The following is a 55,750-nucleotide window of genomic DNA, read 5'->3' as shown; positions in this document are numbered from 1 at the left end:
ACGCCGGATCGCCTGCGCATGGTGGCCCAGGCGCTTCGCCAGGGCATGAGCCCCGAAGAGGTTCACGAGGGCTGCAAGATCGACCCGTGGTTCATCGCCCAGTTCAAGGCGATCGTCGATATGGAAGCCCGCATCCGCGAGCATGGCCTGCCGACAGACGCCACGAACCTGCGCACGCTGAAGGCAATGGGCTTCTCCGACGCCCGCCTCGCCACGCTGACGGGCAAGCGCCCGAAGGAAGTCGCCGAGCTGCGCAACAGCCTGAACGTCCGCCCGGTCTTCAAGCGCATCGATACCTGCGCTGCCGAGTTCGCCTCGCCGACCGCCTACATGTACTCGACCTACGAAAGGCCTTTTGTCGGTGAACTGCGCTCTGAAGCCGAAGTCTCGGCCGCCAAGAAGGTCGTCATCCTCGGCGGTGGTCCGAACCGTATCGGCCAGGGCATCGAGTTTGACTACTGCTGCTGCCATGCCGCCTTCGCGCTGCGTGACGCCGGCTACGAAGCTATCATGATCAACTGCAACCCGGAAACGGTCTCGACCGACTACGATACGTCGGATCGCCTCTATTTCGAGCCGCTCACGGCTGAAGACGTGATCGAGATCCTCCGCGCGGAGCAGGAAAAGGGCGAAGTCGTCGGCGTCATCGTCCAGTTCGGCGGCCAGACCCCGCTGAAGCTTGCGGAAGCGCTTGAGAAGAACGGCATCCCGATCCTCGGCACTGCGCCCGACATGATCGACCTTGCCGAAGACCGCGACCGCTTCCAGAAGCTCCTGATCAAGCTCGACCTGACCCAGCCGAACAACGGCATCGCCTACTCGGTCGAACAGGCTCGCCTGGTCGCCACCGAGATCGGCTTCCCGCTGGTCGTGCGCCCGTCCTACGTTCTCGGCGGCCGCGCCATGCAGATCCTGCATTCGGAAGGCCAGCTGCAGACCTACCTGCTCGACACCGTGCCGGAACTGGTGCCCGAAGACATCAAGCAGCGCTACCCGAACGACAAGACCGGCCAGATCAACACCCTGCTCGGTAAGAACCCGCTGCTGTTTGACAGCTATCTCTCGAACGCCATCGAAGTCGACGTCGACTGCCTCTCCGACGGCAACGACGCCTTCATCGCCGGCATCATGGAACACATCGAGGAAGCTGGCATCCATTCGGGCGATAGCGCCTGCTCACTGCCGCCGCGCACCCTTTCGAACGAGATGATCGACGAGCTCGAGCGTCAGGCAAAGTCGATGGCCAAGGCGCTGAACGTCGTTGGTCTGATGAACGTACAGTTCGCCATCAAGGACGGCACCGTCTACGTGCTGGAAGTGAACCCGCGCGCCTCACGTACCGTTCCCTTCGTCGCCAAGACCATCGGCGCCCCAATCGCCAAGATCGCCGCCCGCGCCATGGCCGGCGAGAAGCTCGACGCGCTGTTCTCGACCTACGGCCAGAAGCCGGATCCGCGCAACCTCAAGCATATCGCCGTCAAGGAAGCCGTCTTCCCGTTTGCCCGCTTCCCCGGCGTCGACACGCTGCTCGGCCCGGAAATGCGCTCGACCGGCGAAGTCATCGGCCTCGACACCGATTTCGCGCTGGCGTTTGCGAAGTCGCAGCTCGGCGCCGGCGTTGAACTGCCGCGTGACGGAACGGTCTTCGTATCGGTCCGCGACGAGGACAAGCCGCGCGTGCTGCCGGCCATCCGCGTTCTCGTCGGCGAAGGCTTCAAGGTTCTGGCAACCGGGGGCACGCAGCGCTTCCTGGCTGAGAACGGCATCGCGGCTACGAAGATCAACAAGGTCCTGGAAGGTCGCCCACACATCGAAGATGCGATCCGCAACCGCCAGGTCCAGCTCGTGATCAATACGACGGACGGCAACAAGGCGATCTCCGACTCCAAGTCGCTGCGCCGCGCAACGCTGATGCAGAAGGTCCCCTACTACACCACGATGGCCGGCGCCGAGGCGGCCGCCCAGGCGATCAAGGCGCTGCGGGCTGGCAACCTCGAAGTTCGTCCGCTGCAAAGCTACTTCTAATAAAGAATTGGACCGGCGCGCCATCCGCGCCGGTCCGCTCTCGAGGCGTCGGAGCCGTTAGATTCGCGCCCTTGCATCCTGCGCGTCCGCCTTGACGTTCCAGGCATTCTGAAAGGCCGGTCGCCGCCGATCCTGCAAAATCAGCTTTCCGCCTTCTTCACGCCGCGTCGGAATGGCGTGACGATCGATAGCGCCTTCCAGAGTCATCGCAAGGTCGCGGGCGAAAACCCGATTGCCGATATGCCATGAGTGGGTCCATGAACCAATCTGGGGCTGCGAAGCTGGATCGACCGTATTGAAATACTCACCGCAATTGACGTCGACCGCTTTAGCGTTGACCAACGCCGGCAGCCCAACGCGACCGACACGCGGCGCAACGCCGAGCCTCTTCGCGTTGGATACGGCAAGGACGGAATCGAAAGGATTGGAGTAGTTGGTGAGCCGCATGATCCGGCGGAACATCGGCTGATTCCAGTCGCTCGCAAGCGACAGGCTATCCGTGGACACATCGCCGCCAATGAACGCAACTGCCTGATGCGCTTTAGAACGGTCGGAATGTCATTGTTGTAGCCATGCACAAAAATAAGCACATCGCCCCGCGGACCGATCGAATTCGGATTCTCGTCGCCATCCGCGAGCCCCTGCACCTCGGCGACCCAATCCTTCGCACTGGATACTGCCTGGCGCGCATCGTAGCTGTCGAGCACATCAGGCACCTTCAGGAACTTGATCGGCCCGGGTTCCGCGATCAATGCATCACCCGTTCGCTTTCTGGCACTGATGATGTAGTTGTCGCCCATCTTCCCCTCCTGYGCCAACAAGCCCTACGCCCAAGACGATCGTACAGCTTACAGATTCAACCCAAAGACGCCAATGCAGCGCCGATGCGGGCAGTATCTCGGCCGGCGTTCTTCCTGACGGCGATAGAGCCAACAAAGACGCCTCAGCCCATTGGAGCCTGTACCAACGGTCGAATCACGCTTTGCGATCCCGAGGGAACGGCGAAATATGCATCATTTTTTGCGCCATCGAGAGAATTGCCAGTCAGTCCTTCAGAGGCGTTCTCAGCGAACCGTCCACCTCAAAGTCAATATTGCTCAGGTTTGCGGTCGTAACGGAGCGCCTCCGGGTAGCGATACGAATTTTATGGAAATCAGCGGTGGCGATCTGCTATAACCACAACAGTTAGGATTGTTACACGGTTCCGAAGTTCCCCTTCGGGACCTGTTTTCTTTTGTGTCTGCGGCTAAGCGGACACGGGGAGTGAAGGACAGAAAAATGGTTGATAAGGTACCGATGACGCAGGGTGGTTTCGTCAAGCTGCAGGAAGAACTGCGCTGGCGTCAGCAGGAGGAGCGCCCCCGCATCATCGAGGCAATCGCCGAAGCCCGTGCCCATGGTGACCTCTCGGAAAACGCCGAATACCATGCGGCCAAGGAAGCGCAGAGCCACAACGAAGGCCGCATCAGCGAGCTTGAAGACCTGACCGCACGCGCGGAGGTCATCGACCTGTCGAAGATGTCCGGTGACAAGATCAAGTTCGGCGCGAAGGTGAAGCTCGTCGACGAGGACACCGAAGAAGAAAAGACCTATCAGATCGTCGGCGATCAGGAAGCCGATGTTAAGGCCGGCCGGATCTCCATCTCGTCGCCGATCGCTCGCGCGCTGATCGGCAAGGAAGTCGGCGACTCGATCGAAGTCAACGCACCCGGCGGCTCCAAGGCCTACGAAGTCCTTTCCATTTCCTGGGGCTGATTGATCCGTGGAAGGTCGCGGCCAACCGGCTATCGTCAATGTTAGTGACGTCGAGATTATTGCGCCGAACTTCAAAAAACGGCTCTCCGGCGTCACCTCCACCATCATTCAGCTGATCCCGGTCCAGCGCGTACTCGGCGAGAAGATTGCGACCCTCGGCCCGGGCCTTCCAGCATCTCTGCCGCACATTCGCTTTCGCGACCTGCCGAAGCTTTGGCGCGCGCCGCGCTGTCGGCCCTTCCGCATATGGCACGCCCGCCGCAACATCGAGATGCTGCCGGCCATTCTCATGCGCGATGTCCTGCGCATGCCCCTGAAGATTGTCTTCACGTCGGCCTCTCAGCGCCGCCACACCGGCTGGACGAAATGGCTGATCTCCAGAATGGACGCCGTGATCGCGACCAGCGGCAAGACGGCAAACTATCTGGAAGTGCCGAACACCGTTGTTCTGCACGGAATAGACACGGCCCGCTTCTCTCCGGCGGAAGACAAGGCGACAGCCAAACAGCTGCTTGGTCTTGACGCCACGAAGAGGATCGCCGGCTGTTTCGGTCGCGTTCGTCACCAGAAGGGCACGGATCTTTTTGTCGACAGCATGATCCGCCTGCTGCCGACCCGACCGGACTGGATCGCCGTTATTGCCGGACGTGCAACATCCCAGCACGTCGAGTTCGAGAAGGAGCTGAAGGCGCGCGCTGCAGCCGCAGGCCTGGCCGATCGCATTCTATTCGTCGGCGAGCACACCAATATCAATGACTGGTATCGGACGCTCGACCTCTTCATTGCTCCACAGCGCTGGGAAGGCTTTGGTCTGACACCGCTCGAAGCGATGGCAACGGCGGTCCCCGTGGTCGCTACCGACGTCGGTGCGTTTCCTGAACTGCTGGTAACGGGCGCCAACGAAACCGGCCTCATCGTCCCGCGCGACGATCTCGGTACAATGGTTCAAGCGTCCAGTCTCTTCATGGATGACGAAAGCCGCCGACAGCAGGCATCGGCCCGCTCCCGAACTCATGCGATGAATACCTTCAGTATCGAAGGCGAAGCACGGAAGCTTGGCGCCATTTATCGGTCGCTTTAAGCGACGACATCAAGGCTTGCGCTTGAAAAGCTCGAGATAGGCGTTGGCAACTGCGTCTTCGGAGAACTGCTTCATCAGCGTCTCCCGCCCCCCCGCAGCAACCTTCGCGGCCAGTACCGGATCGTTGATCAGCCGTTCGATGGCGTGCGAGAAACCATCGGCATCGCCGATGTCAACCAGTAGCCCATTGTCACAGTCACGCATGAACCACGAGGGTCCCTCGGAGCGGCTGGAGACAACAGGCTTGCCCTGCGCCCAGGCCTCTAGAATGACATTGCCAAGCGGCTCGTGCTTTGACGGCATCACGAAAATATCGGCAGCGGCGACGAACGGCCGCGTATCCTTCTGCCAACCGAGAAAACGTACGCGGTCCATAACGCCAAGGTCCGCTGCGACCTTCTTGACGTTCTCCAATTCTTCGCCTTCGCCCGCAAGCCACAAATAGACATCAGGCAGCTTCGCCACCGCCGCCGTCAGCAAGGCAAATTCCTTGCGTGGTACGAAACGGCCCATCGACATCACGACGGGCGCATCAACCGGCGTGTTCAGCGACGCGCGATCGACGGGCGCCACTTGTTCAGTATTCGTGAAGTTCGAGATCACCTCGACGCCGCGTGTCCAGCCCAGCTTATTACGCACATGCTCGCCGATACCAGGCGTATTGCAAACGAGAATGTCGGAGTTTTTAAAGTAGCTGAGGTTTGTCGGGTAATCCCCAAGACGGGAGAGCTTGATACATCCCTTATAGTTCGGCATCAGTCGGCTGCCACGGGTCGCCCAAGAAAACAGCGCATCGGGCTTCTCCATACGCGCCATGTGTTTGACCCGCAAAGGCAATAGGATCCTGTCGGGTGAGAGATTTCGAAACTTGCTTTCGATGATGCGCGACGACTGCTCGATGTCCTTCCGCCATAGCCGGTTCGGACGGATGACCGCGGTTTGCTCGACGCCCCGGCGTGCCAGGGCGTTGACCAGATGAACAAAGAAACGCTCAGCACCGCCATCCTTGCCGAAATGATAATGCATCACTTTCATGATTGAACCTTTGGACCTTAGTGCCTTCCCGCATCATCAAAATTCGGATGCCGCTCGGCTGCCTTACGCTGATACAGCTTCGCCTGCGTCAGAAAGGCGTACACAGCACCTGTCATAGCTTCTATGAAGCCCGACGGCCCGCAACGCCATAGACCGTTATGAAAATAAAGGCGCCAGAAATAGAGCACCGGGCTGAAAATCAGTCTGAGGAAGGTCGTCCCCTCGCCTAAGGCGAAGTGCTGATCGGCCTTCAGGGTCGAATACTTGTTTTCCTTGAGGATCTGATCATCGATGATCAGTGGCCGGTAATGAAGAAGGCTGCCGGACTTTGCGTCCTCGACACGCCCCGTCGGCACTATGCCTTCATGAACAGCTTGCGTGAGATCATATGCGCCCCTGCCCTTGCGGATCAGCCGCAGGTTCCTGCGCTCGTGCACATGCACAGGGGTGTAGCCGTAACCGACCAGATAGGGGCGACGCGCCAGCCGCCACCCGACAATATCCTCGGAAGCGGCAATGAGCTCCGGCAAAAGCTTCCGCAGGGGTGCATCGAGCCGTTCATCGGAATCGATATTCAAGCGCCAAGGCTGCGTACACTGATCGAGTGCGAATTGCTTCTGCCCTGCGTAACCGCGCCAATTCTCGTGAAACACCCGGATCGGCCAGCCATTCTCGATATAGGACTCCAGCAGAGCAATCGTCCCGTCCGTCGAACCGGAGTCAACGACCACAATCTCCGCGCACTTATCCAGGCTCTCGATGCAATTGCCGAGATACGCTTCTTCGTTCAAGCAAATGATGAACGCGGAAATGGGCAATTTGGTCATTGGAATGATCTTCGTGTCTTTTTCCGCGGCAGAGCTAGCAAAGCGCCTTCACTACGGCATAAGCCGTTTCATTCATAGAGCAATGCTGCTTCTCTTGGCCGCTCAGACTTCGACCAGGCCCACCCGCTTGACCTGTCGGATCGTCAGCATCGTCCGCACGGTATCCACATGCTCATTCGCCGTCAGTACCTCGATAACGAAATCCTGGAAGCGCGTCAGGTTCTCTGCAACACAGTGCAGAAGGAAATCGCTATCCCCGGAAACCATCCAGGCCTGCCGCACGAGAGGCCACTGCGTAGTGGCGGCGGCAAAAGCCTTGAGGTTGGCTTCCGACTGATGCTTGAGGCCGACCATGCAGAAGGCGACAAGGTCGAAGCCGAGCTTCGGGCTGTTCAACATCGCGTGATAGCCTTCGATGACGCCAGTCTCTTCGAGCTTCCGCACGCGACGCAGGCACGGGGGCGCCGAAATCCCGACGCGGTCGGCGAGCTCGACATTGGTCATACGTCCGTCTGCCTGCAGCTCACGCAGTATCTTTATATCGATGGCATCGAGTTCGGCGCGAAGCACAATCCTGCCCTTCCTTTAATTCCTGGTCGCCAGCTTCTATATAAAGCGACGGAATTCGCAAGAAAGTTTCAACACGGCGATGGATTGTTGCACAGCGCGCCGAGAAAGCCTTGTTGGTAACGCAGGGCTGCCCTTGAATAAAAGCACTGGACGTTCATAAATGGCGAATGGATCGCGAAACGGCCTCATTCGCCTCTTAGCCGCCGCTCTCCCGACAGTCGAAAGGAAATACCCATGTCCGCCCGCCACACCAAGGTGCTCATTATCGGCTCCGGCCCTGCCGGCTACACGGCTGCCGTCTATGCAGCCCGTGCAATGCTGAAGCCAGTGCTGATCGCCGGCATGGAGCAAGGCGGACAGCTGATGATCACCACGGATGTGGAGAATTATCCGGGCTTTGCCGATCCCATCCAGGGACCTTGGCTGATGGATCAGATGCTGCAGCAGGCAAAGCATGTCGGCGCCGAAATCGTCAACGACATCGTCACCGAAGTCGAGATGAACCAGCGCCCGTTCGTGGCCCGCACCGACAGCGGCCAAGTCTGGACCGCCGATACCCTGATCATCGCGACCGGCGCCAAGGCAAAGTGGCTGGGCATCGAGAGCGAGCAGCATTTCCAGGGCTTCGGCGTCTCGGCCTGCGCGACCTGCGACGGTTTCTTCTACCGAAACAAGGACGTCATCGTCGTCGGCGGCGGCAACAGTGCCGTGGAGGAAGCGCTATACCTCTCCAACATCGCGAAGTCGGTGACGGTCGTTCACCGCCGCGACAGCTTCCGTTCGGAGAAAATCCTCGAGGAACGGCTGTTCTCGAAGGAGAACATCAAGGTCCTCTGGAACACCGAGGTCGCTGAAATCACCGGCACGCCGGCCAAGCCGCCGATGCCGCCGTCCGTTACGGGCGCTCGCCTGCGCGACACGCGCACGGGTGCGATCACCGAGGTTGCGGTCGACGGCGTCTTTGTTGCTATTGGACACGCCCCGGCAACCGAGCTCTTCAAGGGCAAGCTGAAGCTGAAGGATAATGGCTATCTCTGGACCGCACCGGATTCGACGGCGACCAGCCTCGAAGGCGTTTATGCCGCTGGTGACGTGACCGACGACACGTTCCGCCAGGCGATCACCGCCGCCGGCTTGGGATGCATGGCAGCTCTCGAAGCCGAACGATATCTGACGGGCCATATGCCCGTCGCCGTGGCCGCAGAGTAGGACCGGCTATGAGGGGTGGGGGAATGCCATTGGATTGGGACAAGCTGCGTATCTTTCACGCAGCTGCCGAAGCGGGTTCGTTCACGCATGCGGCGGATAAACTGCATCTGTCCCAGTCCGCGATCAGCCGTCAGGTCAGCGCACTCGAGCAGGATGTCGGCACAAAGCTCTTTCACCGCCATGCGCGCGGTCTGATTCTGACGGAACAGGGCGAACTGCTTTATCGCACCGCCCACGACGTGCTCCTGAAGCTCGAAACCGTGAAGATGCAGCTAACCGAGACGACGGAAACGCCGACCGGAAAGCTGCGCGTAACGACGACGGTCGGCCTTGGCCAGGGTTGGCTGACCGACAAGATCCAGGAGTTCATGCAGCTCTACCCGGATGTCCAGATCCAGTTGATCCTCGACAACGAGGAAGTGGATGTGAACATGCGCTACGCGGATTGCGCCATCCGCCTGCGCCAGCCGGTGCAATCCGACTTGATCCAGCGCAAGCTGTTCACCGTTCACATGCACGTCTATGCGGCCCCCTCCTACATCAACCGCCATGGCGAGCCGCAGACGGTCGAGGACCTCGACAACCATCGTATCATTACCTTTGGCGAGCCCGCGCCGAGCTACCTGCTCGATGTCAACTGGCTTGAGGTCGCTGGACGCTCGTCCGACAACAAGCGCATCCCGCATCTGCAGATCAACAGCCAGACCTCGATCAAGCGCGCATGCCTGCTCGGCATGGGCGTTGCCTGTATGCCCGACTACATCGTCGGACGAGATCCTGGCCTCATCCAGCTGCCGATTAACGCTGACGTTCCGTCGTTTGATACGTACTTCTGCTATCCTGACGAAATGAAAAATGCCGCCAAGCTGAAGGCTTTCCGCGACTTCATCGTCAGCAAGGCACGCAACTGGAACTTCTAGTTGCTCACCCTAGAAATACAAGCTGTGCAATATGCGCATGTCTGGCATGCATAAACTGGGGTTGCCGTTTGCTCATTAAAGCACCATATCGCACACAGCTGATGCACACGGTGGCTTTTCCTCCCAGTTCCACCGCATTAGCTGTTCCCCTCTGGAGGTTTTGACCTTCACACCTATAAGGGCCCCGATCTTTCGGCGGCCCTCTTTTTTTGCCCGATTTTTTCGCATTGCAGCAGAAAATTGTGCAGCGCATAGCAGGCATGCGCAAACATGCATTGCAATCTGCCTCTTGAAGCAGCATATCCCACTCAGCTGATGCATTTCGTGGCTTCTCTCCCAGTGCCACCGCGTTAGCTGTTCCCCTCTGGAGGTTTATTGACCTTCACACCTTTAAAGGGCCCCGATTTTTCGGCGGCCCTCTTTTTTTGCCCAGAATTTAGCCAGATCCGAAAGAGCAGCAAATCACGCCGTCGTGTCTTGCATATCGAGTGTTGCCGATCCATATATCGTCTACGGACGATTTATAATTCGAAGAACGACGATGGAAAAAGACGAGATCCTGAAGGCGATCGCCCATCCGACCCGGATGGAAATTCTGAACTGGCTGAAGAAACCTGAGGAGCATTTCTCCACACAGGAACATCCGTTTGAGATGGGCGTCTGCGCCAGCCAGTTTGAGCGCTGCGGCCTGTCTCAGTCGACCGTATCAGCGCATCTCGCGACCCTGAACAGAGCAGGGCTTGTGACGACGAGACGCGTTGGCCAGTGGATCTTCTACAAGCGCAATGAGGAGACCATCGCGGCTTTCCTCAAGCAACTTTCGAAGGATCTGTAGCGTATGCGGCTGCGGCCCTAATTGGGCTCGCATCGTAACCTCCTCCCCCATCTTCGGCCTCGGCCGAGTGATCCTCCCGCACCAAGAAAGGACTCTCATGAGCAAGCTTTTCGAACCGACAAAGGTTGGCGACATTGCCATCAAGAACCATATCGTGATGGCGCCGCTGACGCGCAACCGCTCGCCGGGTGCCGTTCCGAACGACCTGAACGTCGAATACTACCGCCAGCGTGCGACGGCCGGCCTCATCATCACCGAGGCAACGGCCATCACACATCAGGGTCAGGGTTACGCGGACGTTCCCGGGCTTTACAAGAAGGAAGCGCTCGACGGCTGGAAGCGAGTGACGGATGCCGTCCACGCAGCAGGAGGCAAGATCGTCGTGCAGATGTGGCATGTCGGCCGTATCTCGCATACGACGCTGCAGCCGAACGGCGGCAAGCCCGTCTCTTCGACGAACCGCATCGCCAAGGCCAAGACGTACCTCGTCAATGACGATGGCACTGGCGCCTTTGCCGATACCTCCGAGCCGCGCGCCCTTCAAACCTCGGAAATCCCGGGCATCATCGAGGATTACCGCAAAGCTGCGCGCGCCGCGATCGACGCTGGCTTTGACGGTGTGGAAATTCACGGTGCAAATGGCTACCTGCTCGACCAGTTCCTGCGCGACGGCGTCAACGACCGCACCGATCAGTATGGTGGCTCGATCGAAAACCGCGCCCGCTTCACTTTCGAAGTGGTAGACGCCGTGACCAAGGAAATCGGCGCAGGCCGTACAGCCATTCGCATTTCGCCTGTCACGCCTTCGGGCGAGAGCTACGACTCCAACCCGCAAGCGCTCTTCACCCATGTCATCGAAGGCCTGGCGAAATATGATCTTGCCTATATTCACGTCATCGAAGGCCAGACCGGCGGCGACCGCGACTTCAAGCAGGGCACCAACGCCGCCTTCGACTATAAGGCTCTGCGCCAGGCCTATGAAAAGGCTGGCGGCAAGGCGAAGTGGATGGTCAACAACGGCTACGACCGGGACCTGGCGATTGATGCCGTCGAGAGCGGCCGCGCCGATCTCGTCGCTTTCGGAAAGCCATTCATCGCCAATCCGGATCTCGTGGGACGTCTGGAAAAGAACCTGCCACTGAATACGCCCGTGCAGGCCACCTTCTACGGCGGCGGACCAAAGGGTTACATCGACTATCCCGTGATCGAAAAGGCCGCCTGAACCATCAAGTGCCAACGGAATCCCGCCATTCGGCGGGATTTTCTTCTTCTAGCGCCTAGCTAACATGGCGCCATGTTCGAGTCGTACATCAAGCGCTGGCGACTGACCGTCGACGGCGAACCGATCATCACTCATTCCAGCCACCTCCTGCCCGTTCTCCGGGACGGCAAACCCGCCATGTTGAAAATCTCCAATGACGAGGCCGAGCAGGCTGGCGGCGCTTTGATGCAATGGTGGGGTGGCATCGGGGCAGCGAAAGTCTACGCCCACGACAACGAGGCAGTTCTGCTCGAGCGTGCAATGGGCCATCGCTCGCTGTTGGGAATGGCAATGGACGGCGCGGACGATACGGCGACCCGCATCATGTGCCGCACCGTCGCAGAACTTCACGCCCCACGCGAACAGCCTTTGCCGGACCTCATTCCACTGGCCCGCTGGTTTCGTGACCTGGAGCCGGCAGCACGTGCCCATGACGGCATTCTGGCCGAGTGCAACCACATCGCTGGAATACTGCTTGGAAATATCAGCGATCCCGTGGTCCTGCACGGCGACATTCACCACAGCAACATCCTCGATTTCGGCGAGGACTGCTGGCTGGCAATCGACCCCAAAGGCCTCATCGGCGAGCGTGGCTTCGACTACGCCAACATCTTCGCCAACCCAGATCTTCCGACAGTCACTTCCCCGGGCCGTCTGCAGAGGCAACTCCGGATCGTCGCGACCGAAACTGGCCTAGAGCCGAAACGGCTGCTGCAATGGATAGTCGCCTATTCCGGCTTGTCGGCGGCCTGGTTTCTGGGCGGCGGATCGACGGAACTGGCCCAAAGCCCCCTCGCAGTCGCGCGCATTGCGCTTGCCGAACTACAGCAGGGATAGGCACGCCGTAGGAGCCTCGCCGAGGCAGGCAAAAACAACACTAATACACCGCCTGCGCGGACGCGCGAGCCTCGAGTTCGTTCGGCTCAGCCGCCAGACACCCGAGTGCGACCAGGGAGCTACGAACAGCGTCGTCGATCGGGGTATGAGGCTCGCTGCCGAGTTCGGCAACCAACCGTTCGTTCGACATCCGCAGCGGCTCGCGCCAAAGGTACCGCATTTCCTTCAACTCGCGCATGAAGGTGACGAACGGGGCGGCCAGAGGCACGATCCACCACGGGAAGGCCCGCGTCTTTATCCTACTGCCGACAACCCGCTTGATTGCAGCGGCCATCTGGCTGCCATCGGCATCCCAGAAGCCATCCATGTGATACACGGCGAAGGGCGGAAGGCGATCACCACGCTCGACCAGACGGATCATCGTCTCAGCAACATCGGGCAGGTACGCCCACTGGTGTCCGACACCCGGCCGGGCCGGGTTCTTGACGGCCTCGACCGACTTTCCCGGCGTGACCATGCCTTGCGAAAACCAGCTGTTGGCAGCCCCCGGCCCGAAGTAGTCGCCGGCCCGAACGATGATGACGCGCGCGCCACTGCGCGAGGCAATCTCCAGTCGCCGTTCCATTTCGGCGCGGATCGCTCCCTTCATCGTCACGGGCTGCTGTGGACTATCCTCCCGAAGAACCGGAAAGGCATCCGGTCCGAAATTATAGACCGTGCCCGGCAGAACGATGCGCGCACCAACCGAATGTGCAGCGGCGATGGTGTTGTCGAGCATCGGGAGAACGAGCTTTTCCCAATCGCGGTAGCCCGGCGGATTGACAGCATGAATGATAAGGCTGACGCCGCGCGCCCCGGTCACGAGATCCTCGGCGTTCATCGCGTCGCCTTGGACCCACTCGAAGTCGGGCGCTTTCGCGCGAGCCTTCGCTGCATCGCGGTTCAGCGCCCTCACATGCCAACCGCACGCGGCGAGCTTCCGAGCGACCTCCCCTCCGATCCCGCCTGTTGCACCCAGTACCAGAGCAACCTGTCCGTTCTGCCCAGTCATGATGATCTCCGTCAATTTGAACTGAGCCAATCATGCGGGCATTTTCGGATAAACGAAATTGACGAATCTCGTGTCGCAGATATACATAAATGCATGAAGAGAGAACCGGACTGGCATTTCTACCGGACGCTATTGGCTGTGCTGGAACACGGGTCGCTTTCTGCGGCGGCACGTGACCTCGGCCTGACGCAGCCGACCGTCGGACGGCACATCGATGCGCTCGAGAATTCAATCGGCTCGCAACTCTTCGTCCGCTCGCCGAACGGTCTCTTGCCAACCGATGCAGCCCTTGAACTGAAACCCTATGCCCAAACGCTCGCAGCGACATCCGCCGCCCTGCTGCGAACTGCCTCGGGACATCGAGAGCAGGTTGCCGGCACCGTCCGGATAAGCGCCAGCGAGGTCATCGGCGTCGAGGTACTGCCTCCCATCCTTGCACCGCTGATGGCTGCCCATCCCGATCTCAACATCGAGCTTTCGGCGTCCGACGCGATCGAGGACCTTCTCAATCGGGAGGCGGATATTGCCGTCCGGATGGCAGAGCCGACCCAGGATCAACTTATCGGCCGCCGCATCGGAGAGATACCGCTCGGCTTTCACGCCCACCGGCGCTACCTGGCGCAACACGGCGCACCACTGGGGATGGCCGACCTCGCACGACATCGCCTCGTCGGCTTCGACCGGCAGACAGCCTATATCAGGACCATGATGGCGCGCTTTCCATTGCCAGACAATCTCGTCTTTGCGTTCAAGAGCGACAACCCGCTCGCGCAAATCTCGGCCATTCGTGCGGGTCTGGGGATTGGAATCTGCCAGATGGGCATCGCCGCGCAGGACCCAGATCTGTTGCCGGTTCTGCCCGAACTTTTCCGGATACCCCTCGACACGTGGGTCGTCATGCACGAAGGGATCAAAACGGCACGCCGCTACCGCGTCACGTTCGACGCGCTGGTAGACGGCCTGTTGAATTACACCAAGGGAACTGCGCATAAACGCCGGGGTTGATCATCACATGGATGATGACCCCTGTGCTCATGCGCGCGGCGAGGCTTCGCTGGAATGGCTTTTCCAGGTGCCGTCGACAACCTCAGTCTCCGGCCGGTCTCCGCCTTCGGCATACTCCTCATGCCATTTACCTTTGTCATCCTGCCAGCTGATCTCGGCGGAATCACCGCCAACCTGCTGTTCAGCTGCAACGATACGGGCTGCCTCAAGCGCTTCGGAGTGTGTCGGGAATGCTTCGGAGTAGACACCGCCCAACCGGTAGGCCCAGCCTCCGTCGTGAGGAACGACCTCGTAGACCACCTTGACCATGCCTCTCACTCCTCTTCTTCTTGTTTCGCGCTCGAATACTGACCGGATGGCATCCAGTGCGCGGGCCGCGTTGGAGGAAACGAGAGGGCGCCGCGATATGCTTCCGGCTGACCGATGCGTTAGTATTCCATTAAATTCTCAAGACTGCAAACTTACTCCCTCCGCTCACTAGCTTGCCATGCAAAATCATCGTTTTAGACTTGTCGGATGAATCGAACTCGGAGCTTTCCGTGAAAATCGCGTCGCGGCTGAAAGACGAAACGTTCCTGGTGTTGGCGATAGGCGTCGCGGCTATCGCCTATGTGTCGGAACATGCATTTCTTGAAATGGGGCGTGAGATATCGCTGATCGCCGCTGCCGGGCTCGTCGCCACCATCGTCCTTGCCTCAATCCGTGTCGCCCACCATGCGGAGATTCTCGCGATCAAGGTCGGCGACCCTTACGGCACGATGATCCTGACGCTGTCGGCAGTTGCAGTGGAAGTGATCATCCTCGCGATCATGATGACCGGCGAAAGCTCTCCGACGCTCGTGCGCGACACGATCTATTCAGCCCTGATGCTCGACATCAACGGCATACTCGGCCTCGCCGCGCTGCTCGGCGGCTTGAAGCACGGCGAGCAGCCGTACAACGACAACTCGGGCAAGACCTACGGCGTGATGATCCTGACCGCCATGGGTATCTCGATGATCGTTCCGGAATTCGTGCCGGCGGAAAAGTGGCACTACTACTCCGCCTTCACCATCCTGGCGATGATCGCCCTCTACGCACTCTTCCTGCGCATGCAGGTCGGTCAGCACAGTTACTTCTTCAGCTACGCCTATCCTCGCAGCGAGCGGAAAGGCGATCCGGATGAGCACTCGATCGAAGACTCCACGACCGCGTCGATCACCACCATCCTGGTTGGGGTCGTCATCATCGGCCTGCTCGCGGAATTCATGTCGACCTTCATGACGGAAGGCCTGCGGATTTCTGGCGCTCCCGTTGTCCTGACCGCCATCGTTGTCGCAGCGATCTCGGCGTCGCCCGAGATCTTGACGGCCCTTCGCGCGGCGCTGCGAAACCGCATGCAAGCGACCGTGAACATCGCCATGGGCGCGTCGCTATCGACCGTCATCCTCACGGTTCCGGTCATGGAGGCCATTGCCCTTTACACCGGCCAACCGTTCATCATGGCGATGACGCCGGTGCAGACCGTGATGGTGGCGATTACGCTGATTGCGGCGGCCATCAACCTCAACGACGGTGAGACCAACGCCATCGAAGGCATGACGCACTTCATCCTTTTTGTAACGTTCCTGATGCTGTCGGCGCTGGATCTCTGACACCGCCAACTCCAATCCTGCAAACAAAAAGCAACGGTGATTGACGCCTAACACCGTTGCTTATACATTGCGAGGCCGGTGCATCATAACCGATGCACCGGCCTCGCAATGTATAAGCCCGCCGTCTCCGGCGCCGCCGTCTCCGGCGGGCTTTTGTTTCGAGATAGTTCTGACTATTTGCAGGCGCCGCAGAAGCGCTGGATGCGCTTGCAGGCTTCCTCGAGCAACGCTTCCGACGTCGCGTAGGAGATGCGGAAGTTCGGGCCGAGGCCGAATGCCGAGCCATGAACGACGGCAACGCCTTCGCTCTCCAACAGTTCAGAAACGAAGTCTTCGTCGGTCTCGATCACCTTGCCCGACGGCGCGGTCTTGCCGATCAGGCCGGCGCAGGACGGATAGACGTAGAAGGCGCCTTCCGGCGACGGGCACGTGATGCCCTTTGCCTGGTTCAGCATCGACACGACGAGGTCGCGGCGGCCTTCGAAGATCTTCTTGTTCGCGGGAATGAAATCCTGCGTACCGTTCAGCGCTTCGACGGCAGCCCACTGGGCGATCGAGGTCGCACCTGAGGTCTGCTGGCCCTGAATCATATCCATGGCCTTGATCAGCTGGATCGGGCCTGCTGCGTAGCCGATACGCCAGCCGGTCATCGCGTAAGCCTTCGAAACACCGTTCATGGTCAGCGTGCGGTCGTAGAGCTTCGGCTCGACTTCGACAGGCGTGACGAACTTGAAGTCGCCATAGGTCAGGTGCTCGTACATGTCGTCCGTCAGCACCCAGACATGCGGATGCTTCAGCAGCACGTCCGTCAGGGCCTTCAGTTCGTCATGCGTATAGGCAGCACCCGACGGGTTGGACGGCGAGTTGAAGATGAACCACTTCGTCTTCGGCGTGATCGCCTTGTCGAGGTCGGCGGCCTGGAGCTTGAAGTTGTTTTCCTGCGTCGCCGAAACGATGACGGGCGTACCGCCGCACAGCGAGACCATTTCCGGATAGGATACCCAGTACGGCGCCGGGATGACGACTTCATCACCCGGGTTCAGCGTCGCCATGAAGGCGTTGAAAAGGATCTGCTTGCCGCCGGTGCCGACGATCGTCTGCTCCCACGAATATTCCAGGCCGTTCTCGCGCTTGAACTTCGCGGCGATCGCCTTGCGGAGTTCAGGGATACCGGAGACCGGCGTGTACTTCGTCTCGCCGCGGTTGATCGCGTCGATGGCAGCCTTCTTGATATTATCAGGCGTATCGAAATCCGGCTCGCCGGCGCCGAGGCCGATCACATCGCGTCCTTTTGCTTTCAGCTCGCGCGCTTTCTGGGAAACGGCGATGGTGGCTGAAGGCTTCACACGGGAAAGAGCATCGGCAAGAAAGGCCATGATATCGGTCCTATACGGTTGATTTGGGCAGAAAAGCCGGGACCGGAATTCTGCGCTAAGCTCTATGTCCAATGTAGGCAGGCATTTCAAGCGCAAAGGCGTGATGGTGCCAATGATTCTTCGTGATCAATCGCCTGACCCAGCGTCCTGATTCGCGAGCTCGCGCGTTTGGCTGGCTGAATCATTTTGCGAAGTGCTTGAATCAGTTTCTGAAGAGAGTTGCGATTTACGCCCGGAAATCAAAATCCTCGGCACTTTTGGCCCTTGCCACGAATTGGTCGCAACAAATGCCGCGGCCTGCCGCAATTCGGTCGCGAGCACGCCGAGATCGAAGCCCCATTTTGTTGCATCCGGCATTGGTTATTGAGGGCATACCCATGTTTCTGGAAGACGAGTTTGTCATCAGGCGCCTTCGCGCCCGTCGCGTATCCATCTCACTACTGGTTGCAGTTGTGGCTTTCGCTGCGTCGATCCTTATGACCTTCGGGCTGGTAACGACGGTCTACGCCGAAGAAAGCCAGCAGGTGTCCGCACAGTCAGCCACATCGCAAATGGCAGCCGCGCCAACGGTAAAGGCAGTGGGGCTTGGCGCACAGAACTCCGTGTCGGTAAAGCTGCCGCAAAGGGCGACAGGCGCTGACGAACGGATCACCCGCGGCAGCCTTATGCTTCTAGCCGCACTGGTCGCGACATGCGGGCTGGCCATCTGGCGCCGGCGACTACACGGCGTCTTTGCCGGAGCCAGCCAATGACGCCCGTGAATTCGGGACCCAGAGTTCGAAACCACGAGGCGGACGAATTCGGCCCGCTTCCGACCTATATCGAGCTCGCCATGGCGACGGCGGCGGCAACCGCTTACGACGCGAATACAGCGCAGGAAAACCGTATGCGCCTGCCCCGTCTCTCCGTCATCGAGAAGGCAATTGTCGTTAGCATCGCCGCTCTTGCGCTTTACGGAACGGTGCTGATCGCCGGCGGGCTCTATATCAAGGCCAAGGCCGAACTGTCGCAAATTCTCTCGCAGCACTCCTTTGCCGCCGAACTTCGTAGCGAAGACACCAGGCCTTGACCGTGGGCGGATCTCGCCACCGAAGCAGAGGTCCCCACTCGTCTACCCGCGACCGATCGTCGCCTCGCCATCGGCAAACACAAAGCCGTTATCCCACGCGAATGAGGTTGAAGCCGGTGGACGACGCTCCACGTTGACCAGACGACAGGCATTGGGACAGACCATGACGACACTTGCACGGCTTCCATTCGGCTTCTTTCTCGCAACCGCGGCATTGGCCGCCTCCCCAAGCTTTTCTGCCGACATCGTCAAGACGAAGACGGTCGAGGTTCAAGTCGACACCATTGCAACAGGCCTCGAGCACCCCTGGGCCGTGGAGGTGCTCCCTGATGGTTCCTATCTCGTTACCGAACGACCGGGACGGCTGCGCATCATACGCGACGGCAAGCTCTCTGCCCCCATCGCCGGCGTCCCTGAAGTCAGCGCCCGGGGGCAAGGTGGTCTGATGGACGTTGCGATCGCGCCTGATTTTGCAACAAGCCGCCAGATATTCCTCACGGCCGCGACCAGGGCCAGGGGCGGCTCCGGCACCGAGGTATTCAGCGCCACGCTGTCAAATGACGGAACAAGGCTGAACGACGTCAAATCCATCTTCACGATGAAGCGCTTCACCGGCGGCAACATCCAGTACGGCTCCCGCATAGCGTTCGGCAAGGACGGCTCGCTGTTCATCAGTGTCGGTGACCGTGGTGACAGGGATCGTGCCCAGGATTGGAAGGACGATGCCGGCTCCATCATCCACATCAACGCCGATGGCAGCATTCCCACCGACAATCCCTTCAAGGACGGCGGCAAGGCGCTTCCGGAGGTCTGGTCGAAGGGCCATCGCAATCCGCAGGGCATCGCCTTCGATGCCGCAGACGGCAAGCTCTACACGGCGGAGCACGGCGCCCGCGGCGGTGACGAAATCAACTACATCGAGCCCGGCAAAAACTACGGCTGGCCGATCATAACCTACGGACGCGACTATTCGGGCGCCGAGATCGGCGAAGGCACAGCCAAGGAAGGGCTTGAGCAACCGCTTTATTATTGGGACCCGTCGATCGCGCCGGGAGCATTGGCCATTTATCGCGGCAAGATGTTTCCCGAATGGGACGGCAACTTTCTCGTTGCTGCGCTGAAGTTCCAGCTGCTGTCGCGAATGCAGCGCGATGAAGGCGGAGCTTTCGTCGCCGAGGAGCGGATTTTCGACGGCTCCTATGGCCGCATGCGTGATGTGATCGTCGCACCCGACGGCGCCCTGCTGCTCCTCACGGATGAAGACGATGGTGCCTTGCTAAGAGTGTCGCGGGCGCCGGTAAACAATGGTTGACACTAAGCCTAGAGGCCGGCGCGCAGTTCCTTTCGAAACATAAACTTCAGGGCGGACCATGTCTCATCGACAGCGCAGACTTTGACGTCAACCAGCCCCAAAGGCACGAATATCGATCGCAGAACGTCTTCGGTGACTGTGGTCGGCACCCGCGCCGCCTTCTTGGGCCAGGAAATCCAAAGCATCCCGTCGGGCTTGAGAGCGCCCGATACAGCCCGGGCAATACCTTCCAGGACTACCCGGCGGGCTTCGAAAACATGCACGTAGTCGAAGCGACGCTCAATCATTGATGGCAAAGCTTTCGTAACGGAGGAGAAATGCTCAAAGGATTGTATCTCGGCGATCTCGGGTACACCGATCAGCAGCGCCGCCTGCCCTTCCCTCAGGCCGAGCTTTCGCGTGAGCGAGTTGCCGCAATACCCCGCTGGCGCATCATGGCGCTGTTGTCGCGGCGCAGCCTTTTCGTCCGCCGATGAAACCGTTTTCGTTGCCATCCGTTTGCTCTCAGGCGCTTACCCAGTGGCGACATTCTTCACCCTTGCCCAAACCAAAGGCAACTGCTAACGCTCGCCCATACTCTCCCGCACCGAGGACGACATGACGCGCATTCAGGCGAACCTCCTTCTATTGCTTGCAGCTGCCATCTGGGGCGGCGGCTTTGTCGCGCAGTCGACGGCAATGAAGGCAATCGGTCCGTTCTGGTTCATTGGCCTGCGCTTCGTGATTGCCGCAGTCGCGGTCCTGCCGTTCATGCTCTTCGAAGCCCGCAAGGCGCGGGTAAAGACCGCGCCGCGCCATCTCAAGCTCTATCTGCTGACGGGTCTTGCGCTATTCGGTGGCGCCGCCACCCAGCAGATCGGCCTGCAGACGACGACCGTGACGAATTCGAGCTTCATCACCGGCCTCTACGTCGTGATCGTCCCCCTGATCGCTGTCGTCTTCCTGCGCCGCTCCCCGCACTGGATCATCTGGCCCGGCGCGATCATGGCCGTTTCCGGCATCTACATGTTGTCCGGTGGCCAACTCTCGGCACTGACGACCGGTGATCTGCTCACGGTCGTCTGCGCGGTCTTCTGGGCCGGGCAGATCACCCTGGCCGGCATCACAGTGTCCGAAACCGGGCGCCCGCTTACCCTTTCGACCGCCCAGTTTGCGGTGACCGGGGCCTGCGCGCTCGTCGTTGCCATCGTCGCGGAACCGATCAGTTGGGCAGCGGTCTGGGCGGCAGCCCCCGAGATCCTCTACGTCGGGATATTCTCGTCCGGTGTCGCCTTCTCGCTGCAGGTCATCGGCCAGCGCTACACGACCTCGTCGCAGGCAGCGATCTTCCTGTCATCTGAAGCACTCTTCGGCGCCTCGCTCGGCGCTCTGCTGCTGGGCGAAACCATGCCGCCGCTCGGCTACGCCGGCTGCGCGCTAATGTTCACCGCCATGCTTCTGGTTGAGGTGGTGCCCGAAATTACGCGCCGTCGAGCTTCGGAGAGGTTGAAACCGAGCCCAAACTTGGGTTGAACGCCCGGAAAAGAAAAAAACTTTAGCCTTTGCGTAGTCGCGTTAGCGTTGCATTTTTGGCAAAATCTGCTCCCAAACTATATTGCCAACGATATAAAGCGTTGCTCGGCGGCGGCTAACGACCAAAATTTTGCTCTGGGCGTGCAAAAATGCCTCCTATAGGTGCCTTTCAGCACAGACGCGTTAAAAAACTTTTGCTTGCCAAAATTTAATAATCGCAGCACTCTCACCGTGTTCGGGCATTTTGCGAGCATGGGAAGTCCTTGAGAATGTGCGCGCCGGAGACGCTAAAATTCCGGTCAACCAATTCCGAGAAAGCGGGCGTCAGTCCCGTGGTGAGTTTGGTTGTGCTAGAGGGGACCTTTTTCTCACATTTCAATAATTGCCTGCTAACGTCTCCGTGAGGAGGCAATATCAGTGATGCTGCCCGTGTGGATGGCGGGCAGAGATAAAAGGACCTGACGCATGGCCGAGACTGGCACAGTAAAATTCTTCAACACCGACAAAGGTTTTGGCTTTATCAAGCCGGACAAGGGCGGCGCGGACATCTTTGTACACATTTCTGCCGTTCAGGCTTCTGGCTTGGCCGGACTGACGGAGAATCAGAAGGTTAGCTTCGACACGGAGCCGGACCGCCGCGGCAAGGGCCCCAAGGCTGTCAACCTGCAGATCGCAGGCTGAGCCTCTAGCCAACGCTGTCAATTCGAGTTGAAGCCCGGCAGCGATGCCGGGTTTTGTCATTCAGCCTGCATTCAGATCGCGGCCCTTACCTTGCCATCATCAAGGTGCAGAACCGGTATCGGTTAAAACAGGGAAATACAAATGAACAGGCTTGCGAAGACGCTCCTTATGACGGCAACCGCTGCTGCCCTCGCAGTATCATCGATCGGGGTCGCGTCGGCTGGTGACTGGCACCGTCACCACCATGGCGATGATGCGCTTGTCGGTGGCGCCGTCGGCCTTGCAACGGGTCTGATTGTGGGTTCAGCCATTGCAAGCGCGCCGCGTTATGATGAGCCGCGCTACATCGACCCGCCCTACGACCCGGAATACGAAGCCGTTCCGGTCTATCGCGCTCCCCCGCCCCGCTACTATCGTCCGGTTGCCGCCGACATCGAGCCCTGGACTCCGCAGTGGGAACGCTACTGCTCCTATCGCTACCGGTCGTTTGACCCGCGCAGCGGCACATTTATCGGCAACGATGGCCGCAGCCACTTCTGCAACGCCGGCTAATCGCCTGAACGCGCAATCAAACACGAAGCGCCGCCTCTCAGCGGCGCTTTTGTTTTGGGTGCTCAGATCCCTTGCAGGAAGGGATTGCTCCGTCGCTCGTCGCCGATCCGGCTGCCCGGCCCGTGTCCGCAAATGAAGCCGACGTCATCGCCCAGCGGCAAGACCTTGTCGCGGATCGAATCGAGCAATTGCTGGTGATTGCCCCCGGGTAGATCCGTCCGACCGATCGAGCCGTTGAAAAGCACATCGCCCAGATGGGCAAAATTCTGTGCGCGATTGAAGTAGATGACATGGCCGGGCGCGTGGCCTGGTGTGTGGTACACCTCGAACTCGTGCGTGCCAAACGAGACCTTGTCGCCATCCTTCAGCCAACGATCCGGAACGACATTCTGCATGCCCGACGGGATGCCATACTTTTGCGCCTGGGTCTCGATCCGCTGCAGCAAGGGAAGATCGTCCTCGTGCGGACCGACGATATCGATGTTAAGGGCTTCCTTGAGCTCCCTAGCTCCACCTGCGTGGTCGAGATGGCCATGTGTCAGCCAGATTTCCTTGATGTCGAACCCGTTCGCCGTGATGGCCTCGAGGATCGCCGGGACATCGCCGCCGGGATCGACAACGACGCCTTCCTTGGTCTCCGGGTCGAAGAGGATCGTGCAGTTCTGCTGAAATGGTGTCACCGGAATAATGCCGGCCTGGAGCATGCCCATGAGTGCCTCGCTTGTCTTTGTCCCGGGTTCCTATAGTCCGAAATCACACCGTGCGCAGCCCGCGATTTAGTGAACACAGTCTGGCTTCAGGGTTCGATCACCAGCCACGTTCGAATTTAACACGTCGATACAATCGTTTACCGGCGAAAGCGAAGGCGGCGGAACATCGTCTGCACCCCAACGTTACTTGCCTGTATTAAGACAAGGAGAAACGAGATGACCTTGAAGCGAAATCTGTTCCTGGCTGGCGCGATCGTCGTGGGAAGCGCCGGTCTTGCCCAGGCGGACATGGTTGCCACGGCCATCAACGATCTGAACGTTCGCGCAGGCCCCGGTCCGCAATATCCCTCAATCGGAATCGCGACGCGCGGCTCGCAGGCAATGCTGGATGGTTGCATCCAGGGAAGCCGCTGGTGCCGTGTTGACGTCAACGGCGTGCGTGGCTGGGTCTATGCTCAGTATCTGCAGGTCGAACAGGGTGGCAGCACCGTCGTCGTCGAGCAGCACCAGTCCGATCTAGGCGTTCCCGTCGTGACCTATGAGACGACGGCAAGCGTCGCTCCTGAGCCGGCACCGGGCGACGAGTTGCTTGGACCGGTTGGCTCCGTCGACGCCGTTACCCCACCTGAAACCGTCACGACCTATGTCCAGACCAATCCGGCACAGACCGTGCGCCTCGGTGGCGATGTCGTCGTGGGTGCTTCCGTGCCGGCTGATGTGACGTTCCAGGAAATTCCGGACTATCAGTATCGGTATGTCCGAATCAACGATCGACCGGTCCTTGTGGACCCCGGCAGCCGCCGCATCGTTTACGTCTACAACTGATTGTAACGCACAACATGGAAAAGGCGCCCCGCGGGCGCCTTTTTTTGCGCAGACAGCGTGGAAAACTTTCACGCGTGGGTTGCTCTCCATTCCACTAAATATTCAATCATGATAAAATACTGAAATTCAGACGATATCCCCTGCTCCCGGTCGGAGGTCGGATCGCCTGTAGGGCTGGCTATCCTTTCGGATCGCGCAGCCGGCAGTGGCGTTTGAGGAAACGCGAAGGAGGGAAATCGTGGAAGCCTTATTGCCCATCATCACACAGGTAATAGCGGGTGCAGTCGGCGGCAATGTCGCAAGCGGCGCGTTGAAGCAGGTTGCAATCAATACCGTCGCCCGGACGATCGCCGGCGCGATCGGTGGCATCGGCGGTGGCATGCTGCTCAGCATGGTCGGCGGCGAAGCTGCAATGACCGGTTTGATTGCCGACGGTATCGGCGGCCTGATCGGCGGCGGCATCCTGTCGACGATCGTAGGAGCGGTAGCCGCCCGCGCACGATAGATAGCCCATCGAGAAGCGGCCGAGGCTCCCTGGGAACCCGGTCGCTGTCCTTTGCTGGAGGATAGTCGGCGGCAGCGGCCACGCGATCTATCTCTCTTACATAGTCGCTCATCAGTGTTTCGCTGATCGTCGCCGGCATAAACCGGTGTGGCCCGATTTCCGTCACAGCCCAGCCGTGTTCTCCCATGAACACCAGGTTTGCGGCGTGAAACCCATAGGTCGACACGTGGATCTTTGCGTTTTTCCACTGAACGAACGCACCGCAGCCGTTCGCTCTCCTCCGCTGCCCGTACGCCATTGTTGTTGATTGTTATCCCCGATACGTTTTATCCACTGACAAAGGGGAAAATTACGCATTGTGGTGAAGTTTGCGAAGTGGGGCCAAATTTCCGGTGGAAACGGCATCCCCTTCCGGCTTCGCGACGCGTGGGGGAAGCAAGCAACGGCGCAAAGATACGTCAAATGCTGGCATATTTTTATCTGAGCTTCCCGCGAGGTGCGCAACAAGAAAGGAAATGCCAAATTGGCACGCCAGACGAGCCCAAAGGCGGGCAAGCCCGAACTGCTGAAAATGCCGATGGAAAACACAGAAACCATCGATTTTGAGATCATCGAGCTTCTGTTCTTCTCCTATCGTGACTTCGTTTCGGATCCTGACGCCATCCTGGCAGAGATCGGCTTCGGGCGCGCGCACCACCGTGTCGTTCACTTTGTTAACCGCAACCCGGGCATGACGGTTGCCGATCTGCTGGATACGTTGAAGATAACCAAGCAGAGTCTTGCAAGAGTGCTCAAACAACTCATTGATTCGGGGTATATTCGACAGATTGCGGGGCCTGAAGACAGGCGGCAGCGCAAGCTCTATCCTACCAAGATGGGGCGCGAGCTTGCTCTTGCTCTGGCGGAGCCGCAATCGCGCCGTATTGAGAGAGCATTCGACGGGGCTTCTCCGGAGGTACGGGAAGGCATAAAGGCCTTCCTCAGAGGTATGCGGAATAGACCAAACTCGAGAGCGGATTGAATGGCGACAAAGACAGTGATTTCGGACGACGCTGCGCACTTGCTTGTTGTGGATGACGACACGCGTATCCGCGCCCTGCTCAACCGCTATTTGACCGAGAACGGCTTCCGGGTGACCGTGGCCGCGGATGGCGCGGAAGCTCAACGCAAGCTTGCCGGCTTGGATTTCGACCTCATCATCATGGACGTCATGATGCCGGGTGAGTCCGGGATCGAAGTGACCAGGGGTCTGCGCACGATCAAGAACGTGCCAATCATCATGCTCACGGCGCTGGCGGAGTCAGGCAGCCGCATTGAGGGCCTCGAGGCAGGCGCCGACGATTATCTGGCCAAGCCCTTCGACCCACGCGAGCTCGTGCTGCGCGTCAACAACATCCTGCGCCGCAATGTCTCGAACGATGCGCCGAAAATCGAACAGGTGATGTTCGGACCATATACCTTCTCGCTCACACGCAAGGAGCTGAAGAAGGCGTCCGAAGTCGTCCGGCTGACGGATCGCGAGCAGGAAATCATGCTGCTGTTCGCCAAACGCGCCGGCGATACCATTCCGCGACACGAGCTTATCGGCAACGATGTTGATGTCGGTGAGCGCACCATCGATGTGCAGATCAATCGCCTGAGACGCAAGATCGAGGACGATCCCGCAAATCCGGTCTGGCTGCAGACGGTTCGTGGTATAGGATACCGATTGAGCATCGATTGACAGTCGCAACCCCAGGACCAGCGGCCAAATGGTGACATTCGACTCTCTTCGGCGCGACGACCGCTCGCCCGCCCGCGGCTGGCGGTGGATGCTGCGCAGATTTCGGCTCTATCTGCCGACGGGCCTGTACGTCCGCTCGCTGCTGATCATCATTATCCCCATGGTGCTCCTGCAGTCTGTTGTCGCCGCCGTATTCATGGAGCGCCACTGGCAGATGGTGACCCAACGCCTTTCAGCCGCCGTCACGCGCGACATAGCGGCCATCATCCAGATCATCGAGACTTATCCGCAAGATACGGACTTTAGCGAAGTCACCCGTATCGCACGCGATCAGATGAACTTGCAGATCTCGATCGAACCGGACGGCGATCTGCCATCGCCACGCACAAAGCCCTTCTTCTCCATCCTGGACGGTATCCTGAGCGACGAGATCAGCGATCAGATCAAGCGCCCCTTCTGGATCGACACGCTCGGCGACTCCAGCCTCGTCGAGATCCGCATCAAGCTGGAAGACAAGATCCTTCGCGTATTGGCACGGCGCAGCTCGACCTATGCCTCCAACACTCACATCTTCATTGTGTGGATGGTTGGCGCCTCGCTGGTCCTGATTGGCATATCGATCCTCTTCCTGCGCGGGCAGATCCGCCCGATCCTAGCGCTGGCCAACGCCGCCGAAAACTTCGGCAAGGGGCAGAAGGCCGACAACTTCCACCCGCGTGGCGCAGATGAGGTTCGTCGTGCGGGCCTTGCCTTCATTCTGATGCGCGAGCGCATCGAGCGACAGATCGAGCAACGCACGGCGATGCTGACCGGAGTGAGCCACGATCTGCGCACGATCCTGACCCGCTTCAAGCTGCAGCTGGCACTGGCCGGCGAAAATCCGGAGCTTCACGGCCTGAACGACGACGTCAACGATATGCAGTCGATGCTCGAGGCCTACATGGCGTTTGCCCGAAGCGAGGTCGAAGAGGACGTTGGCGACCTGAAGCTCAGCGAGCTCTTCGCACGAGTGGCGGCAGACTTCGAACTTCACGACGGCAAGAAGCTTACATACTCGATCGACGGAGACGACGAGATCTTGGTGCGCCCGAACGCCTTCACGCGCCTTGTGACCAACCTAGCCTCAAATGCCCGCCGCTACGCCAACACGCTCGACATCAACGCCAGGCACAGCGCCAAGTGGCTGACGATCACCTTTGACGATGACGGCCCGGGGATTCCAGAAAGGAACCGCGAGGACGTCTTCAAGCCGTTCTTCCGGCTCGACGAAGCCCGAAATCTCGATGCCTCGGGCACCGGCCTGGGCCTCGCAATCGCTCGCGACATCGCACGAAGCCACGGCGGCAACGTCACGCTTGGCGACAGCCCTCTGGGTGGCCTTCGGGCGACCGTCCGCCTGCCCGCGTGAGGAAAAGATGACGATGGACACGAGCTCAATGACATGGCTGAACCCGCCGCCTCGCTTCGAGATGCGCGGCGGGGATTTGCATGTCTGGTCGGGACCCAAGACCGATTTCTGGCAGGGGACATATTACGGCTTCCACCGCGACGACGGACATTTCCTGCACCGGTCGCGACAAGGCGACTTCACCGCCGAGGTTTCCTTCTCGGGACGCTACCAGGAACTCTACGATCAGGCTGGCCTCATGGTACGGGCTGATGCCACGCATTGGATGAAATGCGGGATCGAATATACCGATGGCGCCATGCATTTCAGCGTCGTCGTGACCAACGGCAATTCCGATTGGTCAGCCTTTCGGCTCGACCACACATTCGAGCGCATGGGCGTGCGGGTGACACGCAATGGCGATGCGCTGTTCATTCAATACAGAACGGACCGCATGGAAGATTGGCGCATGGCACGCCTTGCGTGGTTCGATCCGGCGTATGCAAAGGTTGCCGTCGGGCCGGTATTCTGCTCGCCGCAACGCGCCGGCTTCGAAGCCGTATTCCACGATTTCTCGCTGACCGATCCGCTGTCGCGCGAGATCCACTGATCACATCAGCTTCTTGCCGTTCGGTACGGGCTTGTCGGTTCCTGCAAGAACGATCGCTCCCGCCTCATCCTCGAAGCCCAAGGTCAGGACTTCCGAGCGGACCGGGCCGATCTGCCGTGGCGGAAAGTTCACCACGCCGAGAACCTGCCGACCGACAAGGCTCTCGGGCGTATAGTGAACCGTAATCTGGGCCGACGACTTCTTGAGACCGATCTCTGGCCCGAAGTCGATCAGCAGCTTGAAGGCCGGCTTTCGCGCCTCCGGAAACGGACTTGCCTCGACGATCGTACCGACACGAATGTCGACACGCTCGAAGTCGGCATAGGTGATTTCGTCAGCCATACAGGTTGTCCTCAGCCGGCAAGCTCTTCGGCGCGCCTGCGCGCTGCCGCGAGGGCCTTGTCGAAAAGAGGCTGCATCGCGTCCTCGGCCATCAGGACCGAAAGCGCGGCGGCGGTCGTGCCGCCCGGCGATGTCACGTTCTGCCGCAGCCGCGAGGCGTCGTCGGGGGACTGGTGCAAAAGCTCACCAGCCCCCGCGACCGTTTCCCGTGCAAGACGCATGGCAAGGTCCGCCTGCAAGCCAAGTTTACGGCCTGCCTCTGCCATACACTCGACGAGATAAAACACATAAGCCGGTCCGCTTCCCGACAGCGCCGTAACGGCATCGATGTCGGCTTCGGTTGGAACCCATTCTACCGGACCGGATACACGCAAGAGAGAATGGACGTGCTCACGCTGCGCATCGGTGACGCGGGCATTGGCAAACGCACCCGTAACACCACGACCGACCATGGCCGGGGTGTTCGGCATAGCGCGCACCATCGCAGCCTCACCGAGATGCTTTTCAAGAAACAACAGCGTCTTCCCGGCGGCGACCGACACAACGACGGTTTCTGATCCCACCGTTCCCTTGACCGGAGGCAGCACGGCATCCATCACCTGTGGCTTGACCGCCAGAAAGAGAACGCCTGCCGTCAGCCCGGCAGGAGCCGAGGTAACGTGCGTTACGCCGGCATCGTTGATTGTTTTCATCATCTGCTCGGACGGACCGGGATCGATGACGACGATGGAAGAACCGGCCACTCCGCTCTTCAGCCAGCCAGAGAGCATTGCGCCCCCCATATTGCCGGCACCGATAAGAACGATAGGACCTGAAGATGCGGATGACATTTACGCCTCGCCGACGGTTTCGAAGAGAACCGCTTCCATGGCGCGGTTCGCCTCCATGCCCGACCAGATCACGAACTGGAACGCTTGATAGTACGCCTCACAGGTATCGAGCGCACTAGCGAGCAAAACCTCGACCTGTCGATTGGTCGGCTCCGCACCGCCGGCAAGCAGCAGCGACTGACGGAAGATGATGACATCTTCCTGGCGCCAAAGATCGAAGTGTCCCATCAGGACCTGGCCGTTGATCGCGGCCAAGAGCTTGGTGACCTCGTTAACGCGCTGTTCGGGAACCTTGACGTCGAAGGCGCAGCCAAGGTGCAGCGCCTCGAACTCTTCCATCCAGGAAAAGGAAACGTGGTAGTCGGCCCACTTCCCTTCAACCGTCATCGCAATTTCGTCGTCACCCGACCGCTCGAAAGACCAGTCGTTATTGGCGGCGACGTACTCGATCATATCGACCGGGTTCGACTGACGCTCGACTTCCAATTCCATGAGGCTCATGCAGCACCTTCTTGACCGGAGTGAATGCGAACCAACTTCGTCAACGAGACACAAGGAGAACACACGCAACAGCCGGAACCACCAACCGTGATGACCGTTGAACCACTACCAGACTTAACGCAGTCAAACCTGCCTGGAGCTTACCAACCGCTTCGAATCATCATTTAAAATCAGTGTATAACGGGCTCGGCGACACGCCAGCCCCTGAAGGCCGTTTTAGGGAACGGCACTGTGGAAAGCTTTTCGGGTTTAGATTCAGAAGGAGGGTTTAAATGACTCTGCCCATTGATCTTTTTGGCAGTGTCCACAGGTGGATAACCGCACCTGGTTTTTAGGCCGCAGCCGCGGTGTGTCTCATAAAGGTCACACCACGGCCTGTCTCACAACGGGAATTACTTGCCCTTGGCCGCAAGCTTCTCTTCAAGGGCGGCGATCCGCGCAAGCAGCGCATCATTTTCATCGCGCGCCTTGATCGCCATTTCGCGTACGACCTCGAATTCCTCGCGCTTCACGATGTCGAGTGTATTGAGCCAGCGCTCCGCCTGCGCATTGAAGGCTGTCTCGATTTCCTTGCGCACACCCTGGGCAGCGCCGGCCGCATCCGTCATCAGCTTGGCGAACTCGTCCATGATGCGGTTTGCTCCAGTCGTCATGGCGATTTTCTCCCTTTGCTATAGACCAGTTAGGGCCACTTCGGCCCCTCAAGAATGAGGTAGGGCTTCGCCGCGGAGGATGCAAGCGGTTTGCTCTGGATAAGCCAGCCGGCGGCCTCCGATCGCCAACAATCGACTTGACCGCTCTTGATCGCAGCGCCATCTTCCGCCCACATCAAGCTTGGCGCGCCTTCAGAAAGTCGCAAAGGACGCCTTGAACTGAACCGCGTCAGACGCCCGATTCCATATTCCGGGCTTTGCGCCACCGAATGGGACAACCTTGCCGACAGCAGCCAATTTCATGGCGATCATGCCGTTCCCCGAGATCGACCCGATCGCCTTTTCGCTCGGCCCCCTCTCAATTCACTGGTACGGACTTGCCTATGTCGCCGGCATCATGCTCGGCTGGTACTATGCGCGTCAGATCGCCGGGAACAACAAGCTGTGGCCGGGCGACGTGTCCCCGATCACCAAGGTGCAACTGGACGATTTCATCATCTGGGTCGCGCTCGGCATCGTCCTCGGCGGCCGCATCGGCTACATCCTCTTCTACGACATGCCTGCTGTCATCGAGAGCCCGATCCGGGCGATACAGATATGGAATGGCGGCATGTCCTTCCACGGCGGCCTGACGGGCACCACCATCGCGATGATCGTCTTCGCGCGGCGCAACAGCATACCGATCTGGAGCCTGTTCGATATTGTCGCAGCAGTCGTCCCGATCGGCCTGTTCTGCGGCCGCGTCGCCAACTTCATCAATGGTGAGCTTTGGGGGCGCTTGACCGATGTGCCTTGGGGCATGGTTTTCTGTAACCAATATATCGAGCGGGCCGACGGTTACTGCCCCGGCGGCGACTTTGTTCGCCACCCCAGCCAGCTCTACGAGGCAGGTCTGGAGGGCATCGTGCTCCTCCTGGTTCTCGCCATGCTGATCTACGGCTTCCGCGCACTGAAGACCCCTGGCTTCGTCACCGGCGTTTTCGTCTGCGGCTACGCGCTTTCCCGCATTTTCGTCGAATTCTTCCGCGAACCGGATGCCCAGCTGGGCTACCTGCTGGGCACCAATTGGCTCACCATGGGCATGGTGCTTTCCACGCCGATGGTATTGCTGGGAATCTGGGCCATGCTTCGCGCTCGCCGTCAGGCTGCCCTGCAGCACTGATCGCAGCCGGACAGGAGGGGCATTCATGAGCACCGCGCTCGGTGAGAAGATCAAGGCTATCATTCAGGCGAACGGCCCGATCAGCGTCACGGACTTTTTTTCGCTGTGCCTCGCCGACCCCGAACATGGCTACTACAGGACCCGCGAGCCTTTTGGCCGCACAGGTGACTTCGTGACTGCACCCGAGGTAAGCCAGCTTTTTGGCGAGATGATCGGCGTCTTCATCGTCCATGCCTGGCAGCGACACGGGACGCCCAAAGGTGTCCGTCTCATCGAAATCGGTCCCGGTCGCGGCACGATGATGTCGGATATGCTGCGCGTCATTTCCCGTATCGCGCCGCCGCTTTTCGGAGACATGACCGTGCACCTCGTCGAGACAAGCGAGCGGCTGCGCGACATCCAGCAGGAGACGCTGGCGTCCCACGGCGACAAGGTCAGCTGGCATCAGGGCTTCGATGAAGTCCCGCCGGGATTCTCGCTCGTCGCGGCAAATGAGTTGTTCGATGCGATTCCGATCCGTCAGTTCGTGCGGACGCCGGCGGGCTTCCGCGAGCGGATGGTGGGCGTCGACGCAGCAGGCGAACTGACATTCGGCGCCGGCGTGGCCGGGATCGATTCAAGCCTCCTCCCCTGGCCGGAAGAGGACGTACTCCCGGGAACAATCTTCGAAGTCTCGCCGGCGCGCCAGTCGGTGATGCTATCGATCTGCGATCGCCTGAAAGAACATGGCGGGACGCTTGTCGCCATTGACTATGGGCACGTTGTGAGTGGCTACGGCGACACGCTGCAGGCGGTGCGCATGCATGAGTATGATCCGCCTCTGGCGCATCCCGGTGAAGCGGACCTGACGAGCCACGTCGATTTCCAGGCATTGGCACAGACCGCCACTGCGGCCGGGGTCCACGTCAACGGCATGCTTCACCAGGGCGATTTTCTCGTCGGCCTCGGCATTCTCGATCGCGCTGCCGTGCTTGGCCGGGATCGAGCACCACATACGCAGCAAATCATCCAGACCGCAGTCGACCGACTGGCCGCCGAAGGTGAAGGGCGTATGGGCGAACTCTTCAAGGTGCTGGCGGTCTCGCACCCGACGGTGGATTTGATGCCCTTCCGTTCGGTGGATTGACAGCGCGAGCGCCGCTGGGCCAACATCCGCGGCAATCGACCAGGCATTGCCATCCAGTAAGGCGCACAAGCATTCAAGCAATTTTGGAAGTTCTAATGACGCAAGCAGCATCTCCGGCACCGATCCAAAGCGCGCTGCTGAAAGAGGCAACCGGTGACGCAATTCTCCATGGCTACTTCACCCGGCAAGGCGGCGTTTCGGACGGCATTTATCGCGGCCTGAATGTCGGCCTCGGCTCGCACGATGAGCGCGAGAAGGTTCAGGAGAATCGCCGCCGCGTGGCTAGCTGGTTTGAATTGCCTGTCGAGCGTCTCGCTACTGTGCACCAGGTACACTCTCCCGATGTGGTCGTCGTCGACAGGAACTATAACGGCTCCCGCCCCTCAGCGGATGCGTTGGTAACGGCAACTCCGGGCATAGCGCTCGGGGTGCTGGCTGCCGATTGTGGGCCAATCCTCTTCGCCGATTCGGAAAACGGTGTCATTGGCGCCACTCATGCAGGTTGGAAGGGTGCCCTCACCGGTGTTTTGGAAAACACGATCGACACGATGGTCCAGCTTGGCGCGAAGCGCGAAGCCATCGTTGCCTGCCTCGGCCCATCGATCAGCCAGGCGAGCTACGAGGTTGGGCCGGAATTTGTGGAACGCTTTGTCGCTCAGGATCCATCTTACGAGCGCTATTTCGTGCCATCAGGAAAGCCTGAACACGCGATGTTCGACCTCCCTGCCCTGACGATCGACCGGCTGCGCGCCGCCGGCATCCGCGCAGAAAGCCTTGGGCTCTGCACCTATCCCGATGCCGAGCGTTTCTTCTCGTACCGCCGGACCACACATAACAAAGAGCCGGACTACGGTCGGCAGATTTCTGCAATCGCAATCAGGGAGATTTGAGCGGTATGGCCTTGCACTTCGACCGACCCGAATTCGCCGTCCGCCTCGCGCGTCTGACAGACAAGATGCGCGAAGAGAAGCTGGATGCCCTGCTGCTGTTTGCCCAGGAAAGCATGTACTGGCTGACCGGCTACGACACCTTCGGCTACTGCTTCTTCCAAACGCTTGTCGTCAAGGCCGACGGGACGATGGCGCTGATCACACGCTCTGCCGACCTGCGTCAGGCGAAACACACCTCCATTCTGGAAAACGTGCAAGTCTGGGTCGACCGCGTAAATGCCGATCCGACCGTCGACCTTCGGAACCTGCTGGTCGAGATGGATCTGCTCGGAGCCAGGATCGGCGTCGAATACGACACCCATGGCATGACGGGCCGCGTAGCCCGGATGCTCGACGCGCAGTTGACGTCCTTCGGCCAGATCGTCGACGCGTCCTATCTCGTCAGCCGCCTGAGACTGATCAAGAGCCCAGCCGAAGTCGCCTATGTTGAACGCGCTGCTGTATTGGCCGACGATGCGCTTGATGCGGCACTCGCGCTGACCAATCCCGGCGCAGACGAAGCGGATATTCTGGCCGCGATGCAGGGCGCCGTTTTTGCCGGTGGTGGCGACTATTCCGCGAACGAATTCATCATCGGCTCTGCCGAGGACGCCCTGCTTTGCCGCTACAAGGCCGGCCGCCGCAAGCTCGATACCAACGACCAGTTGACGCTCGAATGGGCAGGCGCCTACGCGCACTACCATGCGGGAATGATGCGTACCGTCGTCATCGGCGAACCGAGCTATCGCCATCGCGAACTCTACAACGCCTGCTTCGAAACCATCCAGGCAATCGAAACGGTATTGAGGCCGGGCCACAGCTTCGGCGACGTCTTCGATATGCATGCGAAAATCATGGACGAGCGCGGCCTGTCGCGCCATCGCCTCAATGCCTGCGGCTACTCGCTGGGCGCCCGTTTCTCGCCATCCTGGATGGAGCATCAGATGTTCCATGTCGGTAATCCGCAAGCAATCGAACCGAACATGTCGCTCTTCGTGCACATGATCATCATGGATTCCGACACGGGAGCTGCGATGACCCTCGGGCAGACTTATCTCACGACGGACAACACACCCCGCGCGCTTTCCCGCCACTCTCTGGATTTCATCAACGTCTGAGACAAGAATCCGGAATTGACACAGACCCGCACCGGCCTTCATAAAGTGCATGGGGCCGGCACTGGGAAGGATGTAACGAGGGATGACGCGAGTCGCGACTGCGCCAGTGCTCCTTGCCTGCTTTGCCCTAACCGCCTGCAACACCACCGACGCCTTGGTCCCGCTGGTCGACATCGGCGATTCCTCACCAAACATGCGCTCATCGCCGGTAACGCAGGGCGACGTGGAACGCATGGCAGGAACCCAGCCCCGCCAGCAGGCCTTTGCCGCTCAGCAGCGGTCGAACGGATATCATCCCGCCTACAGCCAGGCGAGCTATCGTCAAGGTTCAGGCGCACCGCCTACCACGATGGAAGCCCAGGCGATGGCCTTGGAAAGCGATATGCGCTCGCCGGCAGCCTCCGTGCCAATCAAGGCGCAGACCCTGCCGGAGCCAATATCCAACGCCCAGGCCGAGGAAGAAGACATGGTGGAAGCGCCCGCTCGCGAACCGCCTAGACAGCAAACCCAGACTGCCATGCTGAATACGAGTTCGTCCTCGGCAGGTGGGACGACCGTCCGCTTCCTTCCGATCATCGGGGCACCGGTTCAGGCGGTTACACCGCTTTCGCGCCAACTCGGAGCGGAGGCCCGCTCGCACGGCCTTTCCATCAAGAGCTCGAACGACAGCTCAAGCGCCTACATTCTGAAGGGATACCTCTCCGCCTTTTCCGACAGCGGCAAGGTCACCGTGGTCTATGTCTGGGATATTCTCGATGGCAGCGGCGCGCGCCTGCACCGCATCCAGGGACAGGAAAGCGTACCCTCGGAGGCGCTGGATCCCTGGGCCGGCGTTCCCGCCTCGGTTATGCAGCAAATCGCCTCGAAAACCATCACCGACTTCTCAACGTGGCGCGATGCTCGCGGCGGTTAAGCCACAAGGTTTTTAGAAATATGAGCGCAGATGACGCCTTAGCCCTTGCATTCAGGAGCAAGCTGGCTAAAAAGCGCGGCTATCAGCAGGAAATAGGCGGACCAAGATGAAGGTTTTCGCAGGCAATTCGAACCGGCATCTCGCCGAAGCGATCTGCAGCTATCTCAATGTGCCTTTGGGCAAAGCCAGCGTCAGAAGATTTGCCGATCAGGAAATCTTCGTGGAAATTCAGGAAAACGTTCGCGGTGAAGACGTGTTCGTCGTCCAGTCCACGTCTTTTCCGACGAACGACCATCTCATGGAACTGCTCATCATGATCGATGCGATGCGCCGCTCGTCCGCGCGCCGCATAACTGCGGTTCTTCCCTATTTCGGCTATGCCCGCCAGGATCGCCGTGCCTCGGGGCGCACGCCGATCTCCGCCAAGCTCGTCGCCAACCTCATAACGGAAGCCGGCGCCGATCGCGTGCTAACCCTCGATCTGCATGCAGGCCAGATCCAGGGCTTCTTCGATATTCCGACGGACAATCTCTACGCCATCCCGGTCCTGACCCGTGATATCAAGGCCAACTACGACATCAGCAACGTCATGGTGGTTTCGCCTGATGTCGGCGGCGTTGTTCGTGCCCGCGCGCTCGCCAAACGTCTCGACTGTCTGCTGGCGATCGTGGACAAGCGCCGCGACCGCCCGGGTGAATCCGAAGTCATGAACATCATCGGCGAAGTTGAAGGCAAGGACTGCCTGCTGATCGACGACATCGTCGATTCCGGCGGCACGCTCTGCAACGCAGCCGATGCGCTGCTTGCCAAAGGGGCGGCAAGCGTCACCGCCTATATTACCCACGGCGTTCTCTCGGGGGGCGCGGTCACCCGCATCACTTCGTCGAAGCTTCGCGAGCTCGTCATCACCGACTCGATCCAGCCGACGACGGCTGTCCAGTCAGCTCACAACATCCGCGTTGTGAGCACGGCGAGCTTGATCGGTGAAGCGATCAACCGCACCAGCCAGGAAGAGTCGGTTTCCAGCCTGTTCGACTGAAGCGTTTCAAAACTTTCAACACCGCAGACGTTTGATCTTCCCCGGAAATGCAACTTGAGCTAGGATTTGAAAAGAAATCTAGCTGCAGGGGAAGAGTCATGACGCTCGCCGGTTTCCTGTTGCCTCGGAAGATCGCCCTGTTTGGGCTCATTTCGCTTCTGTCTGCCTGCACTGCCGACGTAGGACCCAATTATTGGCGCCCGCCACCTCGCGCGCCCAGTCCGCAGATATGCACTCTGGAATACAATCCCGTCTGTGGCCAACGCGGCGGACGTGTCCAGACCTTCGCCAATGCATGCCAGGCGCGTGCAAATAACTTTACAATCATCAGCCGTGGCCAGTGCCGCCGGCCGCCTCCGATGACATCGCGTCCGACACCTCTTCCGTCGAGGCCGCAGGTGTGTACCATGGAGTACGCTCCGGTCTGCGGCCAACGCAGCGGACGTGTTCAGACCTTCTCTAACGCGTGCCAGGCTCAAGCAGCCAACTTTACGGTCATCAGCCGCGGCCAGTGCCGCCGCCAGCCCGGCATAACAGTGCGCCCGCAGCGTCCGCCACCGCCGCGGCCCGGTGGCATATGCACGCGTGAGTACCGCCCAGTCTGCGGCCAACGAGGTTCACAACTGCGCACCTTCTCGAATACCTGTGAAGCTAACAACAGCGGCTTCCGCATCATACGCCAGGGCGCATGCAGGTAATGAAGTGGCGACCCTGACAAGTCGGCTTCCGCTTATGCGGGAGCCGAACTCCGTTTTTCGAAAACGAGTAAAAGCGCGACAAGCGGATCTGACTGACCGCAGTCGCTTAGGCAGCAATGTTTGACGCGGCCGACATGACCTCCTCGGGAGCCGGTACGCCGAACATACGTCGGCCATCGTCGGCCACCTCGGTAAAGCACCATCTGACGACGCCGTCGCGGTCAAGAAGGAACTCGCCGACCAGTTGGCCCTCACCCGTCGCAATCATCCGCTTGTCGTCGTCCGTGAACTCGTAACCATCGGCATTGTCGAGGTATTCAACAGCCGCCAGCGGGGCCATCGGCTCAGGCAGGTCAGGCATATCGACGCGCATCGACGTTAGCGTGTCGAGGCTAACCTTGTAGGGCCACGCTGTTTCCGATTGCGTGAACTCGATGTTGGGAAGCCCGAAGGCGCGATGCGATACCCTGTCGGGATCGGAGGCCGCCAGCAGATTGGGCAAGGGATGATACCGGAAATAGAGGCGTGCCCGATCGATAGGCGTATTGACCACCGTCAGACTTTCGATGCCCTTTTGCTGGAGGTCGCCCGCCAGGCTCGCCATCGCGGCGATTTGCCGCCTGCAGAATGGACAGTGGAGCCCGCGAAACAGGCCGACCAAAACCGGCTTCTGTCCTCGGAAGTCATCGATCGATATCTTGCCCTGACGCGTGATCGCATCGAGAATGACGTTCGGCGCGCGGTCACCGGGCTGCAGCGGTCTCTCGCTTTGATTTTCGGGCATGGCACCCTCCTTCATTTGCGCGTCGGCGAGCAAGCCGAGCAGAAGAAAAAATAGCGAAAACTCAGCACCTTACCTGCCGGCATTGAATCAATCCAGGAAGGGCAGCACGACCAGCGCGTCGGGATCCAGCCCATGCCTGACGCAAACATCCTGCGCGAGCGAAAAGTAGCGCTCCGCCTCGGCCATATCGTCCTTTTCCAAGTTCAACGTCGCAAGCCCATCATAGCATGGAAAGAGAAGCTGTGGCTCGCCGATTTCACGCGCGAGCTGAAGCGCTTCCTCGTAGTAGTTCCGAGCCAGGTCCGGTTCCCCGTGACACTGATGGATCTGTCCGAGCACGATGAGGGGCACCGCCAGGTGGTCGCGCTGATCCAGCGCCCGGTCGATCTCGATCGCTCTTTCAGCCGCCGGCACTCCCTCCTTGGCACAGTTGTCGGTGAAGGTGCAGCAGGCGACCGCGAGGTTGGCGAAAAGCCGGGCTTGAAAACCGAGGTCGGAGATGCGCTTGGCAACATCGAGGCCCTGGCGACACACATCGATGGCACGCCGCGGATCGACGATCGTATAGAGAACGCCGAGATTGGAATAGGCGCGACAGGCCGCGCCGAGAAGCCCCGCCGTTTCGGCAACCTCCAGACTTCGCTCGACTTCGCGCACCGCCTCGCGGTGCCGCCCCAGCCGCGCCAGCGCCACCCCCTTTGTATTCAGCGCCTCCGCTCGCACCTGCGCAGCCTCCGAGGCCACGGAGCCTTCCCCATCCAATGTTGCAGTGTTGAGGCAGGACAGTGCATCATCGGCCCAACGCGCGGCAGCGGTCTGATCGCCCTTGCGGAAGGCGAGATGCCCACGCTCCTGAAGCAGATGGGCAAGTTCGATGGGTGCATTGCTCACGCTCAACAGCGAGGCGGCCTGCGCATAGTCGGCGTCCGCAAGATCACTTCTGCCCGCAGCAAGATTGAGGCGGCCGAGCTTGCGCAGGATCCGCGCCGCACCCGGCTGATCACCAGCTTCCTTTAAGGTCGTCAGTGCGCGGCCATAGTGTTCGCGGGCCGTCTCCCGCTCTCCCGCCGGCCCGCAGAGATCAGCGAACCGTTCATAGAGAGCAAGCAACTCCGAACCGGCTTGCGGGTTATCCGAAATTGCCGCAAGCGCCTCGCGGTAGAGGCGCATCGCATCGTCGTTTGCGTAGGTCTTGCGGGCCAAATCACCCGCGGCCATGAGGTATCGGACGCCCTTGCTCACCTCGTCGGCCCGGCAGTAGTGACGGCCGAGTTGTGCGATATCCTCGAGTCGAGCGGGTATGCCGTAATGTATTCTCTCGATCGCGGCCCCGATACGCGCATGCAGCTCCTTGCGGCGCTGTAGCAAGAGATTGCCATAGATGGCATCGTGCAATAGCTGCTGCGGGAAGCAATAAGAGATCGCCTTTGCCGAAGCAGCACCAGGCGTTTCCTCAACGACCTCGGCCTCGCAGAGATAATCCAGCCCACGCTCGACATGCTCTGCATCCGATGCGACGGCGCGAAGCAATGCCAGATCGAAGCGTGGACCTATAACGGCAGCTTCCTGCGCCAAACGCTTGACGTCGGGCGGCAGGCGGTCGACGCGCGCCAGCAGCATCGCCTGCAGGCTCATCGGCACCTCGGTTCCCATTTCGCCACCCGCCATGCGCCAGCATCCGTTCTCGAAATGAAGTGCCTCGGTCTCGATCAGCGCCCGTACGATCTCCTCGATAAACAGCGGATTGCCGCCCGCTCGCGCGAGAATTCGTGAGCGCGTCTTCGCAGGCACGGAACTGTCCACGCCAAAGAATTGCGTCAGCAGAGCCTCGCCATCCTTACTCGAAAGCGGCGCGAGCCGCATGACGGTGCGGTTGATCCGGCTTGACTCCAGGCCTTCGCCCTCGGCAACCGACCGTCCTGTCGTCAGCATCATCAGGCGCGTACGTTCGAGCCGGTCCAGGACGAAGCGTAGCGCCTCGATCGAAGCGGCATCCGCCCAATGGAGATCCTCCACCACCAGCAGCAGTGGGCTTAGCGACAGCCGCCGTTCAAAGATCGTACGCGTGGCGTAAAAGATCTGCCGCCGCAACTGCTCTGGCTCGACATACCGCAGCGCTCCATCCGGATCGCCGAGGCCCAAGACATGAGAAAGGAGCGGCGTCAGACCCGCGACCTCGCTCTCGCTAAAACCAAGGTCGACCAATCCCGTTGCCAGCAGTTCGGCCGTCCGGGCTGCGGTTTCCCGCTCAGCTATCCCGTAGGCGCTGCGTAGAACCGATGCTAGCGTCCCATAAGATTGCTCCCCGAGGGGTGAGCAGACGGCACGCCGTACCACCACCTGCCCGAACCGCTCGGCTTCGGCGACGTTCTGCAGAAACTCCTTGACCAATCTTGACTTGCCGATGCCAGCCTCACCGACGAGCTGGACGAGTTGCGCATTGCCGCCACTGGCGCGATCCAGGCAATTGGACATCCGCGACAGTTCCGAGTCACGCCCGATGAGTTCGGCGTGCAGGCCTAGGCTTTCCAAACCGCGCGCGGCGTGAGGCGTCTCCATCCGTCCGAGGAGACGATGTACCTGTACATTTCCCGTCTTCCCGCGAAGGGCAAGCGAACCGAGATTGTCGAACGCGAACGCATGCAGCGTCAGACGGTAGGTTACCGGGCCTACCAGTATCTCGCCTGGACCCGCCATCGTTTGCAGTCGTTGGGCCGTATTCACTGTATCGCCGGTCACCGAGTAGGATCGCGCAGCCGCCGCTCCGAAACCACCGCTGACCACCGGCCCTGTGTTGATGCCGACATGCAGCTGCAGCGGATCTCCACCGGCCAGATCCAGCCATTTGGCGCCAAGGCGGTCAGCACCCGCAATCATGTCGAGTGCTGCGCAAAGGGCACGATCGGGATCGTCCTCATGTGCTGTCGGGGCCCCGAACAGCGCAAGCAACGCGTCACCGACAAACTTGTCAACATAGCCGCCATAAGCCTCCACGGCCCGCGTCAACTCCTCGAACAGTTCGTTCTGCAGCGAGCGCATCAGTTCCGGGTCAGTTCTCTCGCTGAGCGCAGTAAAGCCGCAGAGATCGGCAAACAGAACGGTCAGCGGACGCCGGTCGGCGGCATCGTCAGGCATGGATGTAGGCGGGACTGCTCGCGGCGGCGGTTCGGCAGGAACTGCACGACCTTCGGCCGGGCCAAGAGGTGTTCCACATTTTGGGCAAAACGCAAAATCGGGCTGGCATGTCTCGCCACAGGAGGCGCAGACGATCGGTTGTCTTGCGCCGCACTTCGGGCAGAACGCAAAACGACTTTCGATCGCAAAACCACAGGCGGCACAATTCATCGGCCTGCCTCTCTGAGCGCAACGGCCTCACCTAGAGAGCCGACACTGGCAACACAGCATGGACCTGCCGGGGGCGCCCCGCAAGGCCCCTCGCCTTGAGCTGCAAGGCTAACGTAGCAGGCTCAATCCGCGCCCTTGATGACCTGGCCGTTGATCGTGACGGAGCCGTTTTGCGCGACGCTGATATCCCAGCGTTGACGCCCGTCGGGATCAGTCTTCGCAAAGCCCTTGGCCATCATCAGGCCGAACGACACCTGATTGAGCTCGGCGTTGGTCTTCGCAAGCTCCTGAACGGCGGCGATCGTCTTGTCGAGATCACGCGCCAGAACCGTCGCTTCCATGGAATAATCCTTGGAAGTATCGACCCGTCCGCGGACCTTTGCGGAAATCTCGGCATCGTAAACGCTCGAGACCGCGCTGATCTTCGGGAACTCCATGACCAATTCGCCGCCCTTGAAGAGCCGCTCGACCGCCTTCTTGCCGCTGTCTTCTGACGATGCGCCGCTGAAATCGACCTTGAGAAACTCATCGCCGAACGCCGCAAAATCCATGTTGGGTATCGCCAACTGCAGCTGCAATTGCCGGGGCACGAAGTCTGAATAGGCCGCAGGAACGATCGCGCTCGCGAAACTGATTTGATCCGCCGTCACACCCACTCCAAAGCGCGTCGCGTCGGTCGCGCCGTCGAGTGCAACCTCATAATTGAGGTTCTTGGCGCCACCGTTACCCGCGGCACTCGACACTGTGAGATTGTTGAAGTCGATCGTTTCGTTGAAGCTCGTCAGCAACGGAAACGCGTCACGAAGCATTTCCTTCAACTTCTCGCCGTCCGCCACAGCAAGTTTCTTCTCGTCGGCGTGGTCGGCCACGAACATGATGATGTCGCGAACCTTGTTCACGGGCAGGCCGTTCACCGCCGCTGCGAAATCGATTGTGTCAGCGCGGATTTCGACCGGAGGCACTTCGCGACTGCTGATCTTCTCTAGGAATCCCGCGGCCGAGCCGCTGGTGGCAAAATTCGTCGTGCCGGCCGCAGCACCCTCCGACGACGTCAGTTTGTATTTCATGCTATCAAAGCCGGCGCTTACTTCCTCGGCTTCGGTCTTGGATGAGAAATTCACAGCCTTCGTAGAGAAGTCGCCCGAGCGGAGATAGCTGATCGCCGGGTCGAAAACGCCACTGAAAATGAAGGTCTCGATGATGTAGGCAAATTCCGTCTTTGGCTGTCCCGACGCCTTGAAGCTGCCAGACACATTGAGGGAATTGTTCCCCTCCACGCTCCACAGACCGGTATCCAATCGCGTTGCGAACATCGACCACGGCGTCAAGCCGGTGACTGTAAAGCTGCCCGGATCGATGCTCTTCAGAAGCTTCGCAAAATCATAGATGATCTCGTAGCGTGTCCCAGCCGGATTGACGGTCACGAAACCGTCTTTCGCCACTCTCTTCGGCAGCAGTCTCGTCAGGCTTTCTTGAACCTGCCTGGCCCCAGCCTGGTTGATGTCAGCGGCATAGGCCGCAGATGCCAAGGCGAGCGCGATCGTACTCGTTGCCGCAATAAGATTGAGCCGCATATCCGAACTCCTCCGCCGCTTGTGTTTTGCGAGCATGTGAGGTTTCCGCGCGGCGGATGTCAAGCCGTGTTGCAGTGCGGTGGTCAGGCCGCCGCATCGGCCCTCGAAGCAACGACCTGGCGATCTGTCGCGCCTGTTCCATCGCCATTGACGAGGGCCTCGATGTCTGGACGTGGCATCGGCTTTCCGAAGAGGAAGCCCTGCACCTGAAGGCAACCTTCGCGGCGGAGGAAATCGACGTGCTCTTCGCGTTCTACGCCTTCGGCGAGAACCGGAATATCAAGGCTCTGCGCAAGAATGAGCGTTGAGCGAACGATCGCTGCCGACTGCTTGTTGGTGACGACGCCATCGACAAAAGCACGGTCGATCTTGATCTTGTCGAACGGGAAGCTTTGCAGCGTGGAGAGAGACGAATAGCCGGTGCCGTAGTCGTCCATTGCCACCTTGACGCCGAGCTCCTTCAGCCGGCGGATGGCGTTCAACGCGTGCCCGTGGTCGGCAATGATGCCGGTCTCCGTAATCTCGAGTTCGAGGCGTGGCGGTACCAGACCCGTTTCGGCGAGAATCTGCTGTACAATCTGCGGCAGACGGCTGTCTGCGAGCTGTTGGGCCGCGACATTAACCGCTATGCTCAAGGGGTTCTTCCAGCTGGCCGCTTCCACGCAGGCGTTACGCAACACCCATTCGCCGAGCTCCATGATGAAACCCGTTTTCTCGGCGATCGGGATGAATTCGACCGGCGAGATGTAGCCGCGCGTCGGGTGTTTCCAGCGCAGCAACACCTCGAAACCCAACACCGCACGCGTCATGGTATCGTTCTGCTGCTGATAAAAGAGTTCGAATTCGCCCCTCTTCAGCCCTTCGCGCATCTCGATCGCCAGCGCACTTCGTTCCCGCGCTGCTTCGTCCATCGAGGGATCGTAGAAGCAGATACTGCTCCCCGCCGTCGTCTTGGCACGATACATGGCAACGTCAGCCTGCGAAAGCAGGTCATCGACGGTGCGCGCCTTGTCCGGAAAGCTGGAGATGCCGATGCTGGACCCGACGCTAAGCGACTGGCCATTCCACTCGACCGGTCGCTCGATCTCGTCGAGCAGGCGCTGCGCAACACTTCTGGCCTCGGAGCGGCCAACGTGATCGCGCATGACGACCACAAATTCATCGCCGCCGATCCGGGCCACGAACTGTCCCTTTTGCATGACCTTCACCAGCCGCTCGCCGATCGCCCGCAGCACGGCGTCGCCAGCCGCGTGACCATGCACATCGTTGATCTCCTTGAACCGATCGAGGTCGAAGCAGAGAGCGGCGACATTCCAGCCGATTTCATGGGTCCGTTTGGTCACGGTGGCGAGATGTTCGTTCAGCGCCGCGCGGTTTGCGAGGTTCGTCAGTGGATCGTGAAGCGAGAGATGACGATAGCGAGCGACGGCCGCTTCCGTCGACTGCATGTCGATAATGTAGGTGGATGCGCCGAGGAGCAGGATGATGACCATGACGGTACCGACCAAGCTGGTCATCACGCCCACCGAGAGAATTTCGCGAGGAACTGCGACCGTCACATCCGGGACGATCGTCATGCCCGCCATGCCGAGGAAATGCGTGGAAACGATCGCAAGGATCAGCGGCAAGGCCGCCCCAACCGGGCTGAAGCGCGCCGTCGGCCGCACAACCCGGCGCGCCATGAGCGCGCCAAAACCGGCCGCCGCAATCAGCGAGGTAACGACATAGGCAGTATTCCATTGGACCTCGCCGGCCACCTTGTAGCCGGCAATACCGACGTAATGCATCGCTGCGACACCAAGGCCGACGATTGCGCCCCCGGCCTCGACAAGCGCGTCCTGGCTTCGCATCGAGGCGACCGAAAAGCCGATCATGGCGGAGGCGATGCCGATGAAAAGCGACAGCAGCGTCAGATCCGACTCATAACCGCTGAGCGTCGGCGCTCGGAAGCCAAGCATGGCGATGAAATGGGTCGTCCAAATTGTCGCGCCGCCGACGAACCCTGACAGGAACAGCCAATTGAATTTCTGGAACCCATGGGTGCGCCGAACCCGCGAAAAAAGCCGTACGGTGAGTAGCGAGCCAAGCAGGCAGATCACGGTTGCAAAGGTCAGGTGCGGCCAGCTGTGTTCGGCTGCAATGCAGGTAAGGAGACGTGGCATCGGAGAGACCAGGTTGCGTTTTGGCCTTCATAACCGCGCCGACATTTTGTATTACTTAATCTCTGGGGGAAATCCGGCCGTATAGTTAAGCCTTCGCGATCCGCTTCAACTTCCGCAACCGTTGCCTGGTGCCACTCGCCAAGTGCTTGTCCCGCACCATGATCCCCGCCACCTGTAAGGCACCAGCTTGCGTTTCCGTCACATCTATACTATAGCGCACGCGTCCGCGCAGACACCCTTGGAGGCAACGCGGATGAGGATGGGGTAACCCGCCTCCAGTTCCGCGGCAAGCATAGGCCTCCGCGGGGCTCTCCAAATAACCTCGGAAGGAAAAGTCATGAGCCACGAAAGCTACGAGCTCAAGGCCGAGGCGCGCGAACGGGTTGGTAAGGGGTCCGCCCGTGAACTTCGCCGCAACGGTTTGATTCCCGCTGTCATCTATGGTGACAAGCAGGCCCCCATTTCTATCGCTCTCAACACCAATGAGGTGACTAAGCGCATTCATGCCGGTGGTTTCATGACCACGATCGCGACCATCGAGGTCGACGGCAAGAAGTACAAGGTTCTGCCGAAGGACTACCAGCTGGATCCCGTCCGTGACTTCACGATGCACGTGGACTTCCTGCGCGTTTCCGGCAACACCCAGGTCACGGTTGAAATCCCGGTTCACTTCATCAACGAAGAGAAGTCCCAGGGTCTCAAGGCTGGCGGCGTTCTGAACATCGTTCGTCACGAAATCGAAGTTCACTGCCCGGCTGATGCGATCCCGGAATTCTTCAACGTTGACCTGAACGGCAAGAAGATCGGCGACAGCATCCACATTTCCGACCTTACCCTGCCGAAGGGTGTAACGCCGACCATTTCCGATCGCGACTTCACGATTGCGACGGTTATCGCCCCGGCTGGCGGCGTTGACGAAACGGTTGCAGAAGAAGGCGAAGCAGAAGCCTGATCGCTTCCATAATTTGTAAAGCATAGGGCCCGCTTTCTCTCGAAGGCGGGCCCTTTTCATTGGTTGCAAGGAGCCTGTTTCAGCAACATTTAATACATTTCATGGAAGCATGCCGGTACGTTTTTGAAAGACCCACGGGCGTCGAAAACCGTGAATGCAAAGTGCGGCTGGGAGCAAAACGGAACAATGCACAATTCCGTTGAAAATCGTTTTTTGGCAATCATTTGCGGAGCTTTGCTGCTCTTCGTTGCTCCACTGTTCGTCCTTTTTCTTTTTCTTTCTTCCGAGCGCGCAGACAAGGAAATACGCGACCACATCTCGGTTCTTCTTGTCGCCAATTCTCAGGCCCTCGCCAAGCCGCTCTGGGACCTTGATGATGACAGCGTGACGCAGATCAGCGCGACGATCGTTTCGCAGGGCGCGATCGTCAAGGTCCAGGTTCGCGACCAGTCCGGCCAGCTGGACGTCACGCAGTCGACCATACCGAAGTCGTTCAACGGCAACCTCGTCCAGGTGTCGCGCGCGATCATATACAACACGATCGACGGCCCGAAGAACCTGGGCACGATCTCCGTGTTCTATCCAGCGCTCGGTCTCTTCTCCGGCCTCAAGCACGAAGAGATCGTCTTCATGTCGATCTTCATCTTCGCGGTGCTGGCCGTCTTCAGCGCCGCCTTGATCGGCAATCGAATCTTCATCATCCGGCCACTGATGCGCCTGACGGCAGCCGTCGAGGCAACCCGCCAGCTGGGCTCGCGTCATCACGTCAACTGGCAATCGAACGACGAGATGGGACGCCTCGCCAGCGGCTTCAATGAGATGCAGTCGAAGCTCGAAAGCGAGGAGCGCGAATTGAAGCTCGCGCATCGCCGTGCCGTCGACATTTACGACCTGACGCCGGCGATGCTGTTCTCGCTCGACGAGGATGACCGCATAACGGCGGTCAGCGACTATTGGCTCGTCGCGACCGGCTATGAGCGGCCGCAGGTGGTCGGCCGCAGGTTTGCAGACCTCGTTACACCAGATACGCGTGAGGCCTTCCTCGGGCGCAAGAATGACCTCGATGGCGGCGCCGCATTCGACGTGACGGTCAAGTTCATATGCGCCAGCGGCAGCATCATGGATGTGCTCATCCTTGAATCGACAGCAGCCACCGCGGGTCATGACCGGCTCTCGCTGTCGGTAATGACCGATGTCACCGAGCTGAAAGCTTCCGAGGCACGCAATCACGAGCAAGCAATCCGCGACCATCTGACCGGCCTGCTGAACCGTCAGGGTTTCGAGTCCGTGCTCGATACCAAAATTCAGCAGGCGGACGCGCTCGGTCAGGAACTTGCCTGCCTGTTCGTCGACCTCGACCGTTTCAAATGGATCAACGACAATCTCGGCCATGCCGAGGGTGACAGGGCTCTTCGGGAGTTTGTCGACCGATTGAGGATGCATCTGGCGCCATCGGACCAGGCGGCACGCCTGGGCGGCGACGAATTCGCAATCCTTCTGCCGGCAAAAGATGCCGCGCGGCGGGCGGGCGCGATGGCCGAGCAGATCGCCTCCATCTTTGTCGAGCCGTTCGGTCCGGACCTGCATTTGAGCGCCAGCGTCGGCATCGCCATCTACCCGCGTCATGCCGCGAACGCTGCCGAGCTGTTGCAGAAGTCTGACATGGCCATGTACGCGAAGAAGCGCGACGGCAAGAACGGTGCGCAGCTCTTCGACAACCGCATGATGGACCACGCTAGGGCTCGCGCCGAAATCGAGACCTACATCGAGGCAGGCCTCGCGGAGGATTGGTTCGACGCCTATTTGCAGCCGATTGTCAGCCTCAACGGCCGCGGAGTCGCCGGTTTCGAGGCGCTGATGCGCCTGAACCATCCGCAAAAGGGTTTGATGGCGCCGGCCGAGATCATCAATGTCGCGGAGGAGACGGGCAAGATCATTCGCGTCGGTAATGTCATTATGGAGAAGGCGATCGCCCACCTTGCAGCCATTTCCAGGCTGCCGGGCATGCAGGACAGCTATCTCGCCATCAACTTCTCTCCTTTGCAGTTCGAAGCCGCCCTGCCCGCGCGCCTTGCCGCATTGCTTGGCCGCCACGGAATCCTCCCGCAGCGCATCGTCGTCGAAATCACGGAGGCAGTGTTGATGCATAACAATCCGCTGATCCGCACTATCGTTACCGAGATGCGCCGCTTCGGCTGCCGGATTGCCCTCGACGACTTCGGCACGGGCTATTCGTCGCTGAGCTATCTCAATCGCTTCCCGGTCGACATCATCAAGATCGACCAGTCGTTCACCCGGTCAATAAACGACGCCAACGACGACGTTCGCCAAAAGAGCCGCACGCTGGTGGAGAGCATCACGACGCTGTCCCACAGGATGGGCTGCACCGTTATCGCCGAGGGTATCGAGACCGAGGACGAATGCCACACGCTGCACGAAATGGGCCTCGACTTCGGTCAGGGATACCTATTCCATCGTCCGCAGCATGCCGCCGCTCTGATCGAGCGCCTATCAGCGTCGGGCCAGCTCATCGCACGAGCTTCGTGAACCGGGGAAGAAGAGCAACACGATGAAGAGACTGCTGCTTTCTATTCTGTTGAGCCTCGGTGCCTCGACACATGCCATTGCCGCCGGCGTCACACTCGCCACGGAGGAATACCCCCCCTTCAGCTACCGCGACGGAAAGACCGTAAAAGGCGCGTCGGTCGAGCAGGTCGAAAAAGTGATGAAGGACGCCGGGATCGACTACACGATCGAGATGATGCCTTGGGCCAGGGCCTACAATCTTGCCCAGACCACCCCTATGAGCTGCGTCTTTACGACCGCTCACAATGCGAAGCGCGACCCGATGTTCAAATGGGTCGAACCCTTGCTGGTCGATCGCAACATCCTCATCACCAGAACGGGCTCCGGCGTGGCAGCCAAGGATCTAGAGGAAGCCAAGAAGTATACGGTCGGTACCCAGCGCGAAGACTATACGGAGATGACACTGAAGGAGAGCGGCTTCACGAAGCTCGACGTCACCACTGACTTCAATTCGACGCTGCGCAAGCTGCTCAATGGCCGCATCGACATGATGCCTATCACCGAAATCTACTTCGAGAAGCTCAAGGCAGAACAACCCTTGGAGAAGGTCACGGTGCTTTCCACGCAACAAATGGGGATCGCCTGCGAAAAGGACTTCCCTGGCGACCTGCTGGCCAAGATGCAGGCGGCGCTGGACAAGCTGATTGCCGACGGCACGCAGAAGTCCATCTTCATCACGTATGGCCTGAGCCCCGCAGACTGATTTTTCAACGTTTGCGGTCTCGCCGTCTTGACTTTGACGCCGTTTCGCGGTGGTGAACGCATAAAGCACATTGCAAGGAATGAACGAGCCATGCTTGTTATCGCGGGTCTCGGCAATCCCGGTGGAAAATACGCCGGAAACCGCCACAACATCGGCTTCATGGCCGTCGATGCCATCTACCGCCGCCATAGTTTTTCGCCCTGGTCGAAGAAGTTCAAGGCCGAGATCGCCGAAGGCGAAATTGCAGGCGAGAAGGTGCTGCTCATCAAGCCGCAGACCTATATGAACCTCTCGGGCGAAGCCGTCGGCGAGGCCATGCGCTTCTACAAGCTGCAGCCGGCCGACCTCGTCGCAATCTATGATGAACTCGACCTGCCGTCAGGCAAGGCACGCCTCAAGACGGGCGGCGGCCATGGCGGTCACAACGGCATCAAATCGCTCGACGCTCATTGTGGCAAGGAATATCGCCGCCTGCGGCTCGGCATCGGCCACCCTGGTGTCAAGGAATTGGTGCAGCATCACGTGCTCGGCGACTTCGCCAAGGCCGATCAGGCTTGGCTCGAGCCGTTGCTGGATGCACTTGCCGATAACGCCGACATGCTAGTTCGCAAGGAAGACTCCCAGCTGATGAACAAGCTGGCACTTGCACTCGGCGGCAAGGCCGAAGAAGAAACGCCGAAGCCAGAGAAAAAGCCGGTGGCGAAGTCTCATATCCGCGCGGCCCGCAACAACAACCAGCCGAAGTTGCCCACGACAGGACCAATGGCCGAAATGCTGAAGAAGATGTTCGGCAACAAGGGTGATTGAGTATGTCAATCGACGAACTCGTCATTCGTTCCGCCGAGGCCGCCGACCTTCCGAGCCTGCTTGCTCTCTACCATGACCTAAACCCTGCTGATCCGGTCATCGACTGCGAGCGTGCCGAAGAGCGGTTCGAAGCGATCCTCGCGCAACCGGGAATGACTGTCTTCGTCGGCATCGCAGGTCAGGCCGCCGCTTCGTCCGTGACGCTGATCGTCGTCCCCAACCTGACCAGGAATGGTGCATCCTATGCGCTGATCGAAAACGTCGTCACGGCGGCCCGCTACAGGCAGCGGGGCTACGGACGGGTGCTGATCCAGCACGCCATCGAAACCGCATGGAAAGCAGGTTGTTACAAGGTGATGCTGCTAACCGGCTCGAAGGATCCTGCGACGCTGCGCTTCTACGAGAACTGCGGCTTCACGCAGGACAAGACAGGCTATCAGGTCCGGCGCGCCGACAACTACTCCTCCGGCTCCGCCGTCAACATCAGCGGAAAACCGGCCTCCTTGGCATAATCCATCGCCTCCTTGACCTTCGTCTCGGCGATATCCTTCGTGCAGACCACAACAACGCTTGATCCCATCTTGTGCGCCGTCATCATCACACGGTAGCCGGTCTCCTCACTCATTCGGAAGACGACCTTGAGGATCATCACCACGAATTCGCGCGGCGTGTAATCGTCATTGAAAAGGATCACCTTATAGAGCTTCGGCCGGTCCAGCTTCGGCTTCGACTTTGTCTTCGGTTTAAGGGCAATATCGTTGTCACTCATCGGAAACCCACCCGTTGATGACATGGAGAGGCGAGAACGTTCGCCGGTGTCTATATTGCGCTGCAAGGGCGGGCGTTCAACCCCTCAGAATGCAAGAGACTTGCGCTAAAAGCTTGACCGCAAGGCGCGTTTTATCCCATAGCCAGCACCAACGAATTCAAGAACAGCAGGTTTTCAGGCCATGGGCTTCAAATGCGGTATCGTCGGTCTGCCGAATGTCGGCAAATCGACACTCTTCAACGCGCTCACCAAAACGGCAGCAGCGCAAGCGGCAAACTATCCCTTCTGCACGATCGAGCCGAACACCGGCGAAGTCGCCGTTCCAGATCCCCGCATGCAGAAGCTGGCGGCAATCGCCGGCTCCAAGGAAATCATACCGACCCGCATCTCCTTCGTCGACATCGCCGGCTTGGTGCGCGGCGCGTCGAAGGGTGAAGGTCTCGGCAACAAGTTCCTCGCCAACATCCGGGAAGTCGATGCCGTCGTGCATGTGCTGCGCTGCTTCGAGGACGACGACATCACACACGTCGAGGGCCGCATCAACCCGGTCGGCGATGCCGACACGATCGAGACCGAGCTGATGCTCGCCGACCTCGAAAGCCTTGAGCGCCGCGTCGAGCAGACCCGCAAGCGCGCCACCGGCAAAGACAAGGACTCGATGGCACAGCTGCCGGTCATGGAAGCCGTGATCAAGCTGCTGAACGAAGGCAAGCCCGCACGCCTGCTCTTGAAGACGCTGGCGGCCGAGGAGATCGAGATCCTCAAGGGCCTCAACCTCCTGACGTCGCATCCGGTCCTTTATGTCTGCAACGTCGCGGAAGCCGACGCTTCGACCGGCAACGAACACACAAAGGCAGTCGCCGCCATGGCCGAGAAGCAGGGCGCCGAATGCGTCATCATCTCGGCCGCGATCGAGTCCGAAGTGGCCCAGCTTCCCGAAGAAGAAGCAACCGAGTTCCTATCGGCGCTCGGCCTCGAGGAAGCCGGGCTGGACCGGCTGATCCGTGCCGGTTACCATCTGCTCGACCTGATCACCTATTTCACCGTCGGCCCCAAGGAAACCCGCGCCTGGACGATCGTTCGCGGCACCAAGGCGCCACAGGCTGCCGGCGTCATCCACACCGACTTCGAACGCGGCTTCATCCGCGCCTTCACCATCTCCTACGACGACTACATCAACTTCAAGGGTGAAGTCGGCGCCAAGGAAGCAGGCAAGGGCCGTGACGAAGGCAAGGAATATGTCGTCCAGGACGGCGACGTGATCCACTTCCGCTTCAACACCTAAAGCGGAACCGAGGCGACTGCCGCCTATGCCGGCGGCAGTTTCTCCTGGATCGCTACCGGCAGCCGGCGCATCACGAACCGCCGAAGCGGCATCCATCCGGTCCCAATGACGAGCACGATCACGCCAACGGTCAGAAGCGTGATGTAAATATAGGTATCGACGCGCGCGTCCCCCTGGCGGAAGATGCCGTAGACAGCAAAGCCCAGCGATACCAATCCCGATGTCACGAAGGCACGCCGGTCGATGACAAGCCCGATCAGCATGAGCGCGATGACGGTCGCGATGACCACCGGCGTGCGAAACGACACGGTCTGCAACGCGGCAAGCGTACCGCCGCTGAGCCCCGCAAGCGAAATGACGCTATAGAGCAAAGCCGGCGCGGCACCCAAATGAAGCCAGAAGGCAACGTCGGAATTGACTGTACGACGCAGCGGGTCCCGCAGGTCGAATGTCATGGCCAAGGCAAAAAGACCGACCGCACACGCGATCGCGATGATCGACAACACGAGCGGATGATTGACCTCGAACAGAGGATCGCCGGTCAGCCAGCCAAGCGCGCGCAGGACCAACTGCAGAAAGACCACAGCCGCCCCCATGATCGTCAGGGCAAGCGCGAGCGGTACGCGATAAAGCAGATAGAAGAGCCCCAGCACGACTGGAAAGGCAAGGGTGTACTGCAGCGCAACGTTGCCACCTATCGCAACGAAGGAAAGTGAGTCGTCCAGCCACTGCGCGGCCGCACTTGCCGTCCAGACGGCAAGTGCGATCGTTAGCGCAACGGCCGGCAGCGCCAGCCTTTGACGCCGAACAAGGATCTCGGCAAGGACAACGATTGCCGGCAGCACGGCATAGATCGAAGCGATGCCCCAAAGGCCGGCCAAAGCTACGATGATGCCGATGGTTATCAGGACGTCGTGAAAGCCGCGCACGAAGCTCGGCGTTTCGGTATCCGAAAAAGGCGCCAACGGTCTGTGCAATTCGGGCGAAGGATGATCGACCTTGACGCCGCGCGCAATCAGGAACGGCAGTAGCCGGTCAGCAGCCTGGCGCGCAATGATGCCTTCACGCTCAGCCTCATCGAGGATCAACTTCAGTTCTGGCATGTTCAAAATCTCGTGGGAATCGTTGAGTCGCGTCGAATGCTATTGTAGTCGTTCTGAAACTCCTACGAGGTGAAGAAGAATTTGTCCGATCAGAAACTCGCCTTTGAAGATTTTCAGCCGGGTCGGCGTTTTGCGCTCGGCCCGAGAGCAGTAACGGCAGAGGAGATCATCGAGTTCGCGCGCGAATTCGACCCGCAGCCGATGCATGTCGACGAGGCAGCGGGCCGCGCCAGCATTCTCGGTGGACTGGCGGCATCCGGCTGGCACACGTCCGCGCTGTTCATGCGCATGATGGCGGAGAGCTTTCTCGTCAATTCGTTCTCCCAAGGTGCGCCCGGTGTCGATTTCATGGAATGGCGAAAGCCTGTCCTTGCCGGCGATACGCTCTCCGGCCATTCGACGGTCATCGAGTCGCGCGCGCTGCGCTCGAGACCGGGCATCGGTATGGTGAAATTTTGCCACGAGGTCGAAAACCAGAAGGGCGAACTCGTCTGCCTCTCAGCGAACTCGATCATGTTCGCCCTGCGTGACATGCTGGAGAAGACCGCATGATCATGGCTGAACGCTACGCCAGTGGCGAAAAGACAGAAATCGGCAGCTACCTGTTCACGGCCGAGCGCATCGTACACTTCGCGGAGCGCTTCGACCCGCAGCGGTTCCATTTGGATGCCGAGGCAGCGAAGTCTTCGCTCTTTGGCGGCCTTTGCGCGTCGGGATGGCACACCTGCGCGGCATGGATGAAAACCTTCGTTGCCTACTGGAGCGCGGAATGCGCGCGACTGGCAAGCGAGGGTATCAAGCCGCCCAAGCTTGGCCCCTCTCCCGGCTTCACGAAACTTCAATGGCTCCGGCCGGTCTTCGCCGACGAGGAAGTGACCTATTCCGTCACGCTGCTTTCGAGCCGCCCGCTGGTGTCCCGCCCGGGGCGTCGCTTGAACACCATTTTTTGCGAGGGGGTGCTCGCTGACGGCACGCCGGTGGTCCGGTTCGAAAGCACCGTCATCGAATTTGAATAGTCGCGGGCCTCAGTGGCCCGCGAATTCCACCAGCGTGCGAACGTCCACGCCAAGCTCTTCCAGTTTTCGGCGACCGCCAAGGTCCGGCAGGTCGATGACGAAGCAGGCAGAAACAACCTCCGCCCCCATCTGCCGTAGAAGCTGCGTGGCGGCGACGGCCGTTCCTCCGGTCGCAATCAGGTCGTCGACGAGGATAACCTTCTCGCCCGGCTGAACCGCATCCAGGTGCATTTCCATCTCGTCCACGCCATATTCAAGGCTGTAAGCAACGCGCACCGTATCGCGTGGCAGTTTGCCTTTCTTCCGGATCGGCACAAACCCGGCGGAGAGCTGGTGTGCGACGGCGCCGCCCAGGATGAAGCCCCGCGCTTCGGTTCCGGCAATCTTGTCGATCTTCAGGCCCGCATAGGGTTGGACCAGTTCATCAACGGCGCGGCGGAAGGCACGCGGATTGCCGAGAAGCGTGGTAATGTCGCGAAAAATGATACCGGGCTTGGGGTAATCCGGGATGGAGCGGATGCTGGCTGCTAGCTCCGAAATCGTATCACTCATGGAATGTCCGTATTCTGCAGGGCTTCAATTCGGCTGCACCCTATCAACTGCCAGTGCCGGAACCAACAAAAAAGGCGGCCCGAAGGCCGCCTTTCCCTAAACTCTGGGCAAATCCCTCAGTGTTCCTTGTTTGCGTAGACGGAGCGCTTGGTCAGGTAGATCAGTCCGGAGAAGATGACCAGGAAGACCATGACCATGAAGCCGGTGCGCTTGCGCTCCTCGAGATGCGGCTCGGCGGCCCACATCAGGAAGGAGGAGACGTCCTTGGCGTACTGGTCGACGGTCGCCGGCGAGCCGTCGTCATAGGTGACCTGGCCGTCGGAGAGCGGCTTTGGCATGGCGAGAGCAGCAGCACCGGCGAAGTACGGGTTGTAGTGCGTGCCCTCGGCCACCTGGACGCCGGCCGGCGGCTGCTGGTCGTAGCCGGTCAGCAGCGAGTAGATGTAGTCCGGACCGCCTTCCTGATAGCCGCCGACGAACGGGATCATGTCGAT

At 59.8% G+C, this 55,750-nt stretch carries 58 protein-coding genes and 1 pseudogene (1 of these 59 cut by a window edge); 37 read left to right on the top strand and 22 right to left on the bottom strand.

The window, feature by feature from the left end:
- Positions 1-2,025: the 3' portion of a carbamoyl-phosphate synthase large subunit gene (gene carB / locus AC1DPR_RS07350; RefSeq protein ID WP_018857191.1), read on the top strand. The gene continues 1,461 nt to the left of window position 1, outside the view; 2,025 of the gene's 3,486 nt are visible here — the last part of the coding sequence; the start codon falls outside the window, past its left edge; it ends in the stop codon at positions 2,023-2,025.
- 57 nt (positions 2,026-2,082) lie between these two features.
- Here the strand turns inward: carB and AC1DPR_RS07345 are convergent, their stop codons facing one another.
- On the bottom strand, positions 2,083-2,532 hold the full coding sequence (locus AC1DPR_RS07345; protein WP_477816039.1) for a hypothetical protein: 450 nt from the start codon (positions 2,530-2,532) through the stop codon (positions 2,083-2,085).
- 771 nt (positions 2,533-3,303) lie between these two features.
- Here AC1DPR_RS07345 and greA point away from each other — a divergent pair.
- The gene (gene greA, locus AC1DPR_RS07340; protein ID WP_018857193.1) at positions 3,304-3,780 is read left to right on the top strand and encodes a transcription elongation factor GreA; all 477 of its coding nucleotides are present in this window, start codon (positions 3,304-3,306) and stop codon (positions 3,778-3,780) included.
- Between the two features lie 31 nt (positions 3,781-3,811).
- Positions 3,812-4,861, top strand: coding sequence for a glycosyltransferase (locus tag AC1DPR_RS07335; protein ID WP_162763450.1), 1,050 nt, complete (start codon positions 3,812-3,814; stop codon positions 4,859-4,861).
- Between the two features lie 9 nt (positions 4,862-4,870).
- Here AC1DPR_RS07335 and AC1DPR_RS07330 read toward each other — a convergent pair whose 3' ends face one another.
- The 3 genes from AC1DPR_RS07330 to AC1DPR_RS07320 all read right to left on the bottom strand — a co-directional run bounded on the left by AC1DPR_RS07330 (position 4,871) and on the right by AC1DPR_RS07320 (position 7,293).
- The gene (locus tag AC1DPR_RS07330) at positions 4,871-5,896 is read right to left on the bottom strand and encodes a glycosyltransferase (RefSeq protein WP_018857195.1); all 1,026 of its coding nucleotides are present in this window, start codon (positions 5,894-5,896) and stop codon (positions 4,871-4,873) included.
- A 17-nt stretch (positions 5,897-5,913) separates the two neighbouring features.
- Entirely contained in the window at positions 5,914-6,723 is an 810-nt protein-coding gene (locus AC1DPR_RS07325; protein WP_018857196.1) for a glycosyltransferase family 2 protein, read from the bottom strand.
- A 102-nt stretch (positions 6,724-6,825) separates the two neighbouring features.
- Entirely contained in the window at positions 6,826-7,293 is a 468-nt protein-coding gene (locus tag AC1DPR_RS07320) for an Lrp/AsnC family transcriptional regulator (RefSeq protein ID WP_018857197.1), read from the bottom strand.
- A gap of 234 nt (positions 7,294-7,527) precedes the next feature.
- Here AC1DPR_RS07320 and trxB point away from each other — a divergent pair, with 234 nt between their 5' ends.
- From trxB to AC1DPR_RS07295, 5 genes are all read left to right on the top strand, one after another.
- Complete coding sequence (gene trxB, locus AC1DPR_RS07315) at positions 7,528-8,502, top strand: thioredoxin-disulfide reductase (RefSeq protein WP_018857198.1); 975 nt, start codon at positions 7,528-7,530, stop codon at positions 8,500-8,502.
- 23 nt (positions 8,503-8,525) lie between these two features.
- On the top strand, positions 8,526-9,422 hold the full coding sequence (locus AC1DPR_RS07310) for a LysR family transcriptional regulator VtlR (protein WP_018857199.1): 897 nt from the start codon (positions 8,526-8,528) through the stop codon (positions 9,420-9,422).
- Between the two features lie 541 nt (positions 9,423-9,963).
- Positions 9,964-10,257, top strand: coding sequence for an ArsR/SmtB family transcription factor (locus tag AC1DPR_RS07305; protein ID WP_018857200.1), 294 nt, complete (start codon positions 9,964-9,966; stop codon positions 10,255-10,257).
- A gap of 97 nt (positions 10,258-10,354) precedes the next feature.
- A complete protein-coding gene (locus AC1DPR_RS07300) occupies positions 10,355-11,479 on the top strand; it encodes an alkene reductase (protein ID WP_018857201.1) in 1,125 nt (374 codons plus the stop codon).
- 72 nt (positions 11,480-11,551) lie between these two features.
- Complete coding sequence (locus tag AC1DPR_RS07295) at positions 11,552-12,355, top strand: aminoglycoside phosphotransferase family protein (RefSeq protein ID WP_169683857.1); 804 nt, start codon at positions 11,552-11,554, stop codon at positions 12,353-12,355.
- A 40-nt stretch (positions 12,356-12,395) separates the two neighbouring features.
- On the opposite strand, the gene AC1DPR_RS07290 is transcribed toward AC1DPR_RS07295, so the two are convergent.
- Positions 12,396-13,406 carry an NAD-dependent epimerase/dehydratase family protein gene (locus AC1DPR_RS07290; protein WP_062372892.1) on the bottom strand — a complete coding sequence of 337 codons (1,011 nt, stop codon included), beginning with the start codon at positions 13,404-13,406 and terminating at the stop codon, positions 12,396-12,398.
- Between the two features lie 93 nt (positions 13,407-13,499).
- On the opposite strand from AC1DPR_RS07290, the gene AC1DPR_RS07285 reads away from it, so the two are divergent.
- Complete coding sequence (locus AC1DPR_RS07285) at positions 13,500-14,411, top strand: LysR family transcriptional regulator (protein WP_113471211.1); 912 nt, start codon at positions 13,500-13,502, stop codon at positions 14,409-14,411.
- A 27-nt stretch (positions 14,412-14,438) separates the two neighbouring features.
- Here the strand turns inward: AC1DPR_RS07285 and AC1DPR_RS07280 are convergent, their stop codons facing one another.
- Complete coding sequence (locus AC1DPR_RS07280) at positions 14,439-14,720, bottom strand: DUF2188 domain-containing protein (protein ID WP_007534149.1); 282 nt, start codon at positions 14,718-14,720, stop codon at positions 14,439-14,441.
- Positions 14,721-14,950: 230 nt separating this feature from the next.
- On the opposite strand from AC1DPR_RS07280, the gene AC1DPR_RS07275 reads away from it, so the two are divergent.
- On the top strand, positions 14,951-16,045 hold the full coding sequence (locus tag AC1DPR_RS07275; RefSeq protein WP_477816038.1) for a calcium:cation antiporter: 1,095 nt from the start codon (positions 14,951-14,953) through the stop codon (positions 16,043-16,045).
- A 173-nt stretch (positions 16,046-16,218) separates the two neighbouring features.
- On the opposite strand, the gene AC1DPR_RS07270 is transcribed toward AC1DPR_RS07275, so the two are convergent.
- Together AC1DPR_RS07270 and AC1DPR_RS07265 are read right to left on the bottom strand one after the other, a co-directional pair.
- On the bottom strand, positions 16,219-17,421 hold the full coding sequence (locus tag AC1DPR_RS07270) for a pyridoxal phosphate-dependent aminotransferase (protein WP_025661730.1): 1,203 nt from the start codon (positions 17,419-17,421) through the stop codon (positions 16,219-16,221).
- A gap of 126 nt (positions 17,422-17,547) precedes the next feature.
- Complete coding sequence (locus AC1DPR_RS07265) at positions 17,548-17,778, bottom strand: hypothetical protein (protein WP_162763449.1); 231 nt, start codon at positions 17,776-17,778, stop codon at positions 17,548-17,550.
- A 20-nt stretch (positions 17,779-17,798) separates the two neighbouring features.
- Here AC1DPR_RS07265 and AC1DPR_RS07260 point away from each other — a divergent pair, with 20 nt between their 5' ends.
- The 3 genes and pseudogenes from AC1DPR_RS07260 to AC1DPR_RS07250 all read left to right on the top strand — a co-directional run bounded on the left by AC1DPR_RS07260 (position 17,799) and on the right by AC1DPR_RS07250 (position 19,802).
- Positions 17,799-18,173, top strand: coding sequence for a hypothetical protein (locus AC1DPR_RS07260; RefSeq protein ID WP_113471212.1), 375 nt, complete (start codon positions 17,799-17,801; stop codon positions 18,171-18,173).
- Positions 18,170-18,487 (top strand): annotated as a pseudogene (locus AC1DPR_RS07255) (class GN sortase); the annotation flags it as partial. The gene AC1DPR_RS07260 and the pseudogene AC1DPR_RS07255, both read left to right, overlap by 4 nt.
- Before the next feature lie 166 nt (positions 18,488-18,653).
- Positions 18,654-19,802 carry a PQQ-dependent sugar dehydrogenase gene (locus tag AC1DPR_RS07250; RefSeq protein WP_018857208.1) on the top strand — a complete coding sequence of 383 codons (1,149 nt, stop codon included), beginning with the start codon at positions 18,654-18,656 and terminating at the stop codon, positions 19,800-19,802.
- Between the two features lie 8 nt (positions 19,803-19,810).
- Here the strand turns inward: AC1DPR_RS07250 and AC1DPR_RS07245 are convergent, their stop codons facing one another.
- The gene (locus AC1DPR_RS07245) at positions 19,811-20,296 is read right to left on the bottom strand and encodes a hypothetical protein (protein WP_018857209.1); all 486 of its coding nucleotides are present in this window, start codon (positions 20,294-20,296) and stop codon (positions 19,811-19,813) included.
- A gap of 103 nt (positions 20,297-20,399) precedes the next feature.
- Between AC1DPR_RS07245 and AC1DPR_RS07240 the strand changes: the two genes are divergently transcribed.
- The 3 genes from AC1DPR_RS07240 to AC1DPR_RS07230 all read left to right on the top strand — a co-directional run bounded on the left by AC1DPR_RS07240 (position 20,400) and on the right by AC1DPR_RS07230 (position 22,547).
- Positions 20,400-21,314, top strand: coding sequence for a DMT family transporter (locus tag AC1DPR_RS07240; protein ID WP_018857210.1), 915 nt, complete (start codon positions 20,400-20,402; stop codon positions 21,312-21,314).
- Positions 21,315-21,779: 465 nt separating this feature from the next.
- Positions 21,780-21,995, top strand: coding sequence for a cold-shock protein (locus AC1DPR_RS07235; protein WP_007534130.1), 216 nt, complete (start codon positions 21,780-21,782; stop codon positions 21,993-21,995).
- Positions 21,996-22,136: 141 nt separating this feature from the next.
- The gene (locus AC1DPR_RS07230; protein WP_018857211.1) at positions 22,137-22,547 is read left to right on the top strand and encodes a BA14K family protein; all 411 of its coding nucleotides are present in this window, start codon (positions 22,137-22,139) and stop codon (positions 22,545-22,547) included.
- Between the two features lie 62 nt (positions 22,548-22,609).
- Here the strand turns inward: AC1DPR_RS07230 and AC1DPR_RS07225 are convergent, their stop codons facing one another.
- Positions 22,610-23,257, bottom strand: a complete 648-nt coding sequence (locus AC1DPR_RS07225) for an MBL fold metallo-hydrolase (protein ID WP_018857212.1) — start codon at positions 23,255-23,257, stop codon at positions 22,610-22,612.
- 216 nt (positions 23,258-23,473) lie between these two features.
- On the opposite strand from AC1DPR_RS07225, the gene AC1DPR_RS07220 reads away from it, so the two are divergent.
- The 6 genes from AC1DPR_RS07220 (at position 23,474) to AC1DPR_RS07195 (ending at position 28,307) form a co-directional block, all read left to right on the top strand.
- Entirely contained in the window at positions 23,474-24,082 is a 609-nt protein-coding gene (locus AC1DPR_RS07220; RefSeq protein ID WP_018857213.1) for a DUF1236 domain-containing protein, read from the top strand.
- Positions 24,083-24,320: 238 nt separating this feature from the next.
- Complete coding sequence (locus AC1DPR_RS07215; protein WP_018857214.1) at positions 24,321-24,587, top strand: hypothetical protein; 267 nt, start codon at positions 24,321-24,323, stop codon at positions 24,585-24,587.
- 523 nt (positions 24,588-25,110) lie between these two features.
- Positions 25,111-25,608: a MarR family winged helix-turn-helix transcriptional regulator gene (locus AC1DPR_RS07210; RefSeq protein WP_018857215.1), complete on the top strand. Its 498-nt coding sequence runs from the start codon at positions 25,111-25,113 to the stop codon at positions 25,606-25,608.
- Positions 25,609-26,310 carry a response regulator gene (locus AC1DPR_RS07205; RefSeq protein ID WP_018857216.1) on the top strand — a complete coding sequence of 234 codons (702 nt, stop codon included), beginning with the start codon at positions 25,609-25,611 and terminating at the stop codon, positions 26,308-26,310.
- A gap of 28 nt (positions 26,311-26,338) precedes the next feature.
- On the top strand, positions 26,339-27,718 hold the full coding sequence (locus AC1DPR_RS07200) for an ATP-binding protein (RefSeq protein WP_018857217.1): 1,380 nt from the start codon (positions 26,339-26,341) through the stop codon (positions 27,716-27,718).
- Between the two features lie 7 nt (positions 27,719-27,725).
- Entirely contained in the window at positions 27,726-28,307 is a 582-nt protein-coding gene (locus tag AC1DPR_RS07195) for a DUF1349 domain-containing protein (RefSeq protein ID WP_477816037.1), read from the top strand.
- Here AC1DPR_RS07195 and AC1DPR_RS07190 read toward each other — a convergent pair whose 3' ends face one another.
- The 4 genes from AC1DPR_RS07190 to AC1DPR_RS07175 all read right to left on the bottom strand — a co-directional run bounded on the left by AC1DPR_RS07190 (position 28,308) and on the right by AC1DPR_RS07175 (position 30,633).
- Complete coding sequence (locus tag AC1DPR_RS07190) at positions 28,308-28,649, bottom strand: tRNA-binding protein (RefSeq protein WP_018857219.1); 342 nt, start codon at positions 28,647-28,649, stop codon at positions 28,308-28,310. It lies immediately after the preceding gene.
- Between the two features lie 11 nt (positions 28,650-28,660).
- Positions 28,661-29,479: a pyrroline-5-carboxylate reductase gene (gene proC, locus AC1DPR_RS07185; RefSeq protein WP_018857220.1), complete on the bottom strand. Its 819-nt coding sequence runs from the start codon at positions 29,477-29,479 to the stop codon at positions 28,661-28,663.
- Positions 29,480-29,980, bottom strand: coding sequence for a type III secretion system chaperone family protein (locus AC1DPR_RS07180; protein ID WP_018857221.1), 501 nt, complete (start codon positions 29,978-29,980; stop codon positions 29,480-29,482). It abuts the gene before it with no gap.
- Positions 29,981-30,372: 392 nt separating this feature from the next.
- The gene (locus AC1DPR_RS07175; protein WP_007534115.1) at positions 30,373-30,633 is read right to left on the bottom strand and encodes an accessory factor UbiK family protein; all 261 of its coding nucleotides are present in this window, start codon (positions 30,631-30,633) and stop codon (positions 30,373-30,375) included.
- Positions 30,634-30,913: 280 nt separating this feature from the next.
- Here AC1DPR_RS07175 and lgt point away from each other — a divergent pair, with 280 nt between their 5' ends.
- The 7 genes from lgt (at position 30,914) to AC1DPR_RS07140 (ending at position 37,618) form a co-directional block, all read left to right on the top strand.
- On the top strand, positions 30,914-31,795 hold the full coding sequence (lgt, locus tag AC1DPR_RS07170) for a prolipoprotein diacylglyceryl transferase (RefSeq protein ID WP_192241936.1): 882 nt from the start codon (positions 30,914-30,916) through the stop codon (positions 31,793-31,795).
- A gap of 25 nt (positions 31,796-31,820) precedes the next feature.
- Positions 31,821-32,921 carry a class I SAM-dependent methyltransferase gene (locus AC1DPR_RS07165; protein ID WP_018857224.1) on the top strand — a complete coding sequence of 367 codons (1,101 nt, stop codon included), beginning with the start codon at positions 31,821-31,823 and terminating at the stop codon, positions 32,919-32,921.
- Between the two features lie 95 nt (positions 32,922-33,016).
- Entirely contained in the window at positions 33,017-33,811 is a 795-nt protein-coding gene (gene pgeF / locus AC1DPR_RS07160) for a peptidoglycan editing factor PgeF (RefSeq protein ID WP_477816036.1), read from the top strand.
- A 5-nt stretch (positions 33,812-33,816) separates the two neighbouring features.
- The gene (locus tag AC1DPR_RS07155) at positions 33,817-34,968 is read left to right on the top strand and encodes a M24 family metallopeptidase (protein WP_477816035.1); all 1,152 of its coding nucleotides are present in this window, start codon (positions 33,817-33,819) and stop codon (positions 34,966-34,968) included.
- Between the two features lie 82 nt (positions 34,969-35,050).
- Positions 35,051-35,881 carry a hypothetical protein gene (locus AC1DPR_RS07150; RefSeq protein ID WP_113471217.1) on the top strand — a complete coding sequence of 277 codons (831 nt, stop codon included), beginning with the start codon at positions 35,051-35,053 and terminating at the stop codon, positions 35,879-35,881.
- Positions 35,882-35,987: 106 nt separating this feature from the next.
- A complete protein-coding gene (locus AC1DPR_RS07145; RefSeq protein ID WP_018857228.1) occupies positions 35,988-36,920 on the top strand; it encodes a ribose-phosphate pyrophosphokinase in 933 nt (310 codons plus the stop codon).
- 47 nt (positions 36,921-36,967) lie between these two features.
- Positions 36,968-37,618, top strand: a complete 651-nt coding sequence (locus AC1DPR_RS07140; RefSeq protein ID WP_312867292.1) for a Kazal-type serine protease inhibitor domain-containing protein — start codon at positions 36,968-36,970, stop codon at positions 37,616-37,618.
- Between the two features lie 106 nt (positions 37,619-37,724).
- Here the strand turns inward: AC1DPR_RS07140 and AC1DPR_RS07135 are convergent, their stop codons facing one another.
- From AC1DPR_RS07135 to AC1DPR_RS07120, 4 genes are all read right to left on the bottom strand, one after another.
- A complete protein-coding gene (locus AC1DPR_RS07135; RefSeq protein ID WP_018857229.1) occupies positions 37,725-38,402 on the bottom strand; it encodes a peroxiredoxin-like family protein in 678 nt (225 codons plus the stop codon).
- 87 nt (positions 38,403-38,489) lie between these two features.
- A complete protein-coding gene (locus tag AC1DPR_RS07130) occupies positions 38,490-41,747 on the bottom strand; it encodes an adenylate/guanylate cyclase domain-containing protein (RefSeq protein WP_477816034.1) in 3,258 nt (1,085 codons plus the stop codon).
- 122 nt (positions 41,748-41,869) lie between these two features.
- Entirely contained in the window at positions 41,870-43,321 is a 1,452-nt protein-coding gene (locus AC1DPR_RS07125) for a hypothetical protein (protein ID WP_018857231.1), read from the bottom strand.
- 83 nt (positions 43,322-43,404) lie between these two features.
- Positions 43,405-45,483, bottom strand: a complete 2,079-nt coding sequence (locus tag AC1DPR_RS07120) for a putative bifunctional diguanylate cyclase/phosphodiesterase (protein ID WP_018857232.1) — start codon at positions 45,481-45,483, stop codon at positions 43,405-43,407.
- Between the two features lie 337 nt (positions 45,484-45,820).
- On the opposite strand from AC1DPR_RS07120, the gene AC1DPR_RS07115 reads away from it, so the two are divergent.
- The 5 genes from AC1DPR_RS07115 (at position 45,821) to AC1DPR_RS07095 (ending at position 51,043) form a co-directional block, all read left to right on the top strand.
- Positions 45,821-46,435, top strand: a complete 615-nt coding sequence (locus tag AC1DPR_RS07115) for a 50S ribosomal protein L25/general stress protein Ctc (protein WP_018857233.1) — start codon at positions 45,821-45,823, stop codon at positions 46,433-46,435.
- Positions 46,436-46,621: 186 nt separating this feature from the next.
- A complete protein-coding gene (locus AC1DPR_RS07110; protein WP_018857234.1) occupies positions 46,622-48,982 on the top strand; it encodes an EAL domain-containing protein in 2,361 nt (786 codons plus the stop codon).
- Positions 48,983-49,004: 22 nt separating this feature from the next.
- Positions 49,005-49,724 carry a substrate-binding periplasmic protein gene (locus tag AC1DPR_RS07105; RefSeq protein ID WP_018857235.1) on the top strand — a complete coding sequence of 240 codons (720 nt, stop codon included), beginning with the start codon at positions 49,005-49,007 and terminating at the stop codon, positions 49,722-49,724.
- A 90-nt stretch (positions 49,725-49,814) separates the two neighbouring features.
- Positions 49,815-50,531, top strand: a complete 717-nt coding sequence (gene pth, locus AC1DPR_RS07100; protein WP_018857236.1) for an aminoacyl-tRNA hydrolase — start codon at positions 49,815-49,817, stop codon at positions 50,529-50,531.
- A gap of 2 nt (positions 50,532-50,533) precedes the next feature.
- Positions 50,534-51,043, top strand: a complete 510-nt coding sequence (locus AC1DPR_RS07095) for a GNAT family N-acetyltransferase (RefSeq protein WP_018857237.1) — start codon at positions 50,534-50,536, stop codon at positions 51,041-51,043.
- Here AC1DPR_RS07095 and clpS read toward each other — a convergent pair.
- Entirely contained in the window at positions 50,989-51,300 is a 312-nt protein-coding gene (gene clpS, locus AC1DPR_RS07090; protein WP_025661709.1) for an ATP-dependent Clp protease adapter ClpS, read from the bottom strand. The two genes, AC1DPR_RS07095 and clpS, sit on opposite strands and share 55 nt — an antisense overlap.
- 181 nt (positions 51,301-51,481) lie before the next feature.
- Here clpS and ychF point away from each other — a divergent pair, with 181 nt between their 5' ends.
- A complete protein-coding gene (gene ychF / locus AC1DPR_RS07085) occupies positions 51,482-52,585 on the top strand; it encodes a redox-regulated ATPase YchF (protein WP_018857239.1) in 1,104 nt (367 codons plus the stop codon).
- Positions 52,586-52,608: 23 nt separating this feature from the next.
- Here the strand turns inward: ychF and AC1DPR_RS07080 are convergent, their stop codons facing one another.
- Positions 52,609-53,688, bottom strand: a complete 1,080-nt coding sequence (locus tag AC1DPR_RS07080; RefSeq protein ID WP_477816033.1) for a hypothetical protein — start codon at positions 53,686-53,688, stop codon at positions 52,609-52,611.
- An 81-nt stretch (positions 53,689-53,769) separates the two neighbouring features.
- Between AC1DPR_RS07080 and AC1DPR_RS07075 the strand changes: the two genes are divergently transcribed.
- Both AC1DPR_RS07075 and AC1DPR_RS07070 read left to right on the top strand, forming a co-directional pair.
- Complete coding sequence (locus AC1DPR_RS07075) at positions 53,770-54,240, top strand: MaoC family dehydratase (protein ID WP_026371798.1); 471 nt, start codon at positions 53,770-53,772, stop codon at positions 54,238-54,240.
- The gene (locus AC1DPR_RS07070; protein WP_018857242.1) at positions 54,237-54,704 is read left to right on the top strand and encodes a MaoC family dehydratase; all 468 of its coding nucleotides are present in this window, start codon (positions 54,237-54,239) and stop codon (positions 54,702-54,704) included. The genes AC1DPR_RS07075 and AC1DPR_RS07070 overlap by 4 nt, the downstream gene beginning before the upstream one ends.
- 9 nt (positions 54,705-54,713) lie before the next feature.
- Here the strand turns inward: AC1DPR_RS07070 and AC1DPR_RS07065 are convergent, their stop codons facing one another.
- Positions 54,714-55,256 (bottom strand): adenine phosphoribosyltransferase, encoded by a 543-nt coding sequence (locus tag AC1DPR_RS07065; protein WP_018857243.1) that lies wholly within the window; start codon positions 55,254-55,256, stop codon positions 54,714-54,716.
- Positions 55,257-55,372: 116 nt separating this feature from the next.
- On the bottom strand, positions 55,373-55,750 hold a 378-nt coding region (locus tag AC1DPR_RS07060), incomplete at its 5' end, for a cytochrome c1 (RefSeq protein ID WP_477816032.1).

This window comes from Rhizobium sp. 01T417 (assembly GCF_056398905.1).
The sequence above is the reverse complement of the archived record's forward strand: the minus strand, read 5'-3'. Positions and strand labels throughout refer to the sequence as shown.

Excerpts from the sequence above, each read along its gene's own strand:
- greA (WP_018857193.1), top strand. The coding sequence starts at position 3,304 with ATGGTTGATAAGGTACCGATGACGCAGGGTGGTTTCGTCAAGCTGCAG.
- AC1DPR_RS07330 (WP_018857195.1), bottom strand. The coding sequence starts at position 5,896 with ATGAAAGTGATGCATTATCATTTCGGCAAGGATGGCGGTGCTGAGCGT.
- AC1DPR_RS07325 (WP_018857196.1), bottom strand. The coding sequence starts at position 6,723 with ATGACCAAATTGCCCATTTCCGCGTTCATCATTTGCTTGAACGAAGAA.
- trxB (WP_018857198.1), top strand. The coding sequence starts at position 7,528 with ATGTCCGCCCGCCACACCAAGGTGCTCATTATCGGCTCCGGCCCTGCC.
- AC1DPR_RS07310 (WP_018857199.1), top strand. The coding sequence starts at position 8,526 with ATGCCATTGGATTGGGACAAGCTGCGTATCTTTCACGCAGCTGCCGAA.
- AC1DPR_RS07305 (WP_018857200.1), top strand. The coding sequence starts at position 9,964 with ATGGAAAAAGACGAGATCCTGAAGGCGATCGCCCATCCGACCCGGATG.
- AC1DPR_RS07300 (WP_018857201.1), top strand. The coding sequence starts at position 10,355 with ATGAGCAAGCTTTTCGAACCGACAAAGGTTGGCGACATTGCCATCAAG.
- AC1DPR_RS07295 (WP_169683857.1), top strand. The coding sequence starts at position 11,552 with ATGTTCGAGTCGTACATCAAGCGCTGGCGACTGACCGTCGACGGCGAA.
- AC1DPR_RS07290 (WP_062372892.1), bottom strand. The coding sequence starts at position 13,406 with ATGACTGGGCAGAACGGACAGGTTGCTCTGGTACTGGGTGCAACAGGC.
- AC1DPR_RS07285 (WP_113471211.1), top strand. The coding sequence starts at position 13,500 with ATGAAGAGAGAACCGGACTGGCATTTCTACCGGACGCTATTGGCTGTG.
- AC1DPR_RS07280 (WP_007534149.1), bottom strand. The coding sequence starts at position 14,720 with ATGGTCAAGGTGGTCTACGAGGTCGTTCCTCACGACGGAGGCTGGGCC.
- AC1DPR_RS07270 (WP_025661730.1), bottom strand. The coding sequence starts at position 17,421 with ATGGCCTTTCTTGCCGATGCTCTTTCCCGTGTGAAGCCTTCAGCCACC.
- AC1DPR_RS07265 (WP_162763449.1), bottom strand. The coding sequence starts at position 17,778 with ATGCCGGATGCAACAAAATGGGGCTTCGATCTCGGCGTGCTCGCGACC.
- AC1DPR_RS07260 (WP_113471212.1), top strand. The coding sequence starts at position 17,799 with ATGTTTCTGGAAGACGAGTTTGTCATCAGGCGCCTTCGCGCCCGTCGC.
- AC1DPR_RS07250 (WP_018857208.1), top strand. The coding sequence starts at position 18,654 with ATGACGACACTTGCACGGCTTCCATTCGGCTTCTTTCTCGCAACCGCG.
- AC1DPR_RS07245 (WP_018857209.1), bottom strand. The coding sequence starts at position 20,296 with ATGGCAACGAAAACGGTTTCATCGGCGGACGAAAAGGCTGCGCCGCGA.
- AC1DPR_RS07240 (WP_018857210.1), top strand. The coding sequence starts at position 20,400 with ATGACGCGCATTCAGGCGAACCTCCTTCTATTGCTTGCAGCTGCCATC.
- AC1DPR_RS07235 (WP_007534130.1), top strand. The coding sequence starts at position 21,780 with ATGGCCGAGACTGGCACAGTAAAATTCTTCAACACCGACAAAGGTTTT.
- AC1DPR_RS07230 (WP_018857211.1), top strand. The coding sequence starts at position 22,137 with ATGAACAGGCTTGCGAAGACGCTCCTTATGACGGCAACCGCTGCTGCC.
- AC1DPR_RS07225 (WP_018857212.1), bottom strand. The coding sequence starts at position 23,257 with ATGGGCATGCTCCAGGCCGGCATTATTCCGGTGACACCATTTCAGCAG.
- AC1DPR_RS07220 (WP_018857213.1), top strand. The coding sequence starts at position 23,474 with ATGACCTTGAAGCGAAATCTGTTCCTGGCTGGCGCGATCGTCGTGGGA.
- AC1DPR_RS07205 (WP_018857216.1), top strand. The coding sequence starts at position 25,609 with ATGGCGACAAAGACAGTGATTTCGGACGACGCTGCGCACTTGCTTGTT.
- AC1DPR_RS07200 (WP_018857217.1), top strand. The coding sequence starts at position 26,339 with ATGGTGACATTCGACTCTCTTCGGCGCGACGACCGCTCGCCCGCCCGC.
- AC1DPR_RS07195 (WP_477816037.1), top strand. The coding sequence starts at position 27,726 with ATGACGATGGACACGAGCTCAATGACATGGCTGAACCCGCCGCCTCGC.
- AC1DPR_RS07190 (WP_018857219.1), bottom strand. The coding sequence starts at position 28,649 with ATGGCTGACGAAATCACCTATGCCGACTTCGAGCGTGTCGACATTCGT.
- proC (WP_018857220.1), bottom strand. The coding sequence starts at position 29,479 with ATGTCATCCGCATCTTCAGGTCCTATCGTTCTTATCGGTGCCGGCAAT.
- AC1DPR_RS07180 (WP_018857221.1), bottom strand. The coding sequence starts at position 29,980 with ATGAGCCTCATGGAATTGGAAGTCGAGCGTCAGTCGAACCCGGTCGAT.
- AC1DPR_RS07175 (WP_007534115.1), bottom strand. The coding sequence starts at position 30,633 with ATGACGACTGGAGCAAACCGCATCATGGACGAGTTCGCCAAGCTGATG.
- AC1DPR_RS07165 (WP_018857224.1), top strand. The coding sequence starts at position 31,821 with ATGAGCACCGCGCTCGGTGAGAAGATCAAGGCTATCATTCAGGCGAAC.
- pgeF (WP_477816036.1), top strand. The coding sequence starts at position 33,017 with ATGACGCAAGCAGCATCTCCGGCACCGATCCAAAGCGCGCTGCTGAAA.
- AC1DPR_RS07155 (WP_477816035.1), top strand. The coding sequence starts at position 33,817 with ATGGCCTTGCACTTCGACCGACCCGAATTCGCCGTCCGCCTCGCGCGT.
- AC1DPR_RS07150 (WP_113471217.1), top strand. The coding sequence starts at position 35,051 with ATGACGCGAGTCGCGACTGCGCCAGTGCTCCTTGCCTGCTTTGCCCTA.
- AC1DPR_RS07145 (WP_018857228.1), top strand. The coding sequence starts at position 35,988 with ATGAAGGTTTTCGCAGGCAATTCGAACCGGCATCTCGCCGAAGCGATC.
- AC1DPR_RS07140 (WP_312867292.1), top strand. The coding sequence starts at position 36,968 with ATGCAACTTGAGCTAGGATTTGAAAAGAAATCTAGCTGCAGGGGAAGA.
- AC1DPR_RS07135 (WP_018857229.1), bottom strand. The coding sequence starts at position 38,402 with ATGCCCGAAAATCAAAGCGAGAGACCGCTGCAGCCCGGTGACCGCGCG.
- AC1DPR_RS07130 (WP_477816034.1), bottom strand. The coding sequence starts at position 41,747 with ATGAATTGTGCCGCCTGTGGTTTTGCGATCGAAAGTCGTTTTGCGTTC.
- AC1DPR_RS07125 (WP_018857231.1), bottom strand. The coding sequence starts at position 43,321 with ATGCGGCTCAATCTTATTGCGGCAACGAGTACGATCGCGCTCGCCTTG.
- AC1DPR_RS07120 (WP_018857232.1), bottom strand. The coding sequence starts at position 45,483 with ATGCCACGTCTCCTTACCTGCATTGCAGCCGAACACAGCTGGCCGCAC.
- AC1DPR_RS07115 (WP_018857233.1), top strand. The coding sequence starts at position 45,821 with ATGAGCCACGAAAGCTACGAGCTCAAGGCCGAGGCGCGCGAACGGGTT.
- AC1DPR_RS07110 (WP_018857234.1), top strand. The coding sequence starts at position 46,622 with ATGCACAATTCCGTTGAAAATCGTTTTTTGGCAATCATTTGCGGAGCT.
- AC1DPR_RS07105 (WP_018857235.1), top strand. The coding sequence starts at position 49,005 with ATGAAGAGACTGCTGCTTTCTATTCTGTTGAGCCTCGGTGCCTCGACA.
- pth (WP_018857236.1), top strand. The coding sequence starts at position 49,815 with ATGCTTGTTATCGCGGGTCTCGGCAATCCCGGTGGAAAATACGCCGGA.
- AC1DPR_RS07095 (WP_018857237.1), top strand. The coding sequence starts at position 50,534 with ATGTCAATCGACGAACTCGTCATTCGTTCCGCCGAGGCCGCCGACCTT.
- clpS (WP_025661709.1), bottom strand. The coding sequence starts at position 51,300 with ATGAGTGACAACGATATTGCCCTTAAACCGAAGACAAAGTCGAAGCCG.
- ychF (WP_018857239.1), top strand. The coding sequence starts at position 51,482 with ATGGGCTTCAAATGCGGTATCGTCGGTCTGCCGAATGTCGGCAAATCG.
- AC1DPR_RS07080 (WP_477816033.1), bottom strand. The coding sequence starts at position 53,688 with ATGCCAGAACTGAAGTTGATCCTCGATGAGGCTGAGCGTGAAGGCATC.
- AC1DPR_RS07070 (WP_018857242.1), top strand. The coding sequence starts at position 54,237 with ATGATCATGGCTGAACGCTACGCCAGTGGCGAAAAGACAGAAATCGGC.
- AC1DPR_RS07065 (WP_018857243.1), bottom strand. The coding sequence starts at position 55,256 with ATGAGTGATACGATTTCGGAGCTAGCAGCCAGCATCCGCTCCATCCCG.